General features: G+C 67.5%; 49 protein-coding genes and 4 pseudogenes (1 of these 53 running past the window's edge). 21 read left to right on the top strand and 32 right to left on the bottom strand.

Translation table 11 applies throughout. The annotated features are described in order from the left end of the window. Positions 1-172: 172 nt before the first annotated feature. The 3 genes from ACZ67T_RS35085 (at position 173) to ACZ67T_RS35095 (ending at position 1726) form a co-directional block, all read left to right on the top strand. Positions 173-556: a hypothetical protein gene (locus ACZ67T_RS35085; RefSeq protein ID WP_469989577.1), complete on the top strand. Its 384-nt coding sequence runs from the start codon at positions 173-175 to the stop codon at positions 554-556. Continuing rightward, positions 553-1005 (top strand): glycine-rich domain-containing protein, encoded by a 453-nt coding sequence (locus tag ACZ67T_RS35090; protein ID WP_469989579.1) that lies wholly within the window; start codon positions 553-555, stop codon positions 1003-1005. Before ACZ67T_RS35085 ends, ACZ67T_RS35090 begins: the two co-directional genes overlap by 4 nt. Before the next feature lie 190 nt (positions 1006-1195). Continuing rightward, positions 1196-1726 (top strand): class I SAM-dependent methyltransferase, encoded by a 531-nt coding sequence (locus ACZ67T_RS35095; protein WP_469989580.1) that lies wholly within the window; start codon positions 1196-1198, stop codon positions 1724-1726. 167 nt (positions 1727-1893) lie between these two features. Here ACZ67T_RS35095 and ACZ67T_RS35100 read toward each other — a convergent pair whose 3' ends face one another. Beyond that, positions 1894-5826, bottom strand: coding sequence for a hypothetical protein (locus ACZ67T_RS35100; protein WP_469989582.1), 3933 nt, complete (start codon positions 5824-5826; stop codon positions 1894-1896). 623 nt (positions 5827-6449) lie between these two features. Between ACZ67T_RS35100 and ACZ67T_RS35105 the strand changes: the two genes are divergently transcribed. The 3 genes from ACZ67T_RS35105 to ACZ67T_RS35115 all read left to right on the top strand — a co-directional run bounded on the left by ACZ67T_RS35105 (position 6450) and on the right by ACZ67T_RS35115 (position 14783). Further along, positions 6450-13382 (top strand): RHS repeat-associated core domain-containing protein, encoded by a 6933-nt coding sequence (locus ACZ67T_RS35105; protein WP_469989584.1) that lies wholly within the window; start codon positions 6450-6452, stop codon positions 13380-13382. Beyond that, the gene (locus tag ACZ67T_RS35110) at positions 13382-14341 is read left to right on the top strand and encodes a DUF3710 domain-containing protein (protein ID WP_469989585.1); all 960 of its coding nucleotides are present in this window, start codon (positions 13382-13384) and stop codon (positions 14339-14341) included. Before ACZ67T_RS35105 ends, ACZ67T_RS35110 begins: the two co-directional genes overlap by 1 nt. 193 nt (positions 14342-14534) lie before the next feature. Next, positions 14535-14783 (top strand): hypothetical protein, encoded by a 249-nt coding sequence (locus ACZ67T_RS35115; protein ID WP_469989587.1) that lies wholly within the window; start codon positions 14535-14537, stop codon positions 14781-14783. Positions 14784-14848: 65 nt separating this feature from the next. On the opposite strand, the gene ACZ67T_RS35120 is transcribed toward ACZ67T_RS35115, so the two are convergent. From ACZ67T_RS35120 to ACZ67T_RS35165, 10 genes are all read right to left on the bottom strand, one after another. Beyond that, positions 14849-15703, bottom strand: coding sequence for an IS5 family transposase (locus tag ACZ67T_RS35120; protein ID WP_469989589.1), 855 nt, complete (start codon positions 15701-15703; stop codon positions 14849-14851). Positions 15704-15848: 145 nt separating this feature from the next. Next, on the bottom strand, positions 15849-16235 hold the full coding sequence (locus ACZ67T_RS35125; protein WP_469989591.1) for a hypothetical protein: 387 nt from the start codon (positions 16233-16235) through the stop codon (positions 15849-15851). Positions 16236-16313: 78 nt separating this feature from the next. Then, positions 16314-18059: a relaxase/mobilization nuclease domain-containing protein gene (locus ACZ67T_RS35130; protein WP_469989593.1), complete on the bottom strand. Its 1746-nt coding sequence runs from the start codon at positions 18057-18059 to the stop codon at positions 16314-16316. 3 nt (positions 18060-18062) lie between these two features. Further along, positions 18063-18413 (bottom strand): plasmid mobilization protein, encoded by a 351-nt coding sequence (locus ACZ67T_RS35135; RefSeq protein ID WP_469989595.1) that lies wholly within the window; start codon positions 18411-18413, stop codon positions 18063-18065. 269 nt (positions 18414-18682) lie between these two features. After that, on the bottom strand, positions 18683-18913 hold the full coding sequence (locus tag ACZ67T_RS35140; RefSeq protein ID WP_469989596.1) for a hypothetical protein: 231 nt from the start codon (positions 18911-18913) through the stop codon (positions 18683-18685). An 84-nt stretch (positions 18914-18997) separates the two neighbouring features. Beyond that, entirely contained in the window at positions 18998-19996 is a 999-nt protein-coding gene (locus ACZ67T_RS35145; RefSeq protein ID WP_469989597.1) for a DUF2637 domain-containing protein, read from the bottom strand. Beyond that, positions 19993-20598, bottom strand: a complete 606-nt coding sequence (locus tag ACZ67T_RS35150; protein WP_469989598.1) for a WhiB family transcriptional regulator — start codon at positions 20596-20598, stop codon at positions 19993-19995. Before ACZ67T_RS35150 ends, ACZ67T_RS35145 begins: the two co-directional genes overlap by 4 nt. Positions 20599-20683: 85 nt before the next feature. After that, complete coding sequence (locus ACZ67T_RS35155; protein ID WP_469989599.1) at positions 20684-21397, bottom strand: ATP-binding protein; 714 nt, start codon at positions 21395-21397, stop codon at positions 20684-20686. Continuing rightward, entirely contained in the window at positions 21397-22341 is a 945-nt protein-coding gene (locus ACZ67T_RS35160) for a hypothetical protein (RefSeq protein ID WP_469989600.1), read from the bottom strand. Before ACZ67T_RS35160 ends, ACZ67T_RS35155 begins: the two co-directional genes overlap by 1 nt. Before the next feature lie 2 nt (positions 22342-22343). After that, the gene (locus ACZ67T_RS35165) at positions 22344-22700 is read right to left on the bottom strand and encodes a hypothetical protein (RefSeq protein ID WP_469989601.1); all 357 of its coding nucleotides are present in this window, start codon (positions 22698-22700) and stop codon (positions 22344-22346) included. A gap of 470 nt (positions 22701-23170) precedes the next feature. Here ACZ67T_RS35165 and ACZ67T_RS35170 point away from each other — a divergent pair, with 470 nt between their 5' ends. Further along, positions 23171-24091 carry a helix-turn-helix domain-containing protein gene (locus ACZ67T_RS35170; RefSeq protein ID WP_469989602.1) on the top strand — a complete coding sequence of 307 codons (921 nt, stop codon included), beginning with the start codon at positions 23171-23173 and terminating at the stop codon, positions 24089-24091. An 18-nt stretch (positions 24092-24109) separates the two neighbouring features. Here the strand turns inward: ACZ67T_RS35170 and ACZ67T_RS35175 are convergent, their stop codons facing one another. The 3 genes from ACZ67T_RS35175 to ACZ67T_RS35185 are packed head-to-tail and all read right to left on the bottom strand — an operon-like array spanning position 24110 to position 27018. Continuing rightward, entirely contained in the window at positions 24110-25300 is a 1191-nt protein-coding gene (locus tag ACZ67T_RS35175) for an amidohydrolase family protein (protein ID WP_469989604.1), read from the bottom strand. A gap of 27 nt (positions 25301-25327) precedes the next feature. Continuing rightward, a complete protein-coding gene (locus ACZ67T_RS35180) occupies positions 25328-26461 on the bottom strand; it encodes an MAB_1171c family putative transporter (RefSeq protein WP_469989606.1) in 1134 nt (377 codons plus the stop codon). Beyond that, positions 26452-27018, bottom strand: a complete 567-nt coding sequence (locus tag ACZ67T_RS35185) for a hypothetical protein (protein ID WP_469989608.1) — start codon at positions 27016-27018, stop codon at positions 26452-26454. The genes ACZ67T_RS35180 and ACZ67T_RS35185 overlap by 10 nt, the downstream gene beginning before the upstream one ends. A gap of 279 nt (positions 27019-27297) precedes the next feature. Here ACZ67T_RS35185 and ACZ67T_RS35190 point away from each other — a divergent pair, with 279 nt between their 5' ends. After that, the gene (locus tag ACZ67T_RS35190) at positions 27298-28113 is read left to right on the top strand and encodes a helix-turn-helix transcriptional regulator (RefSeq protein ID WP_469989609.1); all 816 of its coding nucleotides are present in this window, start codon (positions 27298-27300) and stop codon (positions 28111-28113) included. A 349-nt stretch (positions 28114-28462) separates the two neighbouring features. Here the strand turns inward: ACZ67T_RS35190 and ACZ67T_RS35195 are convergent, their stop codons facing one another. Further along, positions 28463-28684: a hypothetical protein gene (locus ACZ67T_RS35195; RefSeq protein WP_469989611.1), complete on the bottom strand. Its 222-nt coding sequence runs from the start codon at positions 28682-28684 to the stop codon at positions 28463-28465. After that, complete coding sequence (locus tag ACZ67T_RS35200; RefSeq protein ID WP_469989612.1) at positions 28674-28889, bottom strand: hypothetical protein; 216 nt, start codon at positions 28887-28889, stop codon at positions 28674-28676. Before ACZ67T_RS35200 ends, ACZ67T_RS35195 begins: the two co-directional genes overlap by 11 nt. Positions 28890-29054: 165 nt before the next feature. Here ACZ67T_RS35200 and ACZ67T_RS35205 point away from each other — a divergent pair, with 165 nt between their 5' ends. The 3 genes and pseudogenes from ACZ67T_RS35205 (at position 29055) to ACZ67T_RS35215 (ending at position 30682) form a co-directional block, all read left to right on the top strand. Further along, complete coding sequence (locus tag ACZ67T_RS35205; protein ID WP_469989758.1) at positions 29055-29819, top strand: DUF6879 family protein; 765 nt, start codon at positions 29055-29057, stop codon at positions 29817-29819. A gap of 65 nt (positions 29820-29884) precedes the next feature. Then, positions 29885-30019: pseudogene (locus tag ACZ67T_RS35210) on the top strand (helix-turn-helix domain-containing protein); the annotation flags it as partial. A 156-nt stretch (positions 30020-30175) separates the two neighbouring features. Then, positions 30176-30682, top strand: coding sequence for a DUF5753 domain-containing protein (locus tag ACZ67T_RS35215; RefSeq protein WP_469989614.1), 507 nt, complete (start codon positions 30176-30178; stop codon positions 30680-30682). A 935-nt stretch (positions 30683-31617) separates the two neighbouring features. Here the strand turns inward: ACZ67T_RS35215 and ACZ67T_RS35220 are convergent. The 5 genes from ACZ67T_RS35220 to ACZ67T_RS35240 form a co-directional block, all read right to left on the bottom strand. Then, a complete protein-coding gene (locus ACZ67T_RS35220; RefSeq protein ID WP_469989616.1) occupies positions 31618-31980 on the bottom strand; it encodes a nuclear transport factor 2 family protein in 363 nt (120 codons plus the stop codon). Between the two features lie 216 nt (positions 31981-32196). Next, complete coding sequence (locus ACZ67T_RS35225; protein WP_469989618.1) at positions 32197-32742, bottom strand: DoxX family protein; 546 nt, start codon at positions 32740-32742, stop codon at positions 32197-32199. A 526-nt stretch (positions 32743-33268) separates the two neighbouring features. Next, positions 33269-33907 carry an alpha/beta hydrolase gene (locus ACZ67T_RS35230; protein ID WP_469989619.1) on the bottom strand — a complete coding sequence of 213 codons (639 nt, stop codon included), beginning with the start codon at positions 33905-33907 and terminating at the stop codon, positions 33269-33271. Positions 33908-33920: 13 nt separating this feature from the next. After that, positions 33921-34085 (bottom strand): hypothetical protein, encoded by a 165-nt coding sequence (locus ACZ67T_RS35235; RefSeq protein WP_469989621.1) that lies wholly within the window; start codon positions 34083-34085, stop codon positions 33921-33923. 150 nt (positions 34086-34235) lie between these two features. Beyond that, positions 34236-35606: a carboxypeptidase regulatory-like domain-containing protein gene (locus ACZ67T_RS35240; protein ID WP_469989622.1), complete on the bottom strand. Its 1371-nt coding sequence runs from the start codon at positions 35604-35606 to the stop codon at positions 34236-34238. A 95-nt stretch (positions 35607-35701) separates the two neighbouring features. Here ACZ67T_RS35240 and ACZ67T_RS35245 point away from each other — a divergent pair, with 95 nt between their 5' ends. The 5 genes and pseudogenes from ACZ67T_RS35245 (at position 35702) to ACZ67T_RS35265 (ending at position 41190) form a co-directional block, all read left to right on the top strand. Continuing rightward, positions 35702-36265 (top strand): TetR/AcrR family transcriptional regulator, encoded by a 564-nt coding sequence (locus tag ACZ67T_RS35245; protein ID WP_469989624.1) that lies wholly within the window; start codon positions 35702-35704, stop codon positions 36263-36265. 544 nt (positions 36266-36809) lie between these two features. Then, a pseudogene (locus ACZ67T_RS35250) lies at positions 36810-37667 on the top strand (amidohydrolase family protein). Positions 37668-38027: 360 nt separating this feature from the next. Further along, positions 38028-38874: pseudogene (locus ACZ67T_RS35255) on the top strand (transposase); the annotation flags it as partial. Positions 38875-39076: 202 nt separating this feature from the next. Continuing rightward, a complete protein-coding gene (locus ACZ67T_RS35260) occupies positions 39077-39994 on the top strand; it encodes a dihydrodipicolinate synthase family protein (RefSeq protein ID WP_469989626.1) in 918 nt (305 codons plus the stop codon). Next, positions 39991-41190: an enolase C-terminal domain-like protein gene (locus ACZ67T_RS35265; protein ID WP_469989628.1), complete on the top strand. Its 1200-nt coding sequence runs from the start codon at positions 39991-39993 to the stop codon at positions 41188-41190. Before ACZ67T_RS35260 ends, ACZ67T_RS35265 begins: the two co-directional genes overlap by 4 nt. Before the next feature lie 8 nt (positions 41191-41198). Here ACZ67T_RS35265 and ACZ67T_RS35270 read toward each other — a convergent pair whose 3' ends face one another. Continuing rightward, entirely contained in the window at positions 41199-42056 is an 858-nt protein-coding gene (locus ACZ67T_RS35270) for an IclR family transcriptional regulator (protein WP_469989629.1), read from the bottom strand. A gap of 134 nt (positions 42057-42190) precedes the next feature. Here ACZ67T_RS35270 and ACZ67T_RS35275 point away from each other — a divergent pair, with 134 nt between their 5' ends. Beyond that, positions 42191-43561: an MFS transporter gene (locus tag ACZ67T_RS35275; protein ID WP_469989631.1), complete on the top strand. Its 1371-nt coding sequence runs from the start codon at positions 42191-42193 to the stop codon at positions 43559-43561. Between the two features lie 322 nt (positions 43562-43883). After that, on the top strand, positions 43884-44078 hold the full coding sequence (locus tag ACZ67T_RS35280; RefSeq protein WP_469989633.1) for a transposase family protein: 195 nt from the start codon (positions 43884-43886) through the stop codon (positions 44076-44078). Positions 44079-44429: 351 nt separating this feature from the next. Here the strand turns inward: ACZ67T_RS35280 and ACZ67T_RS35285 are convergent, their stop codons facing one another. From ACZ67T_RS35285 to ACZ67T_RS35295, 3 genes are all read right to left on the bottom strand, one after another. Continuing rightward, positions 44430-44891, bottom strand: a complete 462-nt coding sequence (locus ACZ67T_RS35285) for a hypothetical protein (RefSeq protein WP_469989635.1) — start codon at positions 44889-44891, stop codon at positions 44430-44432. A 505-nt stretch (positions 44892-45396) separates the two neighbouring features. Next, positions 45397-46785, bottom strand: a complete 1389-nt coding sequence (locus ACZ67T_RS35290; protein WP_469989637.1) for an MFS transporter — start codon at positions 46783-46785, stop codon at positions 45397-45399. 80 nt (positions 46786-46865) lie between these two features. Next, complete coding sequence (locus ACZ67T_RS35295; protein WP_469989760.1) at positions 46866-47438, bottom strand: cyclase family protein; 573 nt, start codon at positions 47436-47438, stop codon at positions 46866-46868. Positions 47439-47859: 421 nt separating this feature from the next. On the opposite strand from ACZ67T_RS35295, the gene ACZ67T_RS35300 reads away from it, so the two are divergent. Beyond that, on the top strand, positions 47860-48363 hold the full coding sequence (locus ACZ67T_RS35300; protein WP_469989639.1) for a nuclear transport factor 2 family protein: 504 nt from the start codon (positions 47860-47862) through the stop codon (positions 48361-48363). A 739-nt stretch (positions 48364-49102) separates the two neighbouring features. Beyond that, a pseudogene (locus ACZ67T_RS35305) lies at positions 49103-49813 on the top strand (carboxylesterase family protein); the annotation flags it as partial. A gap of 116 nt (positions 49814-49929) precedes the next feature. Here the strand turns inward: ACZ67T_RS35305 and ACZ67T_RS35310 are convergent. The 6 genes from ACZ67T_RS35310 to ACZ67T_RS35335 are packed head-to-tail and all read right to left on the bottom strand — an operon-like array spanning position 49930 to position 55485. Beyond that, a complete protein-coding gene (locus ACZ67T_RS35310) occupies positions 49930-50949 on the bottom strand; it encodes a sugar phosphate isomerase/epimerase family protein (protein WP_469989641.1) in 1020 nt (339 codons plus the stop codon). Continuing rightward, the gene (locus ACZ67T_RS35315) at positions 50946-52085 is read right to left on the bottom strand and encodes a Gfo/Idh/MocA family protein (RefSeq protein ID WP_469989643.1); all 1140 of its coding nucleotides are present in this window, start codon (positions 52083-52085) and stop codon (positions 50946-50948) included. Before ACZ67T_RS35315 ends, ACZ67T_RS35310 begins: the two co-directional genes overlap by 4 nt. Positions 52086-52108: 23 nt before the next feature. Further along, positions 52109-53011, bottom strand: a complete 903-nt coding sequence (locus tag ACZ67T_RS35320) for a sugar phosphate isomerase/epimerase family protein (protein WP_469989645.1) — start codon at positions 53009-53011, stop codon at positions 52109-52111. A 25-nt stretch (positions 53012-53036) separates the two neighbouring features. Continuing rightward, complete coding sequence (locus ACZ67T_RS35325; RefSeq protein WP_469989647.1) at positions 53037-53954, bottom strand: hypothetical protein; 918 nt, start codon at positions 53952-53954, stop codon at positions 53037-53039. Next, entirely contained in the window at positions 53951-54421 is a 471-nt protein-coding gene (locus tag ACZ67T_RS35330; protein WP_469989649.1) for a heme-degrading domain-containing protein, read from the bottom strand. The genes ACZ67T_RS35325 and ACZ67T_RS35330 overlap by 4 nt, the downstream gene beginning before the upstream one ends. A gap of 26 nt (positions 54422-54447) precedes the next feature. After that, positions 54448-55485 (bottom strand): Gfo/Idh/MocA family protein, encoded by a 1038-nt coding sequence (locus ACZ67T_RS35335; protein WP_469989651.1) that lies wholly within the window; start codon positions 55483-55485, stop codon positions 54448-54450. A gap of 141 nt (positions 55486-55626) precedes the next feature. Here ACZ67T_RS35335 and ACZ67T_RS35340 point away from each other — a divergent pair, with 141 nt between their 5' ends. Continuing rightward, positions 55627-56889, top strand: coding sequence for an MFS transporter (locus tag ACZ67T_RS35340; RefSeq protein WP_469989653.1), 1263 nt, complete (start codon positions 55627-55629; stop codon positions 56887-56889). Positions 56890-56933: 44 nt separating this feature from the next. Here the strand turns inward: ACZ67T_RS35340 and ACZ67T_RS35345 are convergent, their stop codons facing one another. Continuing rightward, on the bottom strand, positions 56934-57671 hold the 3' portion of the coding sequence (locus ACZ67T_RS35345; RefSeq protein ID WP_469989655.1) for a LacI family DNA-binding transcriptional regulator. The gene runs 315 nt beyond the window's last position; only the last 738 of its 1053 coding nucleotides appear in the window; its start codon lies off the right edge, out of view — the gene reads right to left on this strand; the stop codon is at positions 56934-56936.

Raw genomic sequence — 57671 nt, forward strand, 5'->3', positions numbered from 1 at the left:
GCCTGCGGGACATGGCGGTGTTCGGGCCAAAAGCACGCGCCCTGATCCTGGAGCAGATCGCCGCTCTCGGGTGACTCCCGCGCAACTTCGCGCAACTTCATAGAGGGTCGACTCGCCACTTCCCTAGCTTGAAACGCATCAGCCGGAAGTGATCGACCCTTGGGGGCGCGCGGTGATCGAAGTTGAGCAGGAAAGAAGATTCCACGCCGAGGCACTGCCTCTGGACCTCGAACAGCTTGACGCGGACGTGCAGTGGGCGCTCCAGATCCGGCTGGAGCTGCCGGACAAGCAGCGCGTTGCGACACGCGTCCTGCGCCTGCGCGGACAGTTGGCCGAGGTCATCGAGTCCGGAGTCATCGACAAGGACGACCCCACCCTCGGAGGGTTGTTCGCCACCGCGCACCGGCTGATCTCCCACCCCGTGCCGCCAGGGCAGATGTCGCACACCGATGCGTACGAGCACCTGCGGCACCTGGGCAACAACGCGCGCGCCGTCGCAGCGATCTACCGGATGCGCCGTGCCCGCGCCAACCGCGAGAAGGGACAGACGGCATGACCGACACCTCGACGCCGATCAAGCGGACCGACCCCCGCAAGGTGTGCTCGAAGGAGTTCTTCGAGCGCATCACGGACCGGCTCGTCAACGAGCACCCGACGTTCGATCGGGCGCTGGCCGAGCGGATCACCAAGCAGGGCCTCGCCTACCTGTACACCGCCGCCCGTACTGGGGAGCTGCTGTCGCCGTCACCGATGGTGGACCTCGCATGGCACGCGATGATCCTGCACACCCGCGAGTACGCCGACTGGTGCGATGAGTTCGCCGGTCACTTCGTGCACCACATTCCCGAGGACGCTGCCGTCGACCGCAGCGAGGCCGCCAGCGCACGCACCCGTACGGTCGCCGCGATCACTGCTCAAGGATTCACGGTGGACAAGGAGTTGTGGCCTGCCTTCACGGAAAAGTGCAACCAGTGCCACGCCGGGTGCCACGACAGCCCGAAGTAGCAGCGCTACCCTCGCCCGCCTGCACCCTCCCCGGGGTGTGGACGGGCCCGAACATGAGGCAGGGCGGAAGAGCATGAGCCAAGGCGCGTGGGACGTCTACGCAACGACCAAAGGCCCAGGGCGGGCAGTGAACTCCGCAGGCGATTCAACGTGGTTCAACTGGACGCAATATGCGGACCACGGACCCGGCGTGGAACTTCTCGGCACGCCGGACAGCGCCCTGGACCTGGGCTGTGGGACGGGCCGCAACGCCGCGCATCTGGCCACTGTCGGGGTGCGGACAGTCGGCGTCGATGTCGCCGGCGCCCGCGTCGAGCAGGCGCAGGAGCAGTGGAAGGGCCTACACCGGGTGGCGTTCGTGCAGGCGGACGCGCTCGCGTATCTGGAGTCGGCGCCGTGGTTCGACGCGGTGTACTCGGTGTTCGGCGCGCTCTGGTTCACCGACCCGGCCCACCTGTTGCCCGCGATCTATGAACGTCTCACTCCGGGCGGGGTACTGGCCTTCTCCCAGGAGCCGCCCATCGCAGGGTGCTACGGCCCCCAGGGAGTCTACGTGCGCGGCACGGACGGGAAGCCGCATGCAATCCGGCGGTGGGCGTACGAACCCGGTGTGTGGGCTCACGTCCTGGAACGCTTCGGGTTCAGCGAGGTTCAGGCCGGCATCGTGCCCGCTCCCGACGGCGAAGACCTGGGCACACTGCTGGTCACCGCACGCCGCTGATTCGCGCGTCGTCAGCCTCTCCCGGGTCGTCGCGAGTCGCATGTTGGCCAAGGCGAATCTTGGGCGCTGGTGTTCGACCGTCCGCTCACCCAGGGCTCACACGGGAGAGCGGGCCGGACCGGGTGCACTGCAAGAACGCTGCGGTGCACCCAGCCGCTGTCGGCACGCTATGCGTCTGGCCCGAGTGAGGCGAGGTCGTAGGCGTTGCTGATGGTGCTGTAGCCGTCCGATGTCAGGTTGACGTGGTCACCGGCATCGAAGTCCGCGGGTGCCGCGTCGTTGCCCAGTTTCAGTGCCTGCGGGTCTGCCGTGCTCGCCGCGTCGGTGACTGCCACGACCGACTCGGCGTCCACGTAGTTCACCGTGGGTGAGGTGAAGTCGAGTTGGTCGGTGATCCAGGTGTTGGTGTCGATGCGGTTCTGGTCGACTGTCGCCGTGCAGGCGCTGTAGCCGTCGCAGGGCGTCAGTGTCGTGAAGATGACCTTGATGCCCCAGCCCTTGAGCTGGTCGCGTAGCAGTGTGAGTGCGCTGTCGATGTCGACGTCGTCGTGGCCTGCGGCGATGTCCTCCAATCCTTGTGTGACCACGACGGTGCGTATGCCGGGGATCGAGAGTACGTCCCGGTCCAGGCGGGTGAGCGCTGCGCGGCCTCCGGCGCCTGCGCCCTGGTCTGTGCCGAGGTAGTTGTTCTCGATGCCGGAGGCCACGACGCCGTAGACCGGGACGCCGTCGGTGTTGTTGCGCAGCCGGTACGCCATCCACTGGTTGAAGCGTGGGGTGTTGTAGCCTGCCGTGTTGCCGGTGGTGCGGGTGTTGATGAGGCCGTCGCCGAGCACGGAGACCGCGGGCCGGTGGTCGGTGGTGGTGACGTCGACTGCGGTGAGGATGTCGGCGAAGCGGCCCGAGACTGTGCCTGTCCCGCTGAATGCCGTGTTGGCCGTGTCCGTGGTGTGGTCGCCGCTGCCGACGGCGCTGACGTAGCTGAGCGTGTCGGTGGCAGCCCAGGGGTGCATGACCAGGTAGTTGACCTGGTTCACCAGGTGGATGCTGGTCGTGATCGACCCGCCCTGGGCGACTGTCATGGGGATCGGATCGCTGTAGAGTTCGCCGCCCTCCGGGATGACCGCAGACTTGCTTCCAGCGAAGGTCACGTCCACCGGTGTGGATGTCACCGTGGCGCCGTTACCGTACGGAGCTACGGTGACGTGGTCGAGGGTCAGCGGGTCGGTGCCCAGTGCGTTGGACAGCCGCAGCCGCACGCTGTCGCCGCCGGCGCTGGTCTGGGTGACCTCGCGGAAGGTCTGGTTGCTGAAGGCGCCTATGTCGGAGAAGCGGAACCGCTCTTCGGTGGGTGCGCTCCAGGTGCCGGTCCAGGCGGCGCCGCCCGAGGCCGTGGTCGTGTCGCGGAGGGACATGCCGATGATGTGCAGCCCAGGCACGTATTTGCGGGCTGCATCGGCCAGGTCGGGCAGTGTCACCGAGTCGACGGTGGCGCCGGCTTTGAGCGGTACCGCGAAGGCGTAGATGTTGGTGCTGCGGGTCTCCTGGGCGCTTGGGGTGTTGCGGTGCAGCAGGGTGACCGCGGCCAGGGTGTCGGAGCCGTACACCCAGTCGGGCATGGTCAGGTAGTAGGGCTGTGCGGTGCCGTCCCCGTAGGTGATGGCGCCGGTCGGGGTCACGCAGTCCTCGTAGGTGCCGTTGCCCAGGCTGCAGTTGGTGGCCGAGGTGTCGGTGTTGTCGGGGACGACGGGGCTGGTGGTGTCGCCGCCCTGGTGCTCGGAGCCGACGAACCCATAGGTGGAGAAACCGAGGAAGACCAGAGCCTGGCCGCTCTTGCCGTTCATCTGGATGGTCTGGTTGGCGGCCATCACGTTGTCCCCGCCGGTGGAGCCGAAGGTGGGCAGGGTGAAGGTGGCGCCGTCCACGGTGACCTTGCCGCCGGGCTGCCAGCCCGCAGACTTGAGGTCCTGGAGCGAGAGCGTGGCGCCATTTCCGTCGGCGTCGGCGGTTGTGTGGTTGCTGTCGTCGGTGGTGGCGGTGTTGTTGAAGGCCGCCTGCAGGCTGGTGTACGTCTTGGTGGCGTGCCCGAGCGCGGTGAACTCGTACTGCTGCTGCGAGGAGACGTTGCCCGCGGAGTCGACGGCGTAGACGTAGAGCGTGTGTGTGCCGGGTGCGACCGGGGTGACGGTGATCGTGGCGGTGTTGTTGCTCGCCGTCTTGGTCTGCGTGGATGGGGTGTTGGACGTGGGCGGGGCGGCGTCGAGGCGGTAGAGGAACTTGGCGGCGTTGTTGCCGTTGGTGCCAGGGTCCACGGAGACGGTGAAGTTGCCCGGGGTGCCGGCCGCGGTGGCGCCGGGGGAGTCCTCCGGATAGAGGCTGTCGGCCGTCTTGACGGTCGGCTGTGCAGGGCTGTGCAGGTCGACGGTGAAGTGGCAGGTGGCTGAGGTGGCGGAGGTGTCCTTGCCGTCCGTCGAGGTGACCTTCCAGCTGACCACGCTGCCGTCGGCGAGGCCGCTCATGAACGTGGAGGGCAGCTGCTTGGGTGCGTTGGCGCCGCTGGCGACCGTGGCGCTGGTGGTCGTGGTGGCCGAGCCGCTGCCGACCCAGTAGGAGTACGTGGCTGCCAGGGCGTCCTTGTCGCCGTCGCTGACGACGGCGTTGAGGGTGGGTGGGGTGGTGGCCAGGGTCTTGCCGACGATCGGGTACGGGGTGGCCGTGCCACAGCCGAGCGAGGTGGAGCCGACCTTGGTGGCCAGGGTGCCGGGCTTGCTGGGTATGTGGTTGTAGGTGATGGACATCGACGGGTTGTTGTCAAAGCGCTTGAAGTAGTTGCCGTCGCTGCTGCTGTTCTGGCTGTTGACCAGGGCGAAGGTCCAGCTCTTCCAGTGCGCCGAGGCACCCTTGGCGATCGTGGAGGTCACGGAGAAGCCACCGGAGGGCTCGCTCGTGCAGGCCGGGCCGAAGCTCTTGGTGGCCAGCTTGCTGGTCAAGGACGGCTTGGCATCCCACCTGGTCGACGAGCTGATCGCACCGGACCAGTAGAGGTAGATGTCGGACGACAGGCTGCAGCTGGCGGAGTAGTTCTCCTTGGCGTCCACCGTGGCCGAGACGATGTGCGTGCCCCAGATGTTTGAGGGTACGGCCAGCTGGAAGTACGAGCGCTCGACGCCGATGCAGCCGGACCAGCTGTTGTAGCCGACGCCGGGGTCGCCGTACTGCGTGGAGTCGTAGTTTTTCGCGGTGGGGCAGCCCTGCTGGGTCTCCACGTAGTGCTGCTTGGAGCCGTTGGCGTAGTGCGGGTTCCAGGTCGGGTCGATGAAGACCGGATACGTGGTGTGATCGCCGGTGAGCAGCTTGGCGTCGGGGACGAGGGACAGCGTCCGGCCGTGCAGCCGGCCCTGGACGCGGGCCACCCGGGCCTTGGGGGCGGGACCCGCTTCTGGGGCGGTGTTCTGCGCGCCGATGCCGCTGGAGTCCCACATGGCCGGCTGCGGGGCGCTGAAGAGCACCCGTCCGTCCGGGGTGGTCGCGGCGAGGTTGCTGTGGCCGTCGTCGGTGACGGTGACGCCCTTGGTCTGGGTGGCCAGGGCGAGTTGGGCGAGTGCGGGGTTGGCCGCGGCCTTGGCGTTCTTGACGACGAGGACCTGCGACCAGCCGCCTTGGGTGTCGGCGGTGACCTTGAGGTCCACGCCGGGCAGCACGCCCGGGTAGGTCACGCTCGCGCCGGAGGCGTGCGGGGTCGGCAGCGCGTGCGGCCAGGACACGGCGAGGGATGCCTTGCCCTTGGTCATAGTGGCGAGGGGGGTCGTGCCGCCGCCGGAGAAGACGAGCGGCTCGGCGGCCGCCCTTGGGCTCCATGTGCCGTCCGTGTTGCGCTTGAGGGTGGCGTCCACCGGGACCCAGCGGTGAGTCTTGCGCACCCGTACGGGCAGCAGGCTGGAGTCGTAGGTGACGGTGCCCGAGGGGTTGGCCGTCGTGGTGGCGGTCTCGGTGGTCAGGGCGTCGACACGGACCGGCTCGCCGGTTGCTGCGGCCTGCTTCTGGGCGCTGGTCAGCGCCGTCTGCTCGGTTGTCGTCAGGCCGTCGTCGGACGGACGCAATGAGCCGCTCGGCGCCGGCGGCTTCGTGTCATCCGCCGGTGCCGGAGTCAGGTCTGGCTGGCCGGCGTTGACATCCGCGACGGAGCCCGGAACGGAGTCGGCCGCGGCCGGCTGAGCGGCGAGTGGAGCCAGGCAGAGTGCGCTGACCGTGGCAAGGACCAGGAGCCGGCCCGGTATTCGCGGGCTCTTTCTGAATGGACCGCCGGAGGAATGTAGGCGGAAACGGTCGGACATCTGCCCCCCCAAATTGAGTCCGAGTGAAAAGCGCCTAAGGGCGCGAGGGAGGCTACCCGCAATCACGTCAAGGCGACAACTGTCCAAGGAGAGGAGACACCGTGTTATGGATTCACCGGACGTGTGGATGATGTGTGCAACTTTGCTATCTGGTGGGCCAGTTGGGTCCCTTGTTGGGCAATCGGTCCCGTTCATGGGGAGGCTGATGCATTTGACCTCCAGTTTTGGTCGAACAGAGGGCGATGCGTGGCGATATCTATACCTCTTGAACATGTAAAGGAGCTATGAAGGCTGGTCTTGACCTGCTCCAATATCTCTTCGGCAGCCATGCTGGAATTGGGGGGTCCGGAGTGCGTCGGAATTCATGGTGGCGGATTTATAGAAAGACCATGCGGATACGCAAGGCACCTGCTTTGTGGATCGTCGCAATAGGCACGCTCGGTCTTCTCGTCGGGCTTCTCACGCCCGTAGACGCACTCGCCGCCGGACACCGCGCGAACCACCTCGTCAAGGCCAAGAAGGAACGGCCGGTGCCCGTCTCACCGGTCAAGGGCAAGCCGGCGAAAGTGCCGCACATGGCGCGCTGGAGCGCCGCCCAGGCACACAGGGCCTGGCCCGCCAAGGGGGCAGCCGGCGTAGTGGTCCCCGCACATGGTGCCGCCGCAGCGCGGGCCGACGGAGTCCCGGTGACCGTTGCGTCGGCGAGGGGCGCGCGTCGGGTGGATGCGGGAACCCGCGTGCACGTGTCATTGCCGGGGCAGACAGCCGCGCAGCAACTCGGCGTGCACGGCGTGGTCTTCACCGTGCAGCCGGACAACGGCACTTCGGGTGGTACCGCCCAAGTGGGTCTGGACTACTCGGCGTTCAAGGACGCCTACGGCGGCGACTGGGCCGGCCGGCTGCGCCTCGTACGGCTGCCGGCTTGCGCGCTGACCACCCCGCAAGCCGCCGCATGCCGCAAGCAGACCCCGTTGACCTCGACCAACGACACGAAGACCCAGACGGTTTCGGCCGACGTCTCGCTGTCCACCTCCACCACGGCGCAGCCGATGGTGCTCGCGGCGGAGGCGAACACCTCGGGCGGCGGCGGCAGCTACGGTGCCACGTCCCTGGCCTCGTCCGGGCAGTGGTCGGCCGGTGGTTCGAGCGGCGCCTTCAGCTACTCGTATCCCGTCTCGGTGCCCGACGTCCCCGGCAGTCTGGCCCCAAGTATCTCCCTGGACTACAGCTCGCAGAGCGTGGACGGGCGCACCTCTTCGACGAACGCCCAGTCCTCGTGGATCGGCGACGGCTGGGACTACTCGCCCGGCTTCGTCGAGCGCAGTTACTCCTCCTGCTCCGACGACGCGGCGAACGGCACGCCGAAGACGTCTGACGAGTGCTGGGCGGACGATGTCGACACGCTCACGCTGTCGCTGAACGGCTCGTCCAGCACGCTCGTCCACGACGACGCCACGAACACCTGGCACCCGCAGGGCGACGGCGGCGAGAAAATCCAGATCAAGACCGACACGGTCAACGGCGACAACGACAACGAGTACTTCGTCGTCACCACCGCAGACGGCACGCAGTACTACTTCGGCAAGAACCGCCTGCCGGGCTGGGCGTCGGGCAACGCGACCACCAACTCGGTGTTCACAACGCCCGTGTACGGCAACGACACCGGCGAGCCGTGCCACGCCGCCGCCTTCGCCGACTCCTGGTGCCAGCAGGGCTACCGGTGGAACCTCGACTACACCGTGGACCCGCACGGCAACGCCATCAGCTACTGGTACACGCCCGAGACCGACTACTACGGCCGGGACAACTCCACCACCCCCACCCCGTACACCCGCGACGGCGTCCTTTCCAAGATCCAGTACGGGCAGTTGGCGGGGAAGGTCTACGACAGCACCGCCCTCGCGACCGGCCAGGTGTTCTTCGACTCCTCGGAGCGCTGCCTGCCCGACTCCAGCTTCGACTGCGCGTCGTCCAAGATGACAACGGCCAACGCCTCGCACTGGCCGGACGTCCCCGTCGACCAGACCTGTGCCTCCTCGGGCACCTGCAACAACCACGGCCCGGCCTTCTTCACCGCCAAGCGCCTGACGGGGATCCGCACCCAGATCCTGGTCGGCACCTCCTACCAGAACGTGGACGCCTGGGCGCTGACCCACTCATTCCCGTCGACCGGGGACACCACCACCCCGTCGCTGTGGCTGAGCCAGATCGTGCACACTGGCAAGGACGGCGGAAGCCTAGATCTGCCTCCGGTGAAGTTCGCCGGGCAGGCACTGGCCAACCGAGTGGACGGGCTGGACGGCTACCAGCCGATCACCCGCTACCGGATGACCACGGTCACCACCGAGTCCGGCGAAGTGATCACGGTCAACTACACCGGGCCCCAGTGCCATCGCGCGGGCACCCAGGTGCTGCCCTCCAGCGAGGACGGCAACACCTACCGCTGCTACCCGCAGTACTGGACGCCGCCGGGCCAGACGTCGCCGCAGCTGGACTGGTTCAACAAGTTCGTCGTCAACTCCGTCACCGCACAGGATCCGACGGGCGGCGGGCTTCCCGTGCAGACCTCCTACACCTACGTCGGCGATCCGGCCTGGCACTTCAGCGACGACCCGCTGACCCAGGCCAAGTACCGCACCTGGAACCAGTGGCGTGGCTACGGACAGGTCGAGGCCCGTACCGGCACGTCCCCCGGCAAGCTCACGCTGTCGAGGGAGACGTTCTTCCGCGGCATGGACGGCGACAAGACCTCCTCCGGTACCCGCAGCGTCACCCTCAACGACACCGCGAACGACGATGCGCAGAAGGACTCCGACTGGCTGGCCGGCCAGACCTTCGAGGCTCAGTCGTACAACGGTGACGGCGGCGCGCTGCTGTCGGACGGCGTCACCGACCCGTGGAGCTCGGCGGCGACAGCCACCCAGTCGCGAACGAAGGCGGGCCTGGATCCGCTGGTGGCGCGCCGCACCAACATGAAGCGGGCACGCACTGTCACCACCAAGGCGGACGGCACCAAGCAAACCACCGAGATCGACTACACGCTCGACGACACCACCGGCCTGCCCACCGCCGTGGACGACCAGGGCGATGTCGCGACGTCCACCGACGACAAGTGCACACGCACCTGGTACGCGAAGGACGCCTCAGGCAACCCGCTGCCGATCCCTCGCCGGGTCCAGGAGGTCGCCGTCGCCTGCTCCGCAACCCCCACCTACCCGCAGGACCTGCTCAGCGACGACCTGACCTTCTTCGACAACTCCACCGACAACACCGCGACGCCCACCAAGGGCGACGTGACGATGGTGCAGAAGGCCGACTCGGTAACCACAGGCGGCACCGCGCACTACATCACGGCGCTGAAGAACACCTACGACACCTACGGCCGCGAACTCACCGAAACCGACGCCGACGGCCGCACCACGACCACCGCCTACACCCCCACGACCGGCTCTGCCCCCACCTCCATCACGGTCACCCAGCCGAAGGTCACCGGCCAGACGGCCGGCTTCACCACCACGAGCACGCTCGACCCGGCCCGCGGCCTGGACCTGAAGACCACCGACGCGGCCGGCTACTCCACCAGCAGCACCTACGACCCGCTGGGCCGCTTGACCGCAGTGTGGAACCCGGGTTTCTCCACCGCCAACAACCCCAACACCAAATACAGCTACGCCCTCAACCCCAGCGCTCCGTCGACAGTCACCACGCAGACCCTCGACGACGACAACGCCTACCGCACCTCCGTCTCCATCTACGACGCGATGCTGCGCCCACGTGAGACGCAGACCGCCACCGTGGACGGCGGCCGCACCATCACCGACACCGTCTACGACAGCCACGGCTGGCCGGTCAGCAGCTCAGACGCCTACTACAACACCGGTGCTCCGTCCGGCACGCTGGTCGACGCGGCCGACAACCAGACCCCGTCCCAGACCGGCACGGTCTATGACGGCGCGGGCCGCGTGACCGCCTCGATCGCCTACACCTTCGCCTCCGAGACCTGGCGCACCACCACCGCCTACCCCGGCGCCGACCGTGTCGACGTCACGCCGCCCGCCGGCGCCACGCCCACCACAACGTACACCGATGCGAACGACCGTCTGGTCAAGCTGCTGCGCTACCACGGCACCACGCCCAACGGCACCGCCGACACCGTCACCTACGCCTACGACAAGGCAGGCCACCAGACCGGCGAGGACGACGGCCAGGGACACACCTGGTCCAGCGGCTACGACCTCCTCGGCCGCCGCACGTCCCAGACCGACCCCGACACCGGCCACTCGTCCTCCACCTACGACAACGCCGGTCAGCTGCTGACCACCACCGACGCCCGCGGCAAGGTCATCAGCTACGACTACGACGAGATGGGCCGCAAGAAGGCCGAGTACGACACCACGGGCGGCGCCACGCCGTCGACTACGAACGAGCTGGCCGCCTGGACGTACGACACGTTGAAGAAGGGCAAACCCACCTCCTCCGTCCGCTACGTGGGCGGCACCAGCGGCTCCGCCTACACCGAAAAAGTCGCCGGCTACGACAGCCACGGCTGGCCGCAGGCCACCCAACTCGTGATCCCGGCGGCCGAGGGCGCGCTACAGGGCACCTACACCACCCAGAACCGCTACAACCTCGCCGGCACGCTCTCCTCGTACACCGACGCGGTGCCGACCACGGTGAAGCTGCCGCAGGAGACGGTCTCGTACACCTACGACGCCTTCGGCCGCCCGACGCACGTCGCCGGTGACACCAACGGCTGGGACTACGTCGACAAACTCAGCTACACGGAGTTCGACGAGCCGTACCAGTTCACCTACGGCACCTCGGGCAACTTCGCGCAGCAGACCCTGAATTACGACGACCAGACCCACCGTCTGACCGGCTCCACCACCGTCACCCAGTCCGGCGCCGCAATCGCCGACCAGACCAACTACGCATACCAGCCGTCCGGCAACGTCACCAAGATCACCGACAAGCTGGAGACCGGCACCACCGACACCCAGTGCTTCAACTACGACTGGGCGCAGCGCCTGAAGACTGCGTGGACAGCCACCGACGCCTGCGCGGCCACCCCCGCACCCGGCGCCTCCACGACCGTGGGCGGCCCCTCGCCGTACTGGCAGACATGGACCTACGACACCACGGGTGCCCGGTCCACCCAGGTCGACCACGACCCGACGGGCGACACCTCCCACGATGCGACGTCCACCTACACGCCCGTCGCGGCAGGCAAGGGCCCGGCCCACGCCGTCGCCGAGGTGAACAAGGTGACGCCGGGAGACTCGACCGCCAACACCACCAACGCCTACACCTACGACGAGAACGGCAATGCCCTCACCCGCACCACCCGCGCGGGCACCGACACCCTCACCTACGACGACGAGGGCAAGCTGTCCGAACTCGCCTCGACCGGCTCCAGCGGCGACACCAAATACCTGTACGACGCCGGCGGCAGTCTGCTGATCCGGCACAGCCCCGACGCCACCACCCTCTACACCGGCGACGAGGAGATCACCCTCAAAACCGGCGCCACGAGCGCCGACGGGGTGCGCTACATCTCCATCGGCGGCGAGACCGTGGCCACTCACTCCTCCGACGGCAAGTTCACGTACCTGATCCCCGACCGTCAGGGCACCGGCACCCTGGCGATCGACTCCCAGACCCAGCAGGTCACCCGCCGCCAGTACAAACCCTTCGGTGAAGCGCGTGACCAGTCCGGAACCTGGACCGGTCAACGGGGGTACGTCGGCGGCACCCAGGACGACAACACAGGCCTGACCAATCTCGGCGCCCGCGAGTACGACCCCTCCATCGGCCGCTTCCTCAGCCCCGATCCCCTGCTGGACACCGGCGCCCCGCAGACCTGGAACGCCTACGACTACGCCGGCGACTCCCCGGTCACCGAGTCCGACCCGTCGGGCCTGTGCATGGCCGACCAGTGCGGCGTCGGTTACCCGATCGGCGGCACCGGCACCAGCAAGAGCAACCCCAAGCGCTATGTCACGACCGGCCCAGTCGACCCGATGGGTGGGAACACCGCCGTCTGCCACCACGGCAGGTGCTCCGACGGCCACACCCTCGGTTCCGGCGGGGGCGCCGGCGGCGGCAACATCAGCAAGAAGACATACGACCCGCAGGCCGAAGCCCGGGCCGTGCAACGCGCCAAAGCCACCGCGGACGCCGCAGCCACCGCGGCGAAGAAGCAAGCCTCCGGCCTCAAGCACCAACTTCTCAGCCTGGTCGCGGATGTCCTTGGCCTGACCGACGCTTACAACTGCTTCACCAAGGGCGACGTCATGGGCTGTATCAACACAGCCCTGACAGCGGTCCCGTGGGGCAAGGTCTTTAAGGCCATCAAGGTCGGCGTTGAAGCTTTCAAGGTGTGGCGCGCCCTCGACCGTGCCTACACGGCGGTCAAGGACGCGGAGGAGGCCGCGAAGCTCGCCGAGGATGCGGTCAAGGCGGAACACGCCATCATGGAGGCCCGCAAGGCGGAGAGCGCCGGGGCTGGCGCGGCCGAAGACGCGGCAGGCTGCGCGGTGCACAGCTTCGTCCCCAATACCGGGGTCCGCCTGGCGGACGGCAGATCAAGACCGATCAGCAAGATCAAGGCCGGCGACACGGTGCTGGCCACCGACCCGCAAACCGGCGTCACGGCCCCGGAGAAGGTCCAGAACGTCATCGTCACCACGACGGACAAGGACTTCACCACCCTCACCCTGGACACGGCACCGACCCGCGGCCCACCTCAGCACAAGACGACCGACGTCCAGACCCTCACCACCACCTGGCACCACCCCTTCTGGGACGCCACCCACCACCGCTGGACCGACGCCCACAACCTCGCTCCGGGCACCAAGCTCCGTCAGCCGGACGGCACTACGGTCGTCATCCGCGGAGTGCGCAACTTCCATCAGCACAGCACCACGTACGACCTCACCGTCGGTACCCTCCACACGTACTATGTGCTGGCGGGCGAGGCACCACTGCTGGTCCACAACTGCCCGACGGGCGGGGCCGGCGATCTTCCGGACTTCGACCCCAGCGGCATTCCCCGGCACCAACCCGGCGCGGTGGCCAGTCGGTCGGGCGAAGCCTCGGCCGAGGCCGAGGCCACGGCCGAAGAGGGCGCAGAACGCGCGGAGTTCAAGACGGGCGTGGTCGAGGAGATGTCCAGCGTCGCGCAGAACATCGGTGATCACATCGGTGGTGGCGCACAAGTGGCAGACCCGGTCAGCGCGGTGGCCGTGACCGCCACGGTCTTGTTCGACGCGGCTAAGAAGAGGCTGGCACGCAGAGCACGAAGGGCGGCGGAGGGCGACTGATGAACCGGGTCGTGGCGGATGTCAAGGCGATCATCGAGCAGTACGGCAGGGACGGACGGCTGTCTTCGGAGAGCCATGCTTTGTCGGAGTTCGGTATTTGGGACAGGCTGACTCCAGGCATGCTCCTGGGCCTGGCCCTCTGCGTTGCCGTGGCTGAGGACCCGGCGTTCGCCGATGAAATCGCGGAGTCGGACGACACGCTACTGAACGGGTTGATCTCGGGAGACTTCCGCGCGATTGAACTTGGCGTCGAGGACGCGACCAAAAGCTGGGAGCAGGTGATTGCCCGGCTCGTGGAGTACGTCCGGCGCCCCGATGCGGCGGCGGATGCCCTCGACGTTCTGTTGTCCGAGGCGGAAGACCTCTGGTCCGAGGTGATCGATTCCGGCGAGATGACCCGTCCTCAGGTGAGGGACGGCGAGTTCGGGCCCTGGGACGCGGCCGAGACGCCGGTGCCCTCCGGAGTGGAGCGGTTCGACTACGGCGTGCTGAGGGTGCCGCGGCTGGAGGGTGCGCGGATACATCCGCTGATGGCTGGCGGGCGTGCCGTCGGGGTGATCGTCTCTCTCGGTGATCACGCCTTCAGCCTTCAGGCGTTCAGGGTTCCCGCAGGGCCGGTCTGGAGGGAGACACTTCCGAAGATCATCCGGGGGATCCGGGACCAGGGCGGCACAGCGGAGGAGGCCGAGAGCGGTCTCGGATCCGAGGTCCGTGCGCGGATCCTTGTCGTGAAGGACGGGCAGCGTGTGCCTCAGCCGACGCGGATCGTCGGGTGCGACGGCCCGGGATGGCTGCTGCGCGGGGGTTACGGTGGGCCAGCTGCACTGACGGATTTGGCGGACCCGCGGGCCCATCACCTCTTCACTCAGACGGTGGTCGACCTGTCGGCGGCGGAGGGCCACGCGGACGAGACCCAGGAGATCACGGACCTGGAGATCCGCTGGCCGACCACAGAGTGAGCCGAATAGGTCAGGCGTTCGAGCTCACCCCGTTCGGCAGCCCGGTGCAGGGCAGCGAGTTCCCGCGTGGCCAGTTGGGGCGGATCGCCACCGAAGGGGAGTGTCTTGGTTTTTGGGTCTTCCAAAAGTTGCCCGACATTCACCCGCCAGGGCATCTTCCCGGCGGCGGCTGACTTGGAAGTAGAGAGGGCTCATGGTGGATGTACACAGCGCCTCCAACGAGTTGCGGCTCCGGGCACGGGGCGGCGAGTCGCCGGAGAGCCTCTCCCATCCGGCGCTCGACCTCGCCCGGCGGGCCGGCGCCGGGGCGCGCGGAGTCGCGTTCGACGAGGACGTGCGGCGGATGGCGGTGCGCGTGGCCGGTGGCACAACGATCCACGGCGGCCCGGCCGCCGGCCCGTATGCGCGGGGCGAGGGTCCTCGCCGCGTATCTGTCTCGTAGTTCACCGGACCGGGCCGCGGTCTTGTCGTGCTTGGCCTGGAGGCCGGCCAGGAGCTCGGTGATGTTCACGTGGCCAGCTCGAGGGTGTCGCGCCAGGCGGGGGCCGGCGTGGTGAGGTGGCGGGTCATGTTCGCGATGGAGGCCCAGTAGACGCGCGAGGCGGAGGTGTCGGGCCGGTGGTCATACCCACGGGCCAGGCGCCGGTGCAGCATCAACGTGCCGTTGACCTGCTCCACGATCCACCGCTTCGGCTGCGGAACGAAGCCTTTGCCCTGGTCATCCGGGTTTCGGCGGACGACCTCGACGTCGATGTCCAACAGGGCGCCGTGGATAAGGACTTCGTCCTTGAAGCCTTGGTCGACCAGGGCCTTCTCCAGGCGCATCCCGCACCGCTCGGCGGCCTGGTCGAGCATGACGGTGCCGGCGGTGTTGTCGTGGGCGGACGCGGCCAGCACCAGGACTCCGATGATCAGCCCCAGCACGTCCACGGCCAGTCCCCGCTTGCGCCCCGACACCTTCTTGTTGGCGTCCAGCCCCGTCGTGGTCTTCGGGACACCCGCGGCCGCGCGCACGGACTGGGTGTCGATGATCACGAGGGACGGGTCCTCTAATCGGCGGGCCTTCTCCCGCACCTGGCAGCGCAGGAGTTCGGAGATCCGCTGGTCAAGCCCGTCCTCGCGCCACAGGCCGAAGTAGTAGAACACCGCCGACCAGGCTGGGAAGTCATGAGGGAGAAAGCGCCACTGGCAGCCCGTCCGGTTCTGATAGAAGATCGCGTTCACGACCTCGCGGAGGTCGCAGGACCCGGGATCGCCGGTCGCCGACCGTGCCACCCGGTCCTGCTTCCAGGCCGTGATCACCGGCTCGATCAACACCCACTGCTCGTCCGCTAAGTCGCTCGGGTACGGCTCTCGCCCCATGCCCGCATCTCGGCATGGACATGCCCAGCGAGTGCTCGACCCGACGATCAGTACCACGATCGAGCGATCACGAACCGAGGAAGATCGGACCTTAACGCCCTCTGGGCGCTACGCCGTATGTTGCCATCCAATGCAACACCGCTGGTTATGCGAGGTAGGTGCCGGCCAGCGTGCCGTCGTATCCCATGGCTCGGGCGGCAGCCTCCAGGCTCGGGTGGTCCACGCCGCCGACGTCGATCATCGCTTCATAGTCCGCGCGAGTCAGCTCGGGCTCAACCCACTCGTGCGCACAGCGGCAGCGGATGCTGATCCTGCTGCGGTCACAGATGACCATCCAGTCCCGCCGGGCCCCACACTTCGAGCACATCACAGGGATGCCCGTGATTCGGATCTCTTCGGGGTGGGTGGTGGTGCGGAGGCGGATGATGCCGTCGCCGAGCTGGGTTTCCTGCTGGAGCCGCAGCAGGGGGTCGGCGTCTCCAGCCGATGTCGGCGGAATGGTTCTCGAGGGCTGGCGGTCTTCAATGAGCATCGGCATGGTCTCCTCGTTCTCTTCTTCACCAGCCCTAACAGGCGGCGGCCGTGCATGTCCAGCCGGTTGCGGTCCTGGTCAGCGCCGTGGGCCTGGCCTGCGTGAGGTGCTCGTGTTCCTGCGAGCCGCAGACTCGGTTGTCGTTGGCTTCGGGACCTGTCGCTGTTGCGGGGGCAATCGGGGGTTCGTTCGTGCGTGGGCTGGGATGGGAGCTGCGGGCAGCTCTCCGATGCGACGCAGTCGCCAGACGAGTACGTCGGTGACGCTGTCAGCGGTGTCAAACTCGCGAAATTTGATGGCTTGTTGAAGGAGGGTCTCGGGATCGTGCCCTGCTTGTTCGGCTTGAGCGAGTGTGGCGGCAAGGGCGTCCCAGCCGGGTTCACGCAGGCGGTGGTCGGCCTGTGTGGGAAGGGCGTCTTCGAGGGTGTGGCCGTAGCGATCGCGGACGGGAGCGGGGAGCTGGCGGCCCTGCGCGCGCATCGTGTTCATAGGGGTGGCGGCAGCAGTCCGGTACGCGGCGCGCAGAAGTTGGGCGGCTTGTCGGGCGGCAGCGGCCTGTTGGACGTGTCCGCGGGCGGAGTGCCATCGGATGGCGGCGATGGTGACGAGGACCATGGTGGACAGGAGCATCGCGGTGCTGCCGCCGTCCTCGCCCTTGCCCAGGGCGTTGCCGGCACGGACGATGCCGCGCGCAGCGGACCGCAGAGCGCGATGGTCGGCATGCTCGGCACGGATGTGAGAGCGGGTGGCGCGCTCGAAGGTGCGGGCTGCTTCGGAGAGTTTCTTGCGGGCTGAGGCCGGGGCCGTCTGGGCGACCGCGTCGAGGAGTTCGCCGACGCCGACGAGCTGCGCGGCTATGTCTCCGTCGTGGTCTCCGGCGAGTGTGTTGAGCGCCTGCTCGGCGATGTGGGTGGCGTTACGTCGTGCGCGGGCTGGTCGGGAGGACTGGTGGACGGGGCCCGCGAGGGCTGGCTCATTGTCGACGGTTCCGGCTTCAAGTCGTTCCCGGATCTTGGGGAGGGAGAGGTCGGGGGCAAGCTTGGAGCCGGGGAACCAGATGGGCTGGCCGTCGCGATTGCGGTCACCTGGCAGGGCGACCTTGTATCCGATGGTTTCGCCGGAGGGGGCAGTGCGCTTTCCCAGGCGGAGGCCGGCATCGGTGAGGCGGCGGAAGAACTCGTTCTCGTTGGCGGCTCCGGCCAGGGCTTGGCGGACGTGTTCGCGTAGCGTTTCGCGGGGCGGTTCGGCCCTGCCGGTGCGTTCGGCCTTGGAGCGTTCGGCACTGGTCGGGCGTTGAGCGGCCGTGCGGTCACCCTGGTTGAGGACCTGCAGGCCCCATTCCCTTTCGATCTTGCGGCATTCGGCCTGGGCGCGGATGCCGTCTTCGTGGCGGCGGGGACTGCGTCCGTCTTCGCGCTTGAGTGTGGCGACGATGTGGATGTGGTCGTCGGCATGGCGTACGGCGATCCACCGGCATGCCTTGTCGTCGCCCTCCTCGGCGATGCTTGTGGCGTGGACGATGCGGCGGGCGACCTCGCCCCATTCAGTGTCGGTGAGGTGCCGGTCGCCTGGCGCGGTGCGTACGGGGCAGTGCCACACGTGCCGGGCCGGGCGTCGGTCTTTCGGCAGGGCGAGGACGGGGAGGTCGAGTCGGTCGGTGAGCTGCTTGAGGGTGGCGGCCGGGTCGCGGCCGGGGTCTGGGGCGAGTTCCGGCCTCCAGGCGGCGACGAGGTGCGGGTCGGTGTGTTCGTCCCGGCGTCCGGGGCCATAGAGATAGGCGAGGAGTCCGTACGTACGGCTGCCGGTAGAGATGTCGGGGACCAAGGTTCACCGCCTGGCCAGTTTGATGGCCGCAGCCTCAATCCGGGCCGCGGCCTGCAGGACGCGGGCGACCGCCTCGTCTGCGTAGTCGACGTGGCCTCCGGAATTGAGGATGCGGGCGACCTGGTTGAGGTTGTTGCCGGCGCGGGCGAGCTGGGTGCTCGCGGCCATCATTTCCTCGACCCGGCCGCGCTGGTCCAACAGCCAGGATTTCGGACCGCCTTGGGCCTGGGCGACCGCGACCGCGGCGTCTGCGATGAATCCCGCGGTCTTCAGGCCGACGGATTCGGCGGCGCGGTGGACGAGGTCGAGTTCGTCGCGGGTCAGGCGGACGCTGCGTATTTGGTCGCGGGGCACGCTCTGGCGCAGTCGGGGACGGGCACGTGTCGCGGCGGTCGGGTCTGCTTCTCCCCCAGGCTGCGATCCGCCCTCGGTCGCAGCCTCAGAGCCCGGCACCCCCTGGTGCCGGGCCTCCTCCTCCCCTTCAGGAGTGGGGGCATGCGCTTCCGTAACTCCTCCGCTGCCACGGGCTGCGGAGGAGTTACGGAAGTTACAGCTTGCTCGGCCTCGGTCCGGGCAGTGGACCTCAGCCGATTCCAGACGGGTCGGGGTCGAGTCGGGAAGGGTCATCGGCGAAGGCCTGAGGCGTCGCGGTGAACGTCGCGCAGGACGTCGGCGACAAAGTCGAAGGCCAGGACGGGGTGGTGAAGGGGCTGGGGCCTGCTCGCGGGTGTGCGCTTCACGGTCCAGGTCTCGTCGGGTCCGCTTCCGGCTTCTGCGCTGTGAAGGTGCCCGTACCTGACGAGTACGGCGATCCACGTGTCGGCTTCGAAGCGGGTGGTTGGTGTGGTGCGCATTCGTGCTGCGTCCCGTTCGTGTGCAGGGGCGGGGCGCCCGGCTCGGTGGCGGTTCTGGGCACCCGCCGGAGAGAAGGTTGTCGGTCAGTTGGCCGGGTCGCTGACCTGTTGCTGGGCCTTGTCACGTTCTTCGCGCAGGAGGCGCATGAGGTCGGTGAGCCGGTCGTTGCCCAGACCGTGGTTTCGGCTTCGGATGGCGTCGCCAACGACCTTCCGGGTCACGCGTCCGGAGTCGGTGACCGCGGTGCGGGCGATGTCGAGGAGTTCGTCGTCGGTGACCGCCGTTGGTTTCTGGTCACGGTTGTCCGGGCTGCGGGCGCGGATGGTGTCCGCGAAGGTCTCTGGCGCTTTCGCCGGGGGCAGGACGGTGACCGGCCGAGTTCTGGCGGCCGCATCTCCGTCCAGGTCGGCAGCGCGGTCATGGCGTTCGGGTTCCGGGCCGGCCGGTGAGTGTCCGGAGGCTTCGATCGGCGCGGTGACCGTGCTGGTCTCCACAGACACTTCTGTGGCCGGTGTCGGGACGGTCGGGCGACAGACGTTGTCTGCGGATACGTGGCCGGTGGCTTTCGGGATGGTGTCCGGATCGGCAGCGCGGTCCCGCCCGCTCCGGGTGCTCTGGTTGTCCAGTGTCCCGGTCACAGCTGCTTCGGTTATCCGGCGGGCGATGAGGATGTACAGGTGGACGGCTCCGGCCAGGGCGAGTGGGGCCAGGGTGGACAGCACCCCGACGGTGATGTCACCGAGGCGGAGTCCGGCGTGCTCGGGCTGTTGTTCGTTGAGGCGTACTGCGTGCAGTGCGTTGGCCCAGATGCTTGCGGCAGTCGCTGTGGCGAAGAGCAGCCAGACATAGCAGCGGGCGGCGAGGGGTGCAGTGCGCAGGACGAGGAGTGCGCGTACTCCGTAGGCGATGAAGCCGTCGATGACCAGGGGAAAGACGAAGGTCAGGAATCCTCGGATGTGGATGGCGGTGGCCATCTGTTGGAGGGCGTCGTACGAGAGGGCGCATCCGGCGCCGCCGAGGGCGACGATGGCGGCTCGGTCCCATGAATTGATGTGGGCCGGAGTCGGCGTCGAGTGGCTCATGCGGCGCCCTGGCGTGTGCCGTGTGCGGAGGCCTCGTGCTGCGGGTTACGCGACGCCTTGCGCGTGCTGCCGAGGGGGATCACTGCGCCGTTGTCCTCCGTCGGCTGCTGCTGTTCAGCGGCTCGGTTGCGGATTTCGCGGCGGGTTCGGCGGTAGAGCTTCTTGGCGTGCTCATCACTGATCTTGAGCATGGTGCCGAGCCGGTCCGCGGGGATGTCGGCCTGGTAGGCGGCACGCGCGACGGCGCGGCGTTCGGCTCGAGAGAGGAAGATGTCGCGGCCGGCCAATGCGTCGTTGACTCGGCTGTAGTCAAGTCGGAACTCCGTCTTCTTGTGCAGCGGGTCCCGTTCCTCTTCGGTCCTGCCGCCTCGGATGCCGACGGTGTCACCGTTGTCGAGGGCGGCGTCAAGGCAGCCTTGGCGAACGGGGCACTGAGCGCAGAGGGTCTTGGCCTGGTGGATGCGGTCCAGTTCATCGGGTTCGGGGAAGAAGAGGTCGGGGTCGATCTGGTGGTGGGGTGTCGAGCGGCATGCCGCGCGGTCGCGCCAGGCGTGGTTTCCAAGTGCACGGTGCTGCGAGGTGCTGCTGGTGGTGTGGTGCATGGGTATCTCCGTCTCCCCTGGGCGCCTTCGGGTAGGGGCGGCCAGGGGGTGGTGCGGGGTGCGGGCGTGACGTGGATCCGCGTGGTCAGGTGCGGGACGCCGCTGAGGCGTGGCGCTCAGCGGCGAGGGCACGTCTGCGGTCGGGGCCGTCGAGGATGACGCGGTCGGTCATCTCGGTAAGGCGTGAGGCGGCGCGGTCACCGATGTGTGTGCGCAGATCGACCATGCCGAGGTTGGTGGTGATCAAGGTCGGGAGCATCGCGTTGTAACGGCGGTTGATGAGCCGCATCGTGATCTCCTCGGTCCATTCGCTGTACTTGGCAGCGCCGAGATCGTCGATGATCAGCAGGGGACAGCGGGCCAGGTCCATCAGTTCCCGTTCGCCGTCGTGTCCCGGCCTGGGGCGCAGTTCGGCGTAGAGGTCGGCGGCGGTGATCGCTTTCCAGCGCAGTCGGACACCGGCGATCAGGAGCGAGCGCACCGCTCCGTAGGCCTGATGGGTCTTGCCGGTGCCGGTGGTGCCGACGATCAGGAGTGAGCGGCCTTCGGCGAGTCCTGGGGCGCCCTGGGGGCCGGGGCGTCCGTTGTCGGCGACCTCGTGTACCCAGGCGGCGACGGCGGGGTGATCGGCGACGGCCGTCTGGTAGCGGGCGGGGATGCGGGCCTCGCCCAGTGCCAGGGCGGGCAACCGTTCTGGTTCATAGGACGGTTGAGCGGTGGGGTCCTGGCCGCGAGCCGCGAGGATGCCCGCGAGGCGTCGGGCGAGGCCGCCGACGGGCTGGGCGTCGTGGTCGCGCATCACAACTCCTCGGCGTAGGCGGCGGCAGGGTCGGCGGGGTTGGCCCAGGCCCGGTGGGCGGGCACGTTAGGTCGGGAGTCCGGCCGGTCCAAGTTGGTCCGGGAGGCATTCATCGCTTCGTGGACGAGGCTCGGCAGGGTGCTGGGGTGTAGGCCCTTGGCCCTGTGCAGACTCAGCCCCGAGCGGATATGGGCCGGGGAGATGCCTTCCGAGAGGAGTCTGGCCGTCTCCCGGCCCAGGTGTCCCAGAACGCCGCTGGGCGGTCGGTGTGTGCAGGCAGCGGTGTATTCGGCAATGAGCTGTTGGGCGGAGAGGTGCTGCGGCGTGGGAGCGCTTGCGCTCCCCGAAGGGGAAGTAGTTCCTAGATCCAGGTTCCTAGGTCCTAGATCCGGAGTGTGAGGGTGCACCGAGGGCTCAGTGAACTGTGCGTGAGCTTGGGCAGAGCCACCCGCTACAGCTGTCTGGCCTGCTATTTCGAGGCGTTCGGGCGCATCCGCAGGGTGAGGTGAGAGTCGCTTGTCAGCCTCATGAGCCATCACTGAGTCCTCTGTGAGCACTCGTCGCGTGTTCGCATCCTCGGTCCGGTCCGCGGGCTTCTGGTCGTGATGTGGGCAAGTGGGTGTGCGTACTCCGCTGGGCCGGTTGATCCGCTGGTGCTGGGACCAGGTGACGACGTGGAGGTAGGCCTTGTCGTCGTCCCCTGTGTAACGGCAGATGAGGTCTTCGGCAGCGAGTTGGATGAGGTCGTCCTCGACCCCCATGGGCCCATGGCCCGGCCGCAGGGACCACAGCAGGCCGGCGATGACGGCAGGTTGGTCGCGGAAGCGGCCGCGGTCGTCAGCTTGGGTAAGGAGGCCGAAGAAGGTCCGTTCGGCGGTCAGAGAGACCGCAGCGAGAGATTCGGACGCGAAAGCTTCGGGCTTGATGGTACGGATGCGGGCCATGGTCAGCGTGCTCCGTCCATCGAGTACGCAGTGGCTGCGGCGTTGGTGATCGATCCGCTTGCCAGGTCGAGTACTTGCTCGTGGCACCACTCCGCCTCGGGGCAGGCACGGATGATCCAGCGGGCGGCCGTTCGGGCTTGGGCCTGGTTGAGCGTGAGCCGCCCCCCTGCTGCGTCGTAGGCGGTTGCGTAGGGGCTCGGCCAGGTCCGTGCCAGTGCGTGGAGCGTGACCCGGATGATGCGGGCGCCTGGGATCATCTCTGCGAGGCAGCGCGTCAGCCGGATGCGGCGAATACCGGCGGCTTGGCTGGCGCCGGAAGCACTAGTGTCTGCCGGCCTGTCACGGCTCTGCTGGGACATGCGAGAATTCCTCACTCGTAGATGAAGTGGGACGGCCCTCTCGTCGAAAAGGTCAGCCGACCCGCTCCAGTTATGAAGCCGCCCCTTCGGGGTGCGGTCTCGGCGTCCGGAAGCCGCGAACTTCTGGGCGCCGGTTTCGTTTCCCTCGGTGAAGACGCCATCTCGGGCGTGCGTTAACTCCCAAACACCACCTTCGAGTTGCTCTTCAGGTCGGCGCTGCTGCCGAGGGATCAGCAACGTATGCATGAAGCCTTCGGCGATCCAGCGGACCGCGTCCATGACTTCACTTCGACGCCGACTCGTCATTGCCGACGCATGGCGAGCAGTCGACCTGCGTGTTCTGCCGCCCGCGGGACAGGCAGGTCGACATGAGTGCAGGGGCGTAGGAGGTGTACGTTGGACACCTCGAATCGCCAAACTGAATCTATCCCGGTTTGAGCATCGAATCAACAAGCTGAAGTTTTCGGGATTTGGGAAACCAGGATCGGGAGAGCCGTCAGATGGCCCCTCGTCGCTTCGACCGCGACCGAGTTCGCGCCCTGCGCCGCGCACGCGACATCACGCAGAGCGATCTCGGGGACGCGGTCGGTGTGGGTGACTCGACCGTGGCTAGCTGGGAGCTGGGCTCCTCGACACCTGACGGTGAGAAGCTGCCCCTCCTGGCCAGATTCTTCGGCCTCCCGCTGGACGACCTGTTCCCCCGCCCCTCGGGCGAGCAGCCCGACCTGGCCGATCTGCGCTGCGATGCCGGCTACAGCCAGTACCAGACGCGAGAGCTCATCGGCACCAAGAGTTCAGGCCCGGTCGCCAATGCCGAGCGCGGCAAGCGTCGTCTGAGTCCGAAGTTCCAGGAACCGCTGGCCAAGGCCTACGGCGTGCCGGTCGAGGAGCTCCTCGCGGCGCAAGAGCGCTCCTTCGGCGTCGAGGTGCCAGCTGCATCCGGTAGATCGTCGGTGCCCCGATCGGTGGCCGAGAAGATCACCTACCTGTTGGAGCATTCGTATCCCGGCGCTCAGACTCCCCCGTCGGATGCCGAGATCGCCCGCGGAGTCAATGAGCACGCCGGTGGCCAAGTCATCACGGAGACCGGTGTGCGCGAGCTGAGAACGGGCGATACTGCCGAACTTCCGCCGCTTGTCGCATCCGGTCTGGCTGAAGTCTTCGACGTCTCGCCCCTGTTCTTCCAGGCGGATGACACTGTGGCCCGGCAGGTCGTGGAAGGGCTGCGGCTGCTCGCTGCCGTCAGGACCGGCGCGGTGGGCCGCGTAGCGGCGCGAGGCCTCGGGCCGGAGGGGATGTCGGACGAGCTTCTGTCGTTCCTGAACCAGGTCGTTGAGGAGATGGCCGACAGGGAAAGGCCCGGGACCGACGACGACGGCCCCGGGCACTGAACAACTTCCTTCGTACGGTTACTCGTTGGTGTCCAGGTGGTGGTGTCGTCCCGCCGCGATCACCGCATTGACCGACTTCAGGGAGTCGAGGTCGGTAAGCGGGTCGCCCTCTACCACCAGGAGATCGGCGCTGTATCCGAGGGTCAGCTGCCCCGTGGTGTCGCCCAGCCCCAGCGCGCCTGCGGCTTCCGTGGTGGCCATCGCGAGGATGCGCTCGTTGGGCAGCCCCAGGTGCTCGTAGAAGCGGAGGCTTGAGGGCAGTCCGTCGAAGCCGGCGCGCTGCACCCCGGCATCAGTACCCGCAATCAGTCGGGCTCCGGCCTGGGCCATGCGCCGTACGGCGTCGAACATGGCCTCGGCGCGTTCGGCGCCGAAGAACTTCGGCAGCATCGGCCAGTGAGGGCTGATCGCCGGGCAGACGTAGATGCCCTTGTCGATGATCTGGGTGAGCACGTCCTCCAGGACTTCGAACCCTTCGGCGGTCATCCAAGTGCAGTGCTCGATCGTGTCGACGCCTGCCTCGACCGCGGCGGTGATGCCGTCGACGCCGTGGGCGTGCGCGGCGACCGGCAGTCCGGCGCGGTGAGCCTCGTCGACGAGCGCGTCCAGCTCGGCCCGGGAGAACTGGGTCTCCCAGCTCTTGGCGCCCCCCTTAGTCAGCCCGCCGCCGGTCTCCATGACCTTGATGACCTTGGCACCAGCGGCCACGTTGCGCTGCACGAGACCGCGTACTTCGTCGACACCGGACACCTCACCGCCGAGGAACCAGCAGTGACCCCCCGGAGGCGTCACGGGCGTGGTGGCCGAGACGAGGCGCGGGCCGACACTGCTGCCGTCGGCGACGGACTGCGCCAGGCGCACGGCCAGGCCATTGCGGTCACCGAGGTCACGCGCGGTGGTGATGCCCGTGCGCAGCAGCTGCTCGGCTCGATCCTGCAGCGCCGTGAACAGGGCCTCGTCGTCCTGCTCCTCGAGAGTGGCGACGGGTTCGGGGCCTGCGTCGAAGCAGAGGTGGACGTGAGCGTCGATCAGCCCGGGCATCACCGTGCCGGCCGGGAAAGCAAGGCGCGGCTCGTCGGGGTGAGCGTGGCGCTGAACCTCTTCGCGCGGTCCGATACGGGCGATCGCGCCGTCGCGTACGAGAACGGCCCCGTCGGCGATCGGGTTCCGGTCCGGTCCGGCGAGAACGTGGGCGGCAGTGATCAGCATGTGACGCGGTTCTCCTTGTGTTGCGGGTCAGTTGGTGGAGCGCAGGGCATCGGACAACGCGAGCAGCTCTTGCATGTCGGCTTCCCGGCTGCGTGGGCCCGGCAGAGCAGGCGTCGTAGGCATAGCTGCGTTGGTCGGCGCCCCGCTACGACGGGAGTGCGCGGCTGCGCGGAGTTGCTCAGCCACCCCGTCAACGTTCGTCTCGGGCGACACCGCATCGCTGCGCGGATTCGATTCCAGGTAGGGGCTGATCTCGACCAGGCCGTCGAGGCACTCGATGAACCGGCGGTGATGCCGACGGTGGACGCTCCGCGCTCGCCACTGGTCCCAGCGCGAAGGTGAGTCGGTCTTGAGCACCACGTGCGGAGCGGCCTCGGTCATCAACAGCCAGAGAGGCTCGAGGCGAGCGTGTTCGCGCCGGTGTCGTAGCCACAACCGACACAGGGACAGGCGGGTGCGTACGCCGGGATAGGTGATCCCGAGGACAAAGAGCAGGCTCGAGCAGACGAGGATCAGGGCTACGCAGAACAGGACCGAGTCGGAGACCGCCGCTCCGCGCCATCGCGCTGCGACGATAACGGCACGCATCGCGCAGGCGGTCGCCATGCCGACCATGCCCGCTCCGGCGGCCCACAGGCCCGTCGAGTGCGGTCGTGTGGACAGTCGTGCGTACCGGCGGGTCCACCGGCCGGCAACCGTCAACGCGTACATCAGATACAAGCCAGCGGCTGCGTAGAAGAAGGCAACTTGCCACATCCTCATGTCGGTTGTGGCGAAGCTGCCGGCCAGCTGGCGGTGCGGGATGCTCGCCGACGCGGCAGTGATGGCGGCGCCGACCACGGCCACGAGCGCCGCCTCAGCCCAGGCCCGTCGACGGCCACGTCGCTCGTCCGCAGCCGCGTACAGGTAGAAGCACATCAAGAAGTACACAGTGGCGAGCAGCAGCAGATTCTGCGCGACCTTCGCAGCGCCGTCGCCAGCGACCGTATCCAAGCCCGTCGCTCCCCCTGGCATGGCGACTGGGTACGACGCGGCCGCACACGTCAGACAGAGGGTGACCGACCGGAGGGGTCGGTCACTCGGCGCCTTCGACAGGTGGTACCACTTCCAGGCCACGGCCACGCCGAGGCAAGAAAGGAAGACGAACGCCACTACAGCCACCCTGCGCGATCGCCCAAGGCCGACTGCACCCGGCGGACCGACAGGTCATCACTTTGCACCGCCGGAGTGACGTGATCCAGGATCGCCGCCCACTCCCCCACGATCGTGGCGACGAGCTCGGCTTCCTGCTCCTCCTTGGTCCCGTACGAGCAGCGAAGGAGCACACGTCGTATCGCGTCCGCGCCGAGCCCAGGAAGCAGGGCCTCCCATACGGCACCGCCCGGCGGTCCAGGATGGTCGGCGAGGATGTGTCCCAGCTCGTGCAGGACGATGTGGTCCTGGTGATGCGCCGTCGTCTCCCGCTGGAAGACGATCACGTCCGCATGAGGTGTCTCGAGCCAGGCCCCGAGCGGGCCATCGGCCTGCAGCGGAAAGGCGCGCAGTTCGATGTGCCGGCCTCTGTGCCGCGCAAGCGCCGTACACAGATCCGGCACGCTCAGTGGCGGCTGAACATCGAGCGAACGCAGCAAGCGCCGAATGCGCTTCTCCAGCTCACGACTGGTCCACAACTGTACGCCGCGCCCGCTCGACCGCTCAGGTGGGACCGGTCGTGCCACTTCCTCGGAAGCCCCCTCCAAGCCAAGGCTCGGTACCGATCCAGACTTGGCGGTACGCCATCGCAACACCACGGCTGCCCTGCTCCCTCACTCACACATTCTTTGCACGAGTAATCCTGCACAGCCACTTCCGCCACCAAGAGTGGCGGTACTCAGCCCGTCGCGCCCTCGACACTCCGCACGAATACGGAATGTCGCTCTCCGTACATATCAGCCAGCGAAAATAACCGGATATAACCTCACACTCCCACCTACCCGGGGAAGCGGTGCATTCGGCATATGAGTGACACAGCCCATACGCCGGCCAAGCACGCGGTTTCTCCAGAGTTGGGCCCCCTGCTCAAGCGATGGCGCAAACGGATCGACCACCGGCGGATCACCGGCATCGATTCCACGCGCAGACGACTGAAGCCCGGGCTGACTCAGGACGAGGTCGCCTCTCTCACCGGCGTCGCAAGCTCCTGGTATCGCCAGCTGGAGGGCGGCAACCCGCGCCCCGTCTCCGAACAGTTCGTCCAGCGCTTGGCCATGACTCTCCGGCTGGAGGAAGCCGAGCGCGCCATCCTCTTCCAGCTCGCGCTCGGCCACGCGCCCCCGCCGCCCCGGACAGCGCCGGACCCCGCGTCCTATGCAAATCTGCAGTCAGTGCTCGACGCACTCCTGCCTCATCCGGCCTATGTCTCGAACCTCTGGTGGGACATCGTCGCCCACAACAAGCCCCAGGAGGACTGGTTCCCCTGGCTGCCCTACGAGCCCAACCTGATGCGCTTCGCCTTCTTGTATCCGGAGGCCCGGGAACAGCTCGTCAACTGGCGCAACGACTGGGCCATCCCCTTCCTCGCGCAGATCCGCTTCGCGATCGCCACGCATCCCGACGTTCCAGAACTCCTCCAACTGCGCGACGACATCCTGGACAGCAACCACGAAGCTCGTGAGCTATGGGCCGAACGTCTGGCACAGGCTCATCCAGACGGGGATGTCCGAAGCTTCTCGCTGCCCTTTCACGCTGGCCAAGAGATCCAAGTCCGCATCATGGCCTTCGCCCCGCTGAGCCACCCAGATCTACGCTTGATCGCGTTGGTCCGACAGCAGTGAGCAGACCTTCGATCGCAGCGTGATCAAGAGCTTCTGCCGCTCCATCAAGGACATCACGACGGGCGCCCGAGACACCCTCTCGGACAACTGTGAAGTCTTGGGCCAATCAACTGCCCTCCAAGTCTGTCGATTTGCCAGACGGCAGGTCATCGCGGGGCAGGGACGGCGATGCGCAGACACTCGGGGGCGCAGGCCCAGAGTTCGATGTGCACCATGTCCTTGCTGTACGGATCTCGGACTGTCCCGAAGAACCGGTCCCTGTACAGCCGTGCTCCGCAGTGAGCACAGGCCCAGCCGCGTAGCTGATCGCCGGTGAGAGTCGCCGGGTCGGGCAGCAGGCCGGTTCGCGTCATGTGTCCTGTCCCTGCGACGTCAGCCTCACCTCGACCACGTGTGCGCGTTGCCGCTCGGCTGCGTCCGCAGAGCGGACACGATTGGGGTCGGCGTCCCACTCGCGCCCTCCTCCCGGGGGCCGGAGCTGGAGGTACGGGCCGACGCTGCCCATAACCCGGCCGGTTCCGCCCGCCTCGGTGTCGACGACCAGGGCACCGATCCGCCATTCACTCGTCACGCTCACGACCTCCTCGCCGAATGACGTCTGCCAGACGTATGGCTACTGCGGGGCGGATGCGTCCCAGTTCCACCAAGTCCAGGTGCGGCCAGGTGTCATCGACACCGAGCGAGGGGATGACGATGTCCGCCTGGTTGAGGGCTTCACGCAGCGCATCCACCGCCGCCGCCGCGCGGGATGCGACCGGTTCATCAGACGAGGCCATGAGCAGGAAGCTAGAGACCGACTTCGGTTCACATCGTGGAAGTTGCTCAAAGTTGCTTGACACTCTAGGTGAGTTGCTCGAAGTTGCTACTGAAGGAGTGCGGACACCGTGGCGTGGCCCAGGGCGCGAGGTCAAGCTGTGATCACAACCGTACGAAGGGGGTAGATCAAGGCGCGACGACTGCGCTGCAACGGCACCGGAAGCGGCGGTACCGGCTGTCCGACCGTCCACGAGGACCTGGACACCGGTGACGTGATCTTCCACGGACCGCCGCTCACGCACGCGGATGACCTCGGACAGCTACAGCACCTCTCGCCCGGTGAAGTGGCGGTCGTGATCCCCCGTCACGTCGTCGTCGACTTCGCGCCCAAGGAGATGGAACGCGTGGCCCGGATCATCGGCCTCGACGAGTTCGAGAACCTGTTCCGTACCTTCGAGCACTCGGCATGGCGGTTGGAGAGCCGCCGCCGGTACGCGAGCGACGAGTCCACACCGACCTATCGGGAATTCCTCGCCACCGGATCGGCGACCTGGGATCCCCGCGATCCGTATGCCGAGCTGATCCGGCCCCAGATCGCCAGCGGCCACACCATCTCCCGGGTAAGGATCCTTGACGATCCCCCGACGGTCGGACTGCGCTACCTGCTCGACAATGCCCGCCGCAACAGCGCCCTCGGCGAGGAGATCAAGAGCCTCACCCGGGCCAGCGCCGATCGGCTGCGGCTGCCTGACGAGGACTTCTGGATCTTCGACTCACGCCTCGTCGCGAAGCTGAACTTCACCGACGCCGACGAACTCACCGACGTCGAACTGATCACCGAACCCGCCCAGGTGGTCCGCTGCTCCATGGCGCGTGACGCAGCCTGGCACCACGCCTTCCCGTACGAGCACGCCGCGACGCGGTACGCCAGGGACGCCCAGCCTGAATAGGTGCGCGACACATGAGCACGGACTTCCAGCAAGCCCGAACGGCCCTCGGGGTATGACTGCGGGAACTGAGACTGCACCGCCCCGGCGGCCGGCTCACCGGCGAGCAACTCGCCCGACAGCTCGGCTGGCACAAGTCGAAGGTCAGCAAGCTCGAGAACGGCAAACAGACAGCGACACCACAAGACTTCACCGCCTGGGCAGAGGCCACCGGTCACGAGGACGCCATCGCGGGTCTCCATTCACAGCTGGCCGGGTTCGAATCCCTCACCCGCTCCTGGCGCCGCCAGCTTGCCGGCGGCCACCGCCCCGTACAGGAAACGCTCCTGGCCGAGCACGAACGCACCCACGCGTTCCGCATGTGGGAGAACTCCGCCATCCCCGGCGTCCTCCAAACACCGGACTACGCACGCGCCATGTTCACCCGCTACACCGAACTTCGCAGCGTTCGCCCCCACATCGAGGAAGCCGTACGGGCACGGCTCGAACTGCAGAAATGGATCTACACGGGCACCAAGGAGTACCACGTCGTGCTCTGGGAAGCCGCCCTGTACGCCCTGATGTGCTCACCCCAGACCCTCGCCCTGCAACTGGAACGACTGGCCGCACTGGTCGGGCTCAACACGATGCGACTCGGCATCGTCCCGCTCACCGCATCCCTCAAAATCCCACCAGGAAACAGCTTCTGGATCTACGACGATCGCCTCGTCGTAGTCGAGGACTGGCACGCCGAACTCTGGCTCGACACCACGGACAGTGTCACGGCCTACGAAAAGGTATGGGACACGCTCACCGAGTCCGCGATATACGGCGCGGACGCACACCGCAGCATCCTGCGCGCCCGACAGGCTCTGGAACCACGCTGAATTGCGGTGTCGCTCCGGCCCGCGCGAACGTCGACGGACCCAGGCCGCTCCTCCTAGACCTGGCCGGGGGCACTATGGGCGCGGTGACGCCACACCGGGCGGCCGGGAGCGTGTCCGTCCGCAGACACGCTGACGTCCGTCCTACGGCACCATTCATGCGTTATGGCTGCGGGGGCCGTACCCGTGCGTGCGCGATCACCGTCTTCGCGTGCTCGACGGCGCCTGGTCGTCGAGCTGGCCGAGCGCCTTGCCACTGCCGCTGCGGTCGAGCTCTCAGGCCGCTTGTCCCGCTCGGAAATACGATTCTGGTTCTGGTCTGCAGCTTCTCCGCGCAGGGCGCCGACCTGCACGACGCCTGGGATGATCTGACGGCGCCACTGTCGATCGTCACCGCGTTGGCCCGAAACCTGGTCAAGGCGCCCGCTGCCGCGCTGCGCAGCCGCGTGGCCAAGGACGCAGAAGTCTTGGCGTACGGCGCGAGAACGCGGTGCTGCGCCGCCAGATCGCCCGAGTCCGCTACGTGCCTGCCGATCGGATCTGGCTGCCCGTCCTTTCCCGACTGGTCCCACGGGAACGCTGGCACCCAGTATTCGCAGTCACGCCGCTGGCCTGGCACCGCCAACTCACTGCGCGGAAGTGGACGTTCCCTCCGCACCATCGCCGCGGCAGGCCGTCCACCGCACGCACCATCAAGCAGCTCATCCTGCGCCTGGCCCGGGACAACAGCACCTGGGGCCGCCGCCGATCCCAGGGCGAACTCGCCCACCTCGGCTACCCGATCGCGCCCTCCACGGCCTGGGAAATCCTGCACGCCGCAGGCATCGCACTTCAACTTCCACTGTCGGCCCCAACGCCGCAGACCTTGGCGGTCGCGAGGCGCTGGGTGACGTCGCTGACCGTTATACGCGATGGCTTGCGACCGACTGCTCCGCGCTTCAGCGAGAGCTCGGCGCCAGCGCGTAGCGCACGGTCTGCGCCCGGATGAGACCGTCCCGGATGACGAACGTGTCCACGCCGTGCGTAGCACTGTTCTCCGACGAGGTCGCACTCCATTCGAGAAACAGGATCTCGCCGCCGAAGAGGGTGGTCTTCATGTCCCACTCCGCTTGCGGAAGATCGGCGAAGAGCTGCCTGAAGTTCTGGCGAGCCCCTTCCTTGCCGTGCACCACGCCGGCGGGAGTCACGATCACGGCGTCCTCAGCGAAATTGACGGCAAGCGCGTCGAGGTCCTCCGCGACCAGCGCGGCGCCATGACTGGCGTAGACCTGTTCGGGGGTGCGCGAGGCGATGTCGTTCACGAATACCACTTCTGTCTGGCTCAGGTGAGTGAGGAACGGGCGGCTTGCCCTCGCCGCGAGTACGGCACATATACATATTACATCGATTCGATATGTACATCGATACGATGCCCTGTCCCCGCACCGGGGCGCCCGACACCCAGACTCTTGACCGTCACCGACGCACCCGCCTGCGACGGCCACGCCACCACGGAGGTGCGACGCCCCGACGGGTGGTCAGTGACGAATGAGGAGAACCAGCCCGGCGAGCACCACAGCCAGCACGACGGCGGCAACGCCGTACACCAATCGATGCGTCCGCAGGCCGGGAAGATAGCGGTCCACAGCCAACCTGACGGGACCGGTCAGGGCCAGCCCCGCCGCCACCGCAGCCAGCAGGAGCTCGTACTCCACACCATCGGGCGCGAAGAAGCCGCCGCTCCACTTCACCGCCAGGGCATTGATCATGGTGCCGAGTACGGCGGCACCCGCAAGCGGCGTGAGAAGCCCAAAGATCAGGCCAAGGCCACCCAACGTCTCCGTGAGACCAGCGATCACCGCCATGGCCTTGCCTGACGGATAACCGCTCGCGGCGAAGAACTGACCGGTGCCCTCGATGCCACCTCCACCGAACCAGCCGAACAGTTTCTGCCCACCGTGCGCCGCCAGAGTCAAGCCCAGCGCCAGACGCAGGACCAGCAACCCCACGTCATAGGCATACGGAGAAGGAGTTGCAGACCCGTTGCCGACAAGGGTGTCAGCGGGACGGTTGGTGACGGTCATAGTGATGCGCCCTCCTGTGCGACGAGAACAAGAACTTGAAAGTTCAAGCTATCGCCACGATAGCATTTGAGTGAATGTTCAACAAAATTCGCGAGTGACGAGCGATCACCCGTCTCCGCAGCGCGGTGGAACACCCGAACGGACCACCTACTGCCGGACACGCGGGAAAGCCTGGGGAGGCGAGAAGTGCCGGCCCAGAGCCATCCCCGCGCATCCTCGCGACCAGATCCAGATGGCTGGGCAAACCGGGGATATGCCGACCAGGCGGAACGGGGCCGACTTCTCGGCCAGGCGTCCATGAATGTCGCCCAGGGCGCCCTCACGCGCCGGGGCGGGTGAACCCCGACTGACCGCTGTGCACCACGGGCAGGCCCTTCAAAGTGACGACGAGACTCTCCCTCACCCTCAGGCGCTTTGCTCGTGCACCGGCACCGAAGGATCGCCCAACTGGCGTCGGGACATAGACGCACCTGTGCGAGGAGCGTGCCGGTTTTGCCCACCCTGCAGACACGACGGCTGGTTCGGCCTAGCGGGCGTGTTCCACGAGCCAGCCCGACAGTGCCGTCAGTGCCTCACGGGCGATTCCGTGACCCACCGGGTCCTGTCGGGCGAGGGTCGGCGCCCCCGACTCGACCGTCGCGTAGTGCCACGTCCGATCGAGCAGGTCACGAGGAATCACCTCGTCGTGAAGCCCCTGGGCCACGAAGACGGGAACTCCCGCCAGACGCCCAGGGCCGGTGGGCACACCCGCGTCGAAAGGCAACGTGCCATAGAGGATCGCCGCGCCGGCGAACCGCGCGGGATCATCCAGCAGCAGGCCCCCGGCGAAGGCGGCGCCACCACTGAAGCCGACAAGGAAGACGGGACGCCCGGGCGGGGCCACCTCATCCAACCAGCGCCGGAACCAGTGCATCGTGACCCGCAGCGACGTCGCCACGGGCCGCCCGACGCCTCGGTTCGCGAACCACGCGAAGCCGCCGTTTTCCGCGAGAGGAGCGCGCACTGCCGCGTAGGACAGGTGGCCCGGAAGCTCGTCCGCCAGTCCGACGATGTCGGTCTCGCGTGCGCCGCGGCCATGCAGCAGAACGACGAGCGGCGCGTCCGTGCCGCCTCGTGAAGCGACGATGGGTATGCCGAACCCGTCGGGTGACGGGGTGTTGTTCATGGACGTTTCCCGTTCAGGCGGTCGGGCCGAGCAGCGCCCAGCCGCTCTGCCACGACCAGTTGTTCCCGGCGTTCAGCGAGATGTTGAGGAAGGCCATCTCCTCGAGGGCCCTGGCCATGCGCAGCCCACCGGCGTCGATCGGACGGAATCCGAGCGAGGTGAGTAGTTCGGCGACCACCTTCTTGGCGTCGGAGTCGTCACCGGCGTAGTACCCGTCGAGCCGGGTGTCGCCCTCGGCCGGGGAAAGCAGCTGATACGGGGTCAGCCTTCCCTCGGGAATTGTGGTTTCGACCCGGCCGCCGTAGCGATGCCGGCCGCGAGGAGTCTCTCAGCGGGACACCGTCGCAGCCGCGCCCGACGTCGCGTTCTCGACGCTCGACTCGCGCCTGCCCAGCGTGAAGTCCGCGGCGACCGTCTCGCCCGCCCGCAGCAGCTTGCGGTGGGCCAGCGGGTGCATCCCGGGTGCCGAAGCGACGACGGAGAGGTGGTCCTCGGGTAAGCCCGTGACGGCATAGCGCCCTTGTTGGTCGGTGATGGTGGAGACCAACTGCCGCCCCTGGCCGTCCAGCACGATCACCGCGGCCCCGCGCACCGGCTCCTGGTCGGGATCGCGCACCACCCCGGCCAGGACGGGCATCGGTTCGCCGAAATGGTGCCGGTGCACCGGGAGTGCGGTGGGAACGGCGGTTTCGAGGGCCGGATCGTCCACGGGAGGTTCGGCGACCGCGTCTCGTACAGCGGCGCGACGGTGCCGCAGGAAATCGAGACCGAGCAGGCCCGCACCTCCGGCGATCCAGGCACACAGGACGAGGACCGGTTTGAGGACCCCGGCGCCGCTGAAGTACAGGACTCCCCGCAGCGCGTCGACGGCGTTCGCCAGCGGCATGACGGCGTGCAGGCCCTGGAAGAACCCTGGCATCAGCGGAGCCGGCACCGCGCCGCCGCTCGTCGGGATCGATATGACGATGAACAGTGTCATGCCTACGGCGGGCAGGAACTGGCGGGTGAAGGGGGCGAGCCCGGATGCAGCCGTGGCCACAGCGGTGGTGAGCAGGAAGGCGACGCCCATCACGGCAGGTTCGGCGTTCAGGTAGCCGAGCGCGGTCCCCACCGCATAGCCGACGCTGCTGAAGACCGCGGCTACGACCGCGATTGCCATCAGTTTGCGTCGCCGGTCGAAAGCGACGGCGCGCAGCAGCATGGTGGCGAGGATGTAGGCGGGGATATTCCAGGCGATGGCGAAGTAGAGGACGGTCGAACCCAGCAGGTCCTTGCCCGCAGTCGGCACGACGTCGCGGATCGCGAGCCGTCCTGCCGACCCCGCGACCTCGCCGAACGCGGTGGTCAGGGTCTGTTCCAGGGACGCCCCGTTCGCCTTCGCGACGTAGAGCACCGGGTGCGCCCCGTCGGGGGCATAGCCCGCGAAGGCATCCCGGTCCAGGACCGCCTGCCGGGCCTGCCCCGGATCGGCGACATTGTGGACGTCGTATCCGCCGGGGTACCGCGCGTCCAGGTCCGCGTCGATCCGGGCCGCCGCGGCCTCGCCTCCCACCACGACCACCTTCACACGGTGCGGTCCGGGAGCGTGCAGGGCCGGAGCGAAGACGAAGATGATGCCCAGGAACAGGACCCCGGGGAACCAAGCCGCTTCGGACAGGGCCTTCGCCGCCCTGCCAAGTGACCGTTTACTTCTCTCCACCGTGTCGCGCTCCGTTTCCCGCACCAATTGACGTACCGATCGGCACACAAATAACAGGGATGGACTATACGTGTACCGTCCGGTACATTCAAAATGTGGCCCGCCCCATAAACACCGAGAAGCGTGCCGAACTCCTCGCCCAGGTGGTGGAGTACGTCCAGCGCCGCGGCCTTGCGAACCTCTCGCTGAGCCCGCTCGCCGAGGACATCGGCACCACGAAGCGCATGCTGCTCTACTACTTCGGCAGCCGCGAGAACCTGCTGGCAATGACCCTCGCGGCAAGCCGCCCCGATGCACACGCACTGTTCGACGGCGTCGCGGACAACGCAGGGCTGCGCCGATCGGCCCACGCCCTGTGGAACGCGATCACCGTCGGGGAGCAGGCCGGGCCGATCCGCATGCTCCTCCAGCTCCTGAGCCTGGCCGCAACCGACCCGGAGGACTACGGAGATCTCGCCAAGGAAACCGTCGAGGTCATGATCGGCCCGATCGCGGACGCCTTCACACGCCTCGGCCATCGGCGGGAGCAGGCACGGGAGCGTGCGACCCTGCTCGTTTCCGGTCTGCGCGGCCTGTGCCAGGACCGCCTGGTGACAGGAGACGCAGCCCGCACCGACGCAGCAGCCTCACACCTCATCGAAGCGGCAGTCGAGGCGTAATAGCGATCCGCCCCACTGGACACCGAGCACCCCGCGCCGAGATCCGGAACCCCGCGGCGCGACCGCCAACCAACTCGTCCGGCAGAGATCCCCTGCGCAGCCGCCCAACCCAGGACAGCCGATCAGGGGCGGCGTTAACCCCACCGGCGAAGCAGTCCTAATCCGCGACCGCAGCGCGACGACCGAGCGGACCCCTCAGCGCCGCATCGGCTCGCACGGCGACACCTACCGCGGCCACACGCACCCCGATCGCGCGACCGCGGCTCATCTCGCACCTCACCCAGCAGCCCAACCCGCCGTTTCCGCCTGGCGAGGAGGATTCTCGCTTTACCGTACCGATCGGTACGTCTATATTTATTTACGTACCGACTGGTATAGAAATTCATCGGAAGAAGATGATCGCGTCATGCGAAACAAGATCGCCTTGGAGGAACACTGGGAGTCCGTGGACTTCCCTGCCACTGGTAGTCACGACTTCACCGCCCCTGACTACTTCGCCGACGTCGAGCGCCGGCTGCACGAGGTCGACGAGCGCGTCGAGGACATGGACCGCAACGGCATCGGCATCGACATCCTGTCGCTGACCCAGCCCGGCATCGAAGGTCTCACCGACCCCAAGCAGGCCGTCGAGCTGGCCCACCGGATGAACGACCATGCCGCCGAGGAGCTCGTCGCTCGCCATCCGGGCCGCCTCAAGGCGTTCGCCGCCCTGCCGCTGCAGGACCCGGAGGCGGCGGCCGAGGAACTGCGTCGCTCGGTCAAGGACCTCGGCTTCGTCGGCGCCCTGATTAACGGCTACAGCAACATCGGCGACGAGAACAGCGCACAGTATCTGGATGAGCCGCAGGTCGAGCCGTTCTGGGCGGCCGTGGAGGAGCTCGGCGTTCCGGTCTAGCTCCACCCCCGCATTCCCCTGCCCAACCAGCAGCGCATCTACGAGGGTTACGAGGGCCTGCTCGGCTCCGCCTGGGGCTTCGGCTTCGAGACCGCCACTCACGCCCTACGTCTGATCCTCAGCGGCCTCTTCGACCGCCACCCGGGCGTCCAGGTGGTCCTCGGCCACCTGGGCGAAGCGCTCCCCTTCACGCTGCCGCGCGTCGAGCACCGCCTGCGCCACCAGCGTCCGGAAACGCACGGTGCGCACGAGGAGAACCCGATGCACTACCTCCTGAACAACTTCTACCTGACCACCAGCGGCGTGTTCCGTACCCAGGGTCTGGTGGACACGCTCATGGAGGTGGGCGCCGACCGTGTCCTGTTCTCCGTCGACTATCCGTACGAGTCCATGGATGAGATCTCTCCGTGGTTCGATGCCTCACCGATCAGCGACAACGACCGCGTGAAGATCGGCCAGACCAACGCAGAGAAGCTGTTCGGAATCAAGCAGGCCCCGGCCGCCTAATTCCCGCATCCTCCGCAGACCCGCGCTCCCGGCATGATCGACAACGACGTCCTCCTGCCGGGGGCGTGCCCTCGCTGCGCGTAAGGCAGTTGAACCCGAGCCCACAGGCGCTCCGCCGGGGCTCGGCACCGCTCGGCCGCTCCTACGACCCGGGCTGACAACCGCCGGGACGTTGAACGCACGCCTTGCTTGGTACCGGGTGTCGGCGTACACGTGAACGAGTACGCGGACACCGGGCAGCGATGCCTTCCCACAGAGCGGCGACAGCCGGTGTTTCGCCGATGTCAGTCAGTGTTCTTGGTGTGCTGAGCGGGCGCCGGGCAGACGCCTCCCGATCACCTGGCCACGATGCCTAGCGGAAGGGCCGTCGCTGTCCTCGCCCGTGCTCAGCAGGACTCACTCTGGAACCGGCAGCAGCCGTCCAACCAGCTCCGTTCGCTGCTGTGCGAGTACTACCCGGCAGCCCTGGCGGCCTTCGAGTCCTGGAGCAACGGCCTGTGTCGGCCGGCGGCCCGGGAGCTTCTGAAGGCGGCCCCGATACTGACGCGGGTCGCGCGGCTGACCCGCACGCAGTTGGAGGCCGCGCTCAAGCGCGCCGGTCGCAAGCGGGGCATCACAGCCGAAGCCGACCGGCTCCGTGACGTCTTCCGCGATGACTACGCGCACCGGCCGCCGCTGGTCGAGGACGCACTGGGCAAGCAAATGCTCGCCCTCCTGCGCCAACTGGAAGCTGCTTGCACCGCCGCCGATGACCTCGCCGAGGCGGTCGGAGAGGCTGTCCCTCAGCACCCGGACGCTGAGAGCGCCCTCAGCTTCCCCGGCCTCGGCGTCCAGCTCGGCGCCCGGGCGCTCGCCGAGATCGGAGACGACCGGGCCCGCTTCGCGGACGCCCGCAGGCTGAAGGCATACGCCGGTGCTTCGCCCATCACCAGGGCCTCCGGCAAGAAGTCGAGCATCACCCGCAGGTGGGTCAAGAACGACCGGCTCAACGCAGCGGGCTACCTCTGGGCCTTCGCCTCCATCACCGCCTCGCCCGGCGCCAAGGCCCACTACCGGCGTCGCCGCGACGACCACAGAGACAGGCACGCCGCCGCCCAGCGCCACCCTCTTCAACCGCATGCTCGGCGAGCTCTACTACCGCCTCCAGCGCCACACGTTGTTCGACGAACACACGGCCTTGCCGACCGCTCTCGCCACAGCCGCTTGACACGTTGAGCGGCTGAGGTGTCTACGAGGCAGCGTCCGAACAACATCAACATGCTGGCACAAGCCGCACAGCCGTGTCCGGGATTCGAGGTCTGGGACCGATTTCATGTCGCCCCTGTTCAACGTCTTGGCATGGAGGCATCACCGCCCTACGCTTCAAGCGCCATCACACTGGCGAAGTGACTTCATGTACGTGAAGGACGATGATGATGAAGCTTTCTGGCCTCTGGCCCGCCCTGCTGACTCCACTCACCGAGGAGGGTGCCGTTGACCATCCCGCCCTGGCGGCCCTGGTCGAGGATCTGATTCTGCGACGGGTCGACGGCGTCGTTCCCCTGGGATCGACCGGCGAGTTCACCGAGTTCACCGCTCAGGAGCGCCGCGCCATTGTGGAGACCGTGGTGACGGCCGTGGATCACCGTGTGCCGGTGCTGGCCGGGGTCAGCGGCCTGTCCACGGTCGAGACCTGCGACCACGCCACGGTCGCGGCTGAAGCCGGGGTGGACGCGGTGCTTGCGCTCCCGCCGGTGTACTGGAAGGTTTCCGACGACCGGATCTTCGATCACTTCGTGTCCGTGGCAGACGCCGCGGGCCTGCCGGTTGTCGTCTACGACTTTCCGGGGCTGACCGCGCAACCCCTCACGCCGGCACTTTTGCGAAGGCTCGCCGTCGAGGAGCCCCGGGTGATCGGCGCCAAACTCACCGTGCGGGACATCATGGCCGTGACCGCCGCGCTCGCCGCGACGCGCCCGCACCGGCCCGACTTCTCGATCGTCACGGGCTTCGAAGACCTCATCCCGGCGGCGATGTGGGCGGGTGCGGACGGCGCGATCAGCGGCATGGCCAACGTGATCCCCGATGAACTCGTGGCTCTGGTCGATGCGCTCGAGAAGGGCCAGCCCGACTCTGCCGAACACCATCGCGCGGTGATGGCCGATTTCGACATCTACGGCCTCAGTGAACCAGCGATCCCCGGCATCAAGGCAGCAGCCGCGGCCCTGGGCCGGATCCCGCGCGCCAACTGGCGGCTCGACGCCGGACCGGAAGAGCCCGTGCTCGACGCTGCCGCCGCCTGGGCCGCCGTACGGCAACCGACAAGCCAGCGAAAGGACGCGGCATGATCGACGCCCGGATCTCTTCCGTCCGCGTGGTGGAACTGACCACCACTCTGCCTGAGACTCCCTTCCCGCGCGGATTCCCCCCGCAATCACGGCCCGCCAGCATCTACGACTCCCAGCACATGGGGCCGGCCGGCAGGCCCACTGCGGGCGTGGCCCGGAAGAAGACGTCGCTGTACCTGGAGATCGGCACGACGAAGGGCGTGACCGGCCGCTACGGACCCATCGACCGGGAGGCCGTCGCGCCGCTGGCCGACGGGATGGCAGCCTCCCTGCTCGGGCTGGACGCGCTCGCCCACGGCTACATCTGGGACCTGCTGCAGCGTGCCGATCGGCACGCCCGGCACGGCCAGCGCAAGATCGCCATCAGCGCAGTGGATAACGCGCTGTGGGACGTGCGCGGCCGGCTGTTCGGGGCTCCGGTGTGGCAGTTGCTCGGCGGCTCGGGACGGGCGCGCATCCCCGCCTACGCAAGCACCCTCGGCACCTTCCACAGCGAAGGTGAAGTCGAGCGGACAGCCGCGGAGTTGATGGATGAGGGGTACACGGCGCAGAAGTGGTTCTTCGCGGACGGCCCCGGGCAGGGACCGGACGGCATGGATCGCAATGTCGCGTTGGCGGAGCGCGCACGATCGTCCGTGGGCGAGAGCTGCGCCCTCATGTTCGACGCGTTCATGAGCTGGGATCTCGCCTACGCCCGCCAGTGGTGCCGGCGTGTGGAGCACCTGCGGCCGGACTGGCTCGAGGAGCCCTTCCCGCCCGGCGCAGTGCCCGCGTTCGCGCAGCTGCGCAGTTCCACCGTCATCCCGATTGCCACGGGCGAGCACCTCTACGACCGTCACGATGTCCTGCCGTTTCTCCAGCATGGGCTGATCGGTGTGCTGCAGGCCGATCCGGAATGGTGCGGTGGGGTCACGGACTTGGTCCGCATGTGCGCTGTGGCGGAACCGTTCGGCGTTGCGGTGATCCCGCACGGCCACGGCATTCACGCCGCCTTGCACGTGGTGGCCGGCCAGTCACCCGAGACATGTCCGCGTGTGGAGTACCTGTTCCATCACATGCCGGAACGCCACCACTTCGAGGCGGACCCGCCCACGCCGAAGGGGGGCACGTTCGCTCTGCCGACCCGGCCCGGTTTCGGGATCGAGCTGGCCCAGGAGCGCATCGAGACGACTCGTGACGTGGTGGCGGCCGGATGAATCCCGCCCTACGCCCCCTCACCCTCCAGGCGGTTGAGGTTGCCCAGGAACTCCGGGGACCGACCAGGGGGCGCCGGCGCCCGGCGCCCGGTCAGCATCGCGCGCGCCTCGAGCAACAGGTCGGCCAGTTCGGTCAGCCGGCCTTCCTCGAGCCGACCGACCGGTACCGCGAACGAGATCGCATCGCGCACGGTGGCCGGTCCGGGGATGCTCACCGCGACGCACCCCAGGCCGATGTCGGACTCCTGGCTCTCGAGGGCGTAGCCACGGTCGCGACTGGCGGCCAGGTCCTGCAGCAGGGCCTCCCGGTCAGTGATCGTGTGGGGGGTCAGTGCGACGAGGGGCCAGCGCAGATGGTCGACCACCCACTCGTCGGTCTCGGTGGCGAGGATCGCCTTGCCGAGCGAGGCCGCGTGCGCGGGGATGCGCTGGCCGACAGAGGAGTGGACCCGCACCAGAAAGCGCGACTCCCGCTTCGCGAGGTAGACGATGTCGGAGCCGAGCAGGCGCCCGTAGTGCACCGTCTCTCCGGTCTCCTCGCTGAGCCAGTCGAGGACCGGGCGCGCGGCGAGCACGGCCTCGTCGGCGCGCGCGTAGCTGGAGCCGATCATCAGGGCGCGCACCCCGATCCGGTAGAGCGATCCGGTTGCGTCGGTCTCGACCCATCCCCGCTGCTGCATGGTGCGCAACAGCCCGTGCAGGCTGCTCTGCGGGATACCCAGTACGGCGCTGAGCTGGGTCATGGTGGGCCGGTCCTGGCGGCCTCCCAGAGCCTCCATGACAGCCATGACCCGGTCCGCTGACTTGACCGGTGAGAACTCCTTGGTCGCCCGCGGTGGTTGAGCGGGCTTCGTAGCCTCGGTCATACCGGAAGGGCCGGCCGGCCCGGCTTCCCCACCAGCTGACTGGTTGTCCTGTGTGACGCGCGCTCGCCCCGGCTTCATGCCAACGAAGTTACATCACATATGAGAAGAGGCGCACTGTGGCGTTCACTTCGCACATGTCATCTCCGTCGCCCGATGAACCTGCCGACGAACAGATGCGCAAGACGGTCCGGCGCAAAATCGCCTGGCGTGTGATTCCGGTCCTGGCCTTCGCGTACCTGATGGCCAATCTGGAGCGCACCAACCTGGGCGTCGCGTCCTTGAGCATGAACGCGTCCCTTGGGCTCACCACGGCCACCTACGGCCTGGCTGCCGGTCTCTACTTCGTCGGCTACTTCGTGTTCGAGGTCCCCAGCAACCTTGCGATGGCGCGCTATGGCGCCCGCAAGTGGCTGGCCCGCATCGCGATCACCTGGGGGCTCGTAGCGACAGCGACCGCAGCGGTGCAGGGACCGGTGAGCCTGTACGTGATGCGGATCCTGCTCGGCGTCGCCGAGGCGGGACTGTTCCCCGGGGTCGTCTTCTACTTCACCCTCTGGTTCATCCCTCGTGACCGGGCGAAGATGATCGCACTGTTCGGCATCGGCGCAACCGTGTCAGGGCTGGCAGGGCCCCCACTGGCAGGCGCGATCCTCTCACTGTGGCCCCACGGCATCCTCGGCCTGGAAGACTGGCGGGCCCTGTTCGTGCTCGAAGGGCTTCCCTCGATCATCGTGGGCCTGCTCATCTGGAAGGTGCTGGTCGACAGCCCCGACAAGGCGCGCTGGCTCACCCGAGCCGAGAAGGCCTGGCTGGCCGAGCACATCGACTCCTCGACGGGAACCGCCGGGAGCCGCAACCCCCTGCACGCCCTGACCGACATGCGCGTCCTGCTCCTCTCGCTGGCCTACTTCACCAAGAACGCCGGCGGATACGTCCTTGTCTTCTTCATGCCGCAGATCATCCAGACCCTCACGGTTCAACGCGGGGCGCACTACTCGACGTTGACGATCGCACTGCTGTCGGCCATTCCCGCGGTGTTCGCCGCTTTCACCGCGATCACGTGGGCGGCACACTCCGATCGCCGCCAGGAACGCCGCTGGCACTCCGCGATCCCCCTGTGCCTTGCAGGGCTCGGCATCGTCTGGGCGGCCTCCGCCACCAACCCGATTGTCCTCCTCATCGCGCTCACCATCGCGAGCGCCGGCATCGGCTCCGTTTCCGGCGCGTTCTTTCAGATCCCCCCGGCCTTCCTGGCCGGCCCTGCCGTCGCGGTGGGCATTGCCACCATCAACGCGACCGGCAACCTCGGCGGCTTCGTGGGCCCCTACCTGTTCGGCATCCTCAAGGACACAACCGGTTCCTTCTTCCTCGGCAACCTGATCCTGGCCGCTCTCCTCTTCCTCGGCGCGGCGATCATCTTCCTTCCGATTCTCCGCCCGAAGCCCGAAGGCGCCGACCTCACCAAGTCCGCTCAGGCGGCTCCCTCCGCAGCGGAGGCCACCTGACATCAATTCGAGGCGAGCCGCTCGATTCATCGTCAGGATCTTCAGGGCCGACCTCTTGGCGCAGCGGAGCACAATGAACCAGAACAGGTCTTCAGACGACGCTCGCAGATGACGCTGCGGCCTGTCGGGGTACGAGCTCATCTGGCTCCGGCAAGATTTTCGTAGCCGGAGATCATCACGGGACGCACTGTCCGGGCTGGGCATCCTTGTCTTGTGCGTTGTCGAACTTCCCTCCCTGTTACCGCACTTGAGCGGTGTAACCGTGGTCTCTGTCGACACTGCAGGTCCTGCCGTGATGGTCCGGGCTCACACTCATGACGAAATGTCTGCCCGCTGTACGGGCTGCGGCGTCGCCAGTGACTGGGTGCACAGCCGCTACATACGCAGGCTGGCCGACACAGCGATGGGCAGCCGACCGCCCCGCATCGAACTGAGCGTGCGCCGCTCGTACTGCGAGTACACGGCCTGTCCCAAGGTCACGTTCGCCGAACAGACCGAAGGGCTGACCGTGCGGTAGCAACGACGTACCCCGTTGCTGCAGACGGGGATAGAGACCGATAGAGTACTTCGCCTGGGAAATGCCTCTGACTTCAGCGGGAACAGGACCTCGACAATCCTCATTCTTGCTGGTCAGAGGCACTTTCTGTTTTCCTGACCGCCTGTCGGACAACCCGCTTTATGCAAGCGCGGGGCTACCAATTGGTGCAGATCTCGCCGCGGGCGTCGAGGCCGGAGCGGGGACGTCCACGCAGGTGCGGAAGATCCAGCCCGTGCCGAGGGAGTGGGCGCGGGTAGTGTCGGTACTGGTCGTGACCGGGAAGGGGCCGCACCGGATCAAGGTGACGCCATCATCGCTGGTCCAGTCCAGCTATATCAGGTCGCCGAACTTGGCGTCGCTGATCCGGGCCCCCGCGGACTGATGGCCGCTGGCGCCCTTGCCCTCGACGAGTTCCACAGTGGGTTCGTCGTCCCGGGCAGGCGACTGCATCCGTGGTCGCACCACCTGCCCGGCGCCGGCGGGCCACGCCCAGCCGGGGCAGGCGGCGTCCTCGGTGGGCTTGATGGTGACCACCCAGGCCGCCACGGCGCCGCCCGACATGTACCGCGACAGCGAGGAATCGCTGACATACAGGAGCGGCTCGAGCCTCTTGAGATTCTTACCGGTACGAGCCTGCAACGAGCGCAGCCGCGCGGCCAGGCGCGCTCTCGGCCTGTCTTCGGCTGCGTTGCGACCATTCGCCGACTTCATCACGACCCCCAGTGCGCGCATCGGAACGACGCATTTCACTGTGCCCAGCGGGTGATCGACGAGGACGGGTAGAACGGACACGTCAGCGGGGTATCGCCCGACCTGCCATGGGCCGGGCATGACGAACACGAGCGGGCAAGCGACACTGACACGTGAACTCCCGGCAGGACCGGTTGGCGTAGGAACCGCAAGTCCTAACCAGGAGTTCACCCACATCCCAGGCACTACGCGCCGACGCTCATGAACGCTGCTCGTCCGCCAACCCGGCCAAGCCCCGGGCCTGATACGTTCCGCGCCACGCAAGCACCGTCGGCACCGAACACCAACCGCCCAAGCTATCCGAGAGTTCGGGATGCCCTCGGAAGCCAAGACGATGATCGTGCCCGCTGGACCTGCCGTGTACTGATCGATGCATCCGCGACGACGGGTGAGCAATTTGACGAGAACGGCGACCACCCGACGCTCGGCTCGACCCAGGTACGCGACGCCGCCTTCCAGGATCACCTCCTGGCCAAGACCGTGATCTCCTCGCCACCATTCCGGCTCCGCCGCCCGATCGCTGAACCGGGATGCGGCTCGGGCGGCTTCAGCTCACTCCGCCGGTCAGCGTCGTCGCGTTCTGGGTGTTCACCGCCTGCTCGCGGACGCCGGCGATGTGCCCTGCCAGGCCGCCGGTCTCACGATCCGTCCACCGCAGCACGAAGAAGGCCAGGATGGCGGCCAGCGCGAAGAACCCCGCCATGACCAAGAGGCCGCCATTCGTCGAACCGGTGCTGACGACGAGGGAGCCGAAGATGTACGGCCCCACCAGACCGCTAATGTTCCCCACGGCGCCGAAGCAGGCATACGACACGGCCGCCGTCGGGCCGGCGAAGACCTGGGCGGCCGCCGTGGAGAACGTTGAGAGCGTCCCGAAGAACCCGCCTGCCGAAATGCTGATGCCGACCAGCTCGACCACCGGAGTGCCCGACAGCACTCCGAAGACCAACCCGCATGCGGAGGCAGCCATGAGGATGGTGATGTGCCATTTGCGATCCCCCGTCAGCATCGTGGTCTTCGCGACGACCAGCATGACCACGATCGACCAGAGCCACGGGATGGCCGACAGGAAGCCCGACTCGACCACGCCAGACTTGAACGACGTCCCGATGACCGTCGGCAGGAAGTACGCGATCGTCCAGAAGCCTGCGCCCGCACAGAACGAAGTCAGCGTGAACATCCACAGCGCCGGACGCCGCAGTGCCGCCGGGATCTGCCGGAGCGAGTGAGAAGAGACTCCGCCGGGCTGGATCGTGTTCGCCGCGAGGTAGGACTTCTCCTCATCGTCGAGCCACGCGACGTCCTTGGGTGCGGACGGCAAACGGAAGAAGATGAATACCGCCATGATGATCGCGGGGATGCCCTCGATGATGAACACCCAGCGCCACCCCGCGACGCCGGCTGCGCCGTCGGTCGTCAGGAGGATGGACGAGGTGAGCACCGATCCGGCCACGAGAGCGATCGGCACCGCGAGGTTCAGGCGGGTCAGGGCCTGCGTCATCTGCCGGGGAGCGCACCAGAGCGCAAGGAAGAAGATGGTCCCAGGCGAGTAGCCTGCCTCCGCGAGCCCGAGCAGGGTGCGCAGCACGTAGAAGGTGGCCTCGTTGTGCATGAAGCCCATCACGACCGTGACGACGCCCCAGCTCAGCATGATCCGTGCCAGCCAGACCCGCGCGCCCGCCTTTGCCAGGAACATGTTCGAGGGGACCTCGAAGAGCAGGTAGCCGATGTAGAAGAAGCCGGCGCCCAAGGCGAAGCTCGCGGCTGTCAAATTCAGGTCATGCGACAGGGGCTTCGCGATCACACCCAGGTTCGAGCGGTCAATGTACGCGATGAAGAAGCCGATGCTGATGATCGGGATGATCTTCAGCGTAACCTTACGCTGGATGCGATTCTCGATTTCTGGGACGTTAGCATCTCTGATTGTCTGAGCCACTGCGGAACCTCTCCGTTGAGTCCGGCGCAGGGGTGCGCTTCCGAGCCAACTTAGAGCGCGAGTATGCACTGATCCAATATTTATATCGACATAATTGATAGCCTTCGGAGAACAATCCACTTCGGCACCACGGTTGAGGGACTGCACCGTGACGAAAACCTCGGAGCCACCGCGTTCGGGCGCACACTTCGGCCAGAGTCCGGCCACGCCTCGAGCGCGATGTTGTCCGAGACGGCCATGGCGACGCGCTTGCCCCACAGCCACGCCGTAGTCTCTTCCGCTTGGCGCAGGCCGGGCGAATGGATCCCGCCTGGCAGCCGAGTTCCGGCGACGCGGAGGTGGTGCAGCCATCCGGTGCGGATCATCACGATGCCCCCCCGCTCGATGGAGCTGCCCGGCCACTCCAACGCGGCACCCAGGTCGCTGGCCGGGTTCCGCACATTCCGGGTCTGATCGATCGGCGATCCGACGTCGATCAACAGTCCACGCGCGGCGATCCAGCACGTTGTCGGCACGGTCGATCCGCCGCTCGCGAAGCCGTCGACACCGCCAGGAATTTGATGGTCCAGGCAATACCGATCCCCGAGCGTTTGATATCCAGATCGCAATAGTCCGATGTGCGACTCTCGCCATCTATTCATACGGAGCCCCATATCGGTTATGTCGAAATCGGTATTGGACGACCGCCCCCACTGCTGATTCACTGTCCAAGATCGCACGGATGCTCCGAGCCTGCGACGAACGTGAGGAACGGACGATGAGTGAACGGCTGCCGGTGCGTTCAGCGGTGCAATGCAAGCTGCCGAATTGATCGGCGTGACACCGGTATGAGCACTCGAACTAGCGCGGCAGGGAATTACCGAGAACACGACCGGGCCTGGTCCGATCGCCACGGATCTATTCCTGAACGCGAATCCGCCGGCTCGGCTTCATCACCGGCCAGCTGCTCCGCGCCTGCGGAGCGCTGACCGTTGGGGTCAACCCGATCTGAGCCCAGACGACCGCGAACAACGACTCGACCACTCCGAACACGACGCCGATCACGATTCTGAACACCACGAAAAGGACGACAGCATGACTTGGGAAACCTCCGACCGGGAACTTCTGGACATCCTCCACATCCGCAACCTCCTGGCGGGCTCGGCCATGAGTTCGGATGTCTCCTCGGAGATCTTCCAGCGGGAACTCTATGCCAAGAATGCAGTGCTCGACCGCTTCCCGAATCACCCGAAGTACCACGGGCGCGACGACATCGCCGGCATCATGCGCGACCCGGATCACGTCGCCCAAGTCGAAGGCGGGATGATCCACTTCCCCGGCCAGGCATACGTCCGGGTGAACGGCGACACGGCCGTCGCCTGCGGCTACCTCACGATCTCGCACCCACACCGCGACGCCTCCCAGCCGGATCCGGAGTCGAGCCACTCACCCGTCGAGCCGGCGCCGGCGATGATCAGCTCGAATGTCTGGAGGTTCGAGCGCATCGACGGGCGCTGGCAGCTCGTAGACCGCATCCTGAGGGACGCACTCACGGCTGACGGACGGGCCCTGATCCGCTCGGTTCTCGAAGGAAGCTGAGGGTCGGTTCCGGGGGAAGCCAAGGGTTACGCCACGAGGACGGGGATGGGCACCTTTTCCTCGAGCGCGTTGACGCCCGGTTGCCCATTGGCGATGCGGGTGCCGTCAGTGAACCCGACGTCGACGTGGAGGTGGTTGCAGGGTTTCGCCGGTTGCGTGAACGACGGGCTTCGGCCGTCGCACGCACAGCCGGTTCGCCTCCCATCGTCGTTTCCCCCTGGCGACCGCCTCGTGATGGCCATTGACCAGCCGGCTCAAGTGGTCAGTGGCGCTGAAGGAGGAAAGGATCATGGACGTGCGCATCGCTTGGCGCTGGTCGTCGGCGTCCCCGAGATAGCGGGGAGTTCCCTGGCCCGGCGCCGCGCGGTCCAGGGGTGGACGGTAGCCGGGCTGTCCCGCCGGGAACCCACCCGGCTCGAAGGCGTGCGCCCACTGCTCGCCGACCTGACCGGCCCCGCCGCGGTCGCCCCTACGCACATCTTCCTCACCGCGTGGTCGGGGCAGGCGACCGAGGCCCAGAACACCACGCCATCCAGGCGATGGCCGAACAGGTGCGCCATTCCACCGGCACGGCGTAAGTCGTGGTCACCACCGACCGGTCGGGGCTGCGCTACTCGCATCCGAACCCGGGCCTGATCGGGCAGCGCCTCGAGGAACCCGTCGTGGCACTCGACGGCCAGGGGCATATCGGCATCACGCCGGAAGCCTGGGCCGCTCGGCCAACGGCCGCGCACCCTACAGCCCCGGTTACGACGCCCAGCACATAGCCCGCGCCGGCGACGTGCTGGTCGTCACCCTCAACTACCGCGTGGGGGTGGAGGGGTTCGCCCGCATCGAAGGCGCGCCCGCCAACCGAGGGCTGCTCGACCAGGTCGCCGCGCTGGAATGGGTGCGGGACAACATCACGGCGTTCGGCGGCGACCCGCACCGGGTGACCGTCTTCGGCGAATCGGCGGGCGCCGGTTCGGTGGCCGCGCTGCTGGCTATGCCGAGCGCACGGGGCCTGTTCGGGCGGGCCATCGCGCAGAGCGTGCCCGGCACCTACTTCTCCGGCGAACTGGCCCGCAACCTCGCGACCGCGATCGCCGCGGAAGCCGGCCTGCGCCCGACGGCCGCCGCCCTGGCCGCGCTGGACCCGCGCACGCTTACCGAGGCCGGTGCGGCGCTGAGCGCGAAGATGGCACAGCGCGTAAAGCAGTGGGGGCAGGTCGCACTCACGTCCACCCCGTTCTCCCCCGTGGTCGACGGCGAGATCCTGCCGACGACACCCTGGCAGGCGCCCGCGGCGGGCGCCGCGCGGGACGTCGAGCTGATCGTCGGTCACAACGCCCAGGAGTACCGCCTCTTCGTCGCCCTGGCCGGGCAGCTGAGAAAGGTGAGAGAGGAACAGGCGACGGCCGTCCTGCGCCAGTTCGGCCCGGGCGGCGGAGAGGAGGCGGAACGCGCCGCCTGTGGGAGGGCTACAACTTCCTGCCACTGCCGTTGATCGGCGGCTCACCTGTGGGCTGATCTGGGAGAGCCGCAGATCTGAGGCGCGACGATCCGCACCCGATGGGCCTTGCTCCCCTACTGGTTACTGAAAGCGGCGTCGAAGGACGCCCCGGGCAGTTTCCACAGCAGGGAGCGGATGTATTGCACGGCCTCGGCGGCGCCGTGCAAACGGTCCATGCCGGCGTCTTCCCATTCGATCGAGATGGGGCCGTCGTAGCCGATCGAGGCGAGGGCTCGGAAGGCGTCCTCCCAGGGGATGTCGCCGTGGCCGGTGGAGACGAAGTCCCATCCGCGGCGCGGGTCGCCCCACGACAGATGGGAGCCGAGGATGCCCTGGCGGCCGCTGGCCTTGCGGATGCGGGTGTCCTTGCAGTCCACGTGGTAGATGCAGTCGGCGAAGTCGGTGATGAACGAGACCACGTCGATGCCCTGCCATGCCATGTGTGAGGGGTCCCAGTTGAAGCCGAAGGCTTCGCGGCGGTCGATCGCCTCCAGGGTGCGCACGCTCGTCCAATAGTCGTAAGCGATCTCGCTAGGGTGCACCTCGTGGGCGAAGCGCACGCCTTCGGCGTCGAAGACGTCGAGGATGGGGTTCCAGCGGTTGGCGAAGTCCTCGTAGCCGCGGTCGATGGCCTCGCCGGGCACGGGCGGGAACATGGCGACGTAGGGCCAGATCGACGATCCGGTGAAGCCGACGACGACGTCGGCGCCGAGCTTGCGGGCCACGCGGGCGGACCGTTTCATGTCCTCGGCGGCGCGCTGACGTACGCCCTCGGCGTCGCCGTCGCCCCAGACGTAGTCGCGCAGGATCGCCTGGTGGCGGAAGTCGATGGGGTCGTCGCACACGGCCTGGCCGGCCAGGTGGTTGGAGATCGCCCACACCTTCAGGCCGTGGCGGTCGAGGATGTCGAGTCGGGACTTCACGTAGGTGTCGTCCTCGTCGGCGCGGGCGAGATCGAGGTGGTCGCCGCTGGCGGCGATCTCCAGGCCGTCGTAGCCCCACTCGGCGGCACGGCGCGCCAGTTCCTCGAAGGGCAGGTCGGCCCACTGGCCGGTGAAGAGGGTGACCGGGTGGCGGGACTGCTGCTCTGTCACGACTTCTCCGTTTCCTGGGGAACCGCTGCGAGGGCTGCGCCGATCTCGGTCCAGTCGCCGGTGGCGGCGCTGTGTAGCAGTGTGTCGATGATCTCGACGGATCGCAGGCCGTCGTCGATCGTTGGAAGTCCGGTGCGCGGTTCGCCCTTGACGGCAGCGTAGGTGTCGGCACAGAACGCCGCGAACGCGTCGGGCCAGCCTTGTGGGTGGCCGGGTGGCACGCGGTTGAGCCGACCCTGGTCGCCTGAGACTTCGCCTTCGCCGCGACGGAGGACTGTGGCACGCTGCTCGCTTCCGAACCAGATGGATTCAGGCTGCTCCTGGTCGAACACGGCCGACCCGAGCGAGCCGTCGAGCTCCAGCCACAGCCGGTTCTTGCGTCCGGCGGAGACCTGCGAGATGACGGTGTTCGCGAGCACGCCCCTTTCGGTACGGAACATCGCGACGGCGATGTCCTCCGTCTCGACAGGCACGCGCTCGCCGTGCGCGCCGCCGCTGAAGGAGGGGCCGGAGGCTAGAGGTCTGGTGGGATAGGCGATCGAGGTGCTGGCGGTCACGGCGGTGAACCGCTCCCCGGAAACGAACTCGGCCAGATCCGCCCAGTGCGATCCGATGTCTGCGAAAGCACGCGACGCACCGCCGGTTCGGGGGTCGACCCTCCAGGTCGACGCGTCAGGGGAAAGGAGCCAGTCCTGCAGGTAGGAACCGTGCACGAGCAACAGATCGCCCAAGTCGCCCGCCTCTCTACGGCTGCGGATCTCCCGCACCAGCGGGTGGTACCGGTACACATACGGCACGGTCGCGACGGTGCCGGCCGCATGGACGGCGGCCGCCAGCTCGCGCGCCTCGGTCAAGCTGGTGGCGATCGGCTTCTCGACGACCATGTGGAGTCCGGCCTCGACCACGGCGTGCGCGTAGGTGATGTGGGTGTCGTTAGGCGTGCAGATGTGGACGACGTCCGGCCGCGCTTCCAGCAGCGGGGGCAGACTCGGGTAACCGGTCGCCACGCCCCACCTCTCCGCGGCTTCCAGGGACCGTTCAGGGCGGGAGCCCAGGACGCCGACGACGGTGGCACCGGCGTCTCGGGCCGCGCGCAGATGCGCTGCCGCGATCATTCCGGTTCCGATGATCGCCACCCGGGGCGATCCGGAGTGCGCGCTCATTCGGCGCCTCCTGCCCGGGCCGTGAAGTAGGGGTGCTGTCGCAGGAATTCCAGCGACGCGGCGCTGCTCTGCGCGGGGGTGCCGATGTTAGGCACATCCACCTCGATGACGAACCAGCCGTCGAAGGCGTCGGGAAGCGCTCCGAGGACGGCGTCGAAGTCGATCGCCCCGCGTCCGGGCTCCATCCACAGCTTCGATTGGCCGGTCGCAGTCATGTAGTCCTCGCGGCGCTGCCGTGCACCGTCGGCCGCCTCGGCGTCGACGTCCTTGAGGTGGACGTTCAGCACGCGGTCGGCATAGTCCGCGACGAGCTTCTCGGGTACGGCGCCGGCCCAGCGCAGGTGGCCGGTGTCCGGGCCGAACCAGAGCGCGCTGCCCACGGTGGAATCCAGCACCGTGCGGATCTCTGTCTCGATCTCTACGGCGGTGCCGACGTGGGGGTGGAGCCCGTAGCGCACGCCTTCCGCTGCGGCCGCTTCGGCCGCAGCGGCGAGTCCTTCGGCCACCACCAGCGTCCGGTCTGCGTCGTGTCCCGTGCCGACGGCAGGTCGTGCCATGCGCTCGGGCAGCAGGTCGGCAGCGATGAAAGCACTGTCGACGCCGAGTTCGAGGTGTGCCTGTGCGTGCCGTTTGATCGCCTCGACGGCCTTACGGTGGCGCTCGCGCTCGTGGAACGGGGCCGAGAAGTATCCCGGCGCCGCCGCGAGCGAATGGTTGGTCAGGAGCGTGCCGTACTCAGCGGGGCTCATCTTGGGGGGCAGCTCGATCGTGAAGTGCGTGAAGCCGATGGCGGACAGTGCGGCCATGGCTTCGTCCAGGACAGCGCGATCGAGGCGGTATCCGCTGTCGCTCAGGATCCAGGGCAGCGGATTGATCGCCGTACGGCGTGTGAGGGTCATGGGAGTCATGGGGTCCCTTTCTGGATCACTGGCCACCGGGGTCGTTCTGCGGGTCGAAGGGGTAGTCGACGAACGCAAACGCCGATCCGTCCGGGGCCCAGCTGGGGACGTTGATCGTGCCCTGTCCGCCGTCGAGCGCTAGGAGCGTCGTGGGGTTCTGCCAGGCATCGACCGATACAAGGCGCAGCTCGACGGGCAGGCCGGCGGGGTGGCCGGTCGTGCCGGGCGGGTAGCTGAGGTAGACGGCGACGTCTCCAGTGGGGGCGATGTGCGGGAACCAGTTCACGCGCTCGTCGAAAGTGAGCTGTTCCAGCTCGGTCCCGTCGGGCCGGACGCGGGCGAGCTGGGCGTGGCCGGGCTGCTGGGAGAACTGCTCGGTGTTGAAGAAGATCCAGTCCCCGTCCGGCGTCCACTCGCACCCGTCCGCCGGGCCGGGATCGGTGGTGACGGCGACATCGTCACTCCCGTCGACGCCGACGGTGTGAATGGTGGCCGAAGCCCACCAGTTGTCGCCCTCGGGTTCCAGACGTACGTATCCGAGGCGGCGTCCGTCGGGGCTGATGCCGTGCAGGAAGTGCAGCGCGCCGTCGTCGGCGGTGATCCTGCGGGCGGTGCCTCCGGCGAGGGGGACTTCCCAGATGTGCCAGTCGTTCGCCGAGGCGTACACCGTGGTCCCGTCAGGAGACAGGACGTGATCGTTGTTGACGTCGGGCAGGCATCCGGCCGGAACCGCCTGGGGCGCTGCCAGTCCGTCGGTGGGGAGGGTCCACAGAAGCCCGTCTCCGTTGACGAGGAGGCGACCGTCGGGCGCCCAGTTGGGCGCCTCGTAGAGGCGGTTGCGCGACTCGTACACGGTGTGGACGGCCTCGGTCGCACGTTCCCAGACACGGATGCGGGCGCGCTGACCGCTCTGCAGCTGCCGCAGCGGAACCTGCTCGCTCATGCGTTGCCTCCGTCGGCCAGGTGGGCGCGGATGCCTTCAACGACGAGGTCGTGGTCCTCCTGCGAGGACAGCCCGGAGGCGGTCACCGCTGCGACCACGCCAACGTCCCGGACTCGGACGGGGAACGAGCCGCCCGTGACCGCGTAGTCGGCGCCCAGCCATCCGACGGCGGCAGGGTCGACCCCCATGGTGGACAGCCGGGCGTCCACCAGGGCGCTGCTGGCCTCCATGCGCAGCACGACCGCGGCCTTCCGGGCGATCCACGTATCCTGATCGGGCGTAATGCCCGGGAGGGCGGCGCGGAACAGGATCAGGCCGGGCCGCCGGATGTCGATGCCAACCGCATGGTCGGCCTTCTTCGCGATCTCGGTTATGCGCGACCCCAGTTGCCAGGCGTCAACGTGGTCAAACGAGTCGAAGACCAGCTCCTTCTCCTGGCTTTCCAGCGTGGTGATGAGATCCGTCATGGAGGCTCTCCTCTGGGGTGCGAACGTCAGGACGCGGCGATCTGGGCTCGTGCCTCGTCGATGGTGGCGAGGATCGCGATGTTCTCGTCCAGGGTGTGGACGGGTGACTCGGTGCGGCCCTCGCCAACGAAGCGCGCCAGTGCCGTTGCCTCCCACGAGAGCCCATCGAACAGCTTGAGGCCGGTCGTATCGCTCCAGGTGAGCACCGGTCCGAAAGGATCTACGGCCGAGGAGAGCGTGAAGGAGGTCGGCGTGTAGAAGCTGCCGTCGATGCTGAGCGTCGCCTCGCTTCCGGCGATCACGGCCGTCATCGGCGTGCGGGCCAGGATCGAGGTGTAGAGCGTCGACTGCGCGTCGCGTTCGTGGGTGAGTACCAGGGTCGAGTAGGCGTCCACGCCCGTCTTCGTCATGCCGCCGACGGCGGTCAGCCGGGTGGGGGCGCCGAGCACCATGGAGGCGAACTGCACCGGATAGATGCCCAGGTCCAGCAGTGCCCCGCCGCCGAGTTCGGGGCGGTAGAGGCGGTGCTGGGGATCCGCCGTGATCGCCTGTCCGTGGTCGGCGAGAACGGTACGGATCTCCCCGAGCAGGCCGTCGTCGAGAAGCTTACGGATGACCGAGGTCTGCGGCAGATAACGGCTCCACATCGCCTCCATGACCAGCACCCCGGCAGCGCGCGCCGCGTCGGCCAGGGTCTTCGCCTCGGCCGCGCTCACGGTGATCGGCTTCTCGATCAGCACATGTTTGCCGGCCGCGATCGCCGCCAGGGCGACGGACAGGTGCGCACTCTGTGGGGTCGCGATGTAGACGACGTCGACGTCGGGATGCGTGACGAGCTGTTCCGTGGAGCCCAGGGCGAGATCGATGCCGTGGGTGGCGGCGAACGCTGACGCGCGGTCGAGGGAGCGGGAGGCGACCGCCACGATCTGCTGAGCGGTGTGGGTGCGGACGGCCTTCGCGAATTCGCCGGCGATCCAGCCGGGGCCGACGATGCCCCAGCGAAGCGACGGTTCTCCGGTGCCAGGCAGGTGAAGATCGGGTTTCGGCAGGCTGGACGGCAGCATGTCACGCTCCATCGACGTCGCTATAGGCAAACGAGTTGGCACGAGCTAATGTCGGCCTGGCGTCAGGTTAGCACGAGCTAAATCTCCGATTTCGGTGTCCGCTCCACCTGACGTTTCGGCATACGACTCAAGGAGGCGTCGGTGGCGACGAGAACTCCCGCACCCCCAGTCACGACTCAGGTCCCCGCCCGGTCCGTCAGCAACTGGTACATCGCCGCTATCGGCGTGGCGCAGTTCGGGATCTTCGTGGCGATCCTTTCGCCTGTGTTCGTGAGCATGCAGTTGAAGGCTCAGGAGCTGAACCCCAGCCATCCGGCATCCGTCATCGCGGTGGCGCTGCCGGTCGGCTCGATCGGCGCGATCCTCGGCAATCCCCTGTTCGGGGCACTCAGCGACCGGACCCGGACACGGTGGGGGCGACGGCGGCCCTGGCTGCTGGGCGGAAGCGTGTTCCTGCTGGTCGGCCTCGCCCTGGTGGCCCTCTCGACGAACGTAGTGACGCTGACGCTGTCGTGGCTGCTGTGCCAGTTGGCGTCCAACGCGGCGTTCGCCGCGCTCATGGCGAGCTTCGCCGACAACGTGCCCGAGCTGCAGCGCGGACGGGCTTCGGGTGTCCTCGGACTCGCGCAGAACCTCGCGATCATGGCGGGCATCTACGCGGCCGCGCTCCTCGTCGCAAACCTGCCGCTGCTATTCATCGTGCCCGGTGTAGTCGGTGTCGCCTGCGTGATCGTCTACGTGCTCGTCACCCCCGACGACGTCCCTGAGACTCCCTTCGAGCCCTTCTCCGTGATGACCCTCGTCCGCACGTTCTGGACCAACCCCGTGAGGCACCGGGACTTCGGTCTGGTGTGGTCGTCGCGGTTCCTGCTCACCCTCGCGACGTTCCTGTTCACGACCTTCCGTCTCCTCTATATGCAGGACCACCTCGGGCTCACCGAGGAACGGGCGGTCTCAGCCGTCGCGACCGGTGTTCTCCTCTACACGATCGCCCTGTTGGCGAGCGCCGCCGTATCCGGCTGGCTGTCCGACAAGCTCGCCCGCCGCAAGATCTTCGTCGTCGGTTCGACACTTCTCTTCAGCATCGGGCTCATCGTGCTGGTCTACGCCGACAGCGTGGTCGACTTCTACGTCGCCGAGATCATCATGGGCCTGGCCTTCGGCGTGTACACCGCGGTCGACAACGCGCTGGTGGTCGATGTGCTGCCCGATCCGGAGAAGCCGGGCAAGGACCTCGGCGTCCTGAACATCGCCAACTCACTGCCGCAATCCTTCGCGCCCGCGCTCGGCGCTCTCCTCCTCAGCCTCGGCGGGGGAGACAACTACCCAGCACTGCTCTGGTGCGCGGGCATCGTCGCCATCATCGGCGCCGCCGTCATCATCCCCATCCGCGGCGTGCGCTGAGCCCTCGCGTCCTGCGGAACCGGGTCGGGAGCAGCGGGAACTCGTCACGCCCCGGTCCGCGCCGGCCCCGTCGACTCGCGCACCACGAGTGTCGTCGCCGTGGCAACGACACGGCGGGGACCGTCGTTCCCATCAAGCCGCTCGAGTACTGAGTCCAACGTCGCCTCAACCGTTGCCTCGACGTCCTGTCGCACCGACGTCAACCGGTGATACGACAACGACGAGACGTAGCTGTCGTCGAACCCGACGACGGAAATGTCGTCGGGTACCCGCACACCTGACCGTGCGAAGACCGCCATCACGCCCGCCGCGCACTGATCCCCGCAGCACACGACAGCCGTCGGACGTTGAGCGCGCGAGACGATCTCCCTCGCAGCAGCGGCACCCCCCTCTTCCGAGAAGTCGCTGGAAAGCACCTCGATCCGATCGGTCAACCCGAACGTGGTCATTGCGGCGCGATAGGCGTCGGCACGGTCCCGCCCCACACACCCGCCGAGACCGCCGACATAGGCGATGTCACGGTGCCCGAGACCGACCAGGTGCTCGATGGCGAGACGAAGCCCTTCGACCTCGTCGACGTGCACGTTGTCGACCTCGGACTGCTGCGCCCATTCGCCCAACCAGACAACAGGAACGAGATCGCTCGCCTCGGCGAACGCGGCCGAGTCCGGGTCGGGATTGAACGCGACCAACGCCTCAACACGCTCTTCCACCAGCTCGGCGACCACGACATCCATAGACCTCTCGGCCGTTCTGGGGGCGAGCGCCAAGCCGAAACCCTT

Source organism: Streptomyces sp. NPDC107517 (genome assembly GCF_055582645.1).

Coding starts and splice junctions, on each gene's coding strand:
- ACZ67T_RS35090 (WP_469989579.1), top strand. CDS start 553: ATGACCGACACCTCGACGCCGATCAAGCGGACCGACCCCCGCAAGGTG.
- ACZ67T_RS35105 (WP_469989584.1), top strand. CDS start 6,450: ATGCGGATACGCAAGGCACCTGCTTTGTGGATCGTCGCAATAGGCACG.
- ACZ67T_RS35110 (WP_469989585.1), top strand. CDS start 13,382: ATGAACCGGGTCGTGGCGGATGTCAAGGCGATCATCGAGCAGTACGGC.
- ACZ67T_RS35115 (WP_469989587.1), top strand. CDS start 14,535: ATGGTGGATGTACACAGCGCCTCCAACGAGTTGCGGCTCCGGGCACGG.
- ACZ67T_RS35120 (WP_469989589.1), bottom strand. CDS start 15,703: ATGGGGCGAGAGCCGTACCCGAGCGACTTAGCGGACGAGCAGTGGGTG.
- ACZ67T_RS35125 (WP_469989591.1), bottom strand. CDS start 16,235: ATGCTCATTGAAGACCGCCAGCCCTCGAGAACCATTCCGCCGACATCG.
- ACZ67T_RS35140 (WP_469989596.1), bottom strand. CDS start 18,913: ATGCGCACCACACCAACCACCCGCTTCGAAGCCGACACGTGGATCGCC.
- ACZ67T_RS35145 (WP_469989597.1), bottom strand. CDS start 19,996: ATGAGCCACTCGACGCCGACTCCGGCCCACATCAATTCATGGGACCGA.
- ACZ67T_RS35150 (WP_469989598.1), bottom strand. CDS start 20,598: ATGCACCACACCACCAGCAGCACCTCGCAGCACCGTGCACTTGGAAAC.
- ACZ67T_RS35155 (WP_469989599.1), bottom strand. CDS start 21,397: ATGCGCGACCACGACGCCCAGCCCGTCGGCGGCCTCGCCCGACGCCTC.
- ACZ67T_RS35160 (WP_469989600.1), bottom strand. CDS start 22,341: ATGGCCCGCATCCGTACCATCAAGCCCGAAGCTTTCGCGTCCGAATCT.
- ACZ67T_RS35165 (WP_469989601.1), bottom strand. CDS start 22,700: ATGTCCCAGCAGAGCCGTGACAGGCCGGCAGACACTAGTGCTTCCGGC.
- ACZ67T_RS35175 (WP_469989604.1), bottom strand. CDS start 25,300: ATGCTGATCACTGCCGCCCACGTTCTCGCCGGACCGGACCGGAACCCG.
- ACZ67T_RS35190 (WP_469989609.1), top strand. CDS start 27,298: ATGAGTGACACAGCCCATACGCCGGCCAAGCACGCGGTTTCTCCAGAG.
- ACZ67T_RS35200 (WP_469989612.1), bottom strand. CDS start 28,889: ATGGCCTCGTCTGATGAACCGGTCGCATCCCGCGCGGCGGCGGCGGTG.
- ACZ67T_RS35215 (WP_469989614.1), top strand. CDS start 30,176: ATGTGGGAGAACTCCGCCATCCCCGGCGTCCTCCAAACACCGGACTAC.
- ACZ67T_RS35225 (WP_469989618.1), bottom strand. CDS start 32,742: ATGACCGTCACCAACCGTCCCGCTGACACCCTTGTCGGCAACGGGTCT.
- ACZ67T_RS35230 (WP_469989619.1), bottom strand. CDS start 33,907: ATGAACAACACCCCGTCACCCGACGGGTTCGGCATACCCATCGTCGCT.
- ACZ67T_RS35260 (WP_469989626.1), top strand. CDS start 39,077: ATGATGATGAAGCTTTCTGGCCTCTGGCCCGCCCTGCTGACTCCACTC.
- ACZ67T_RS35265 (WP_469989628.1), top strand. CDS start 39,991: ATGATCGACGCCCGGATCTCTTCCGTCCGCGTGGTGGAACTGACCACC.
- ACZ67T_RS35270 (WP_469989629.1), bottom strand. CDS start 42,056: ATGACCGAGGCTACGAAGCCCGCTCAACCACCGCGGGCGACCAAGGAG.
- ACZ67T_RS35275 (WP_469989631.1), top strand. CDS start 42,191: ATGTCATCTCCGTCGCCCGATGAACCTGCCGACGAACAGATGCGCAAG.
- ACZ67T_RS35280 (WP_469989633.1), top strand. CDS start 43,884: ATGTCTGCCCGCTGTACGGGCTGCGGCGTCGCCAGTGACTGGGTGCAC.
- ACZ67T_RS35295 (WP_469989760.1), bottom strand. CDS start 47,438: ATGGGGCTCCGTATGAATAGATGGCGAGAGTCGCACATCGGACTATTG.
- ACZ67T_RS35300 (WP_469989639.1), top strand. CDS start 47,860: ATGACTTGGGAAACCTCCGACCGGGAACTTCTGGACATCCTCCACATC.
- ACZ67T_RS35320 (WP_469989645.1), bottom strand. CDS start 53,011: ATGACCCTCACACGCCGTACGGCGATCAATCCGCTGCCCTGGATCCTG.
- ACZ67T_RS35325 (WP_469989647.1), bottom strand. CDS start 53,954: ATGAGCGAGCAGGTTCCGCTGCGGCAGCTGCAGAGCGGTCAGCGCGCC.
- ACZ67T_RS35330 (WP_469989649.1), bottom strand. CDS start 54,421: ATGACGGATCTCATCACCACGCTGGAAAGCCAGGAGAAGGAGCTGGTC.
- ACZ67T_RS35335 (WP_469989651.1), bottom strand. CDS start 55,485: ATGCTGCCGTCCAGCCTGCCGAAACCCGATCTTCACCTGCCTGGCACC.